General features: G+C 67.3%; 55 protein-coding genes and 1 pseudogene (2 of these 56 cut by a window edge). 40 read left to right on the forward strand and 16 right to left on the reverse strand.

The window, feature by feature from the left end; translation table 11 throughout:
• The 4 genes from ABQ039_RS00920 to ABQ039_RS00935 form a co-directional block, all read left to right on the forward strand.
• Window positions 1-243, forward strand: the final stretch of a protein-coding gene (locus tag ABQ039_RS00920) for a 1-acyl-sn-glycerol-3-phosphate acyltransferase (RefSeq protein WP_180969535.1). 657 nt of this gene lie to the left of the window's left edge; the window shows 243 of its 900 coding nt (coding positions 658-900); its start codon lies beyond the left edge, outside the window; its stop codon occupies window positions 241-243.
• 63 nt (window positions 244-306) lie between these two features.
• Window positions 307-1,293, forward strand: a complete 987-nt coding sequence (locus ABQ039_RS00925; protein ID WP_024939488.1) for a YheT family hydrolase — start codon at window positions 307-309, stop codon at window positions 1,291-1,293.
• 58 nt (window positions 1,294-1,351) lie between these two features.
• On the forward strand, window positions 1,352-3,424 hold the full coding sequence (locus ABQ039_RS00930; protein ID WP_167708191.1) for a tetratricopeptide repeat protein: 2,073 nt from the start codon (window positions 1,352-1,354) through the stop codon (window positions 3,422-3,424).
• A gap of 874 nt (window positions 3,425-4,298) precedes the next feature.
• Window positions 4,299-4,910 (forward strand): YbhB/YbcL family Raf kinase inhibitor-like protein, encoded by a 612-nt coding sequence (locus ABQ039_RS00935; protein WP_005912167.1) that lies wholly within the window; start codon window positions 4,299-4,301, stop codon window positions 4,908-4,910.
• A gap of 105 nt (window positions 4,911-5,015) precedes the next feature.
• Here the strand turns inward: ABQ039_RS00935 and ABQ039_RS00940 are convergent, their stop codons facing one another.
• Entirely contained in the window at window positions 5,016-5,828 is an 813-nt protein-coding gene (locus ABQ039_RS00940; protein ID WP_349778250.1) for an META domain-containing protein, read from the reverse strand.
• Window positions 5,829-5,964: 136 nt separating this feature from the next.
• Window positions 5,965-6,759: an undecaprenyl-diphosphate phosphatase gene (locus ABQ039_RS00945; RefSeq protein ID WP_047124532.1), complete on the reverse strand. Its 795-nt coding sequence runs from the start codon at window positions 6,757-6,759 to the stop codon at window positions 5,965-5,967.
• Window positions 6,760-6,980: 221 nt separating this feature from the next.
• Between ABQ039_RS00945 and glnA the strand changes: the two genes are divergently transcribed.
• The 7 genes from glnA to ABQ039_RS00980 all read left to right on the forward strand — a co-directional run bounded on the left by glnA (window position 6,981) and on the right by ABQ039_RS00980 (window position 14,913).
• Window positions 6,981-8,390: a type I glutamate--ammonia ligase gene (gene glnA / locus ABQ039_RS00950; RefSeq protein ID WP_349778249.1), complete on the forward strand. Its 1,410-nt coding sequence runs from the start codon at window positions 6,981-6,983 to the stop codon at window positions 8,388-8,390.
• A gap of 276 nt (window positions 8,391-8,666) precedes the next feature.
• Window positions 8,667-9,005: a P-II family nitrogen regulator gene (locus tag ABQ039_RS00955; protein WP_002808480.1), complete on the forward strand. Its 339-nt coding sequence runs from the start codon at window positions 8,667-8,669 to the stop codon at window positions 9,003-9,005.
• 22 nt (window positions 9,006-9,027) lie between these two features.
• On the forward strand, window positions 9,028-10,470 hold the full coding sequence (locus tag ABQ039_RS00960; RefSeq protein WP_349778248.1) for an ammonium transporter: 1,443 nt from the start codon (window positions 9,028-9,030) through the stop codon (window positions 10,468-10,470).
• 264 nt (window positions 10,471-10,734) lie between these two features.
• On the forward strand, window positions 10,735-11,790 hold the full coding sequence (locus ABQ039_RS00965; RefSeq protein ID WP_016903409.1) for a nitrogen regulation protein NR(II): 1,056 nt from the start codon (window positions 10,735-10,737) through the stop codon (window positions 11,788-11,790).
• Window positions 11,783-13,213 (forward strand): nitrogen regulation protein NR(I), encoded by a 1,431-nt coding sequence (gene ntrC, locus ABQ039_RS00970; protein WP_016903408.1) that lies wholly within the window; start codon window positions 11,783-11,785, stop codon window positions 13,211-13,213. Before ABQ039_RS00965 ends, ntrC begins: the two co-directional genes overlap by 8 nt.
• A 403-nt stretch (window positions 13,214-13,616) precedes the next feature.
• Window positions 13,617-14,216: a superoxide dismutase family protein gene (locus ABQ039_RS00975; protein WP_039516513.1), complete on the forward strand. Its 600-nt coding sequence runs from the start codon at window positions 13,617-13,619 to the stop codon at window positions 14,214-14,216.
• A gap of 49 nt (window positions 14,217-14,265) precedes the next feature.
• Window positions 14,266-14,913, forward strand: coding sequence for a superoxide dismutase family protein (locus tag ABQ039_RS00980; RefSeq protein ID WP_024940497.1), 648 nt, complete (start codon window positions 14,266-14,268; stop codon window positions 14,911-14,913).
• A gap of 251 nt (window positions 14,914-15,164) precedes the next feature.
• Here ABQ039_RS00980 and ABQ039_RS00985 read toward each other — a convergent pair whose 3' ends face one another.
• Window positions 15,165-15,602, reverse strand: a complete 438-nt coding sequence (locus ABQ039_RS00985) for a VOC family protein (protein ID WP_184609781.1) — start codon at window positions 15,600-15,602, stop codon at window positions 15,165-15,167.
• Window positions 15,599-16,483, reverse strand: coding sequence for a hypothetical protein (locus tag ABQ039_RS00990; protein ID WP_184609784.1), 885 nt, complete (start codon window positions 16,481-16,483; stop codon window positions 15,599-15,601). The genes ABQ039_RS00985 and ABQ039_RS00990 overlap by 4 nt, the downstream gene beginning before the upstream one ends.
• 88 nt (window positions 16,484-16,571) lie before the next feature.
• Here ABQ039_RS00990 and ABQ039_RS00995 point away from each other — a divergent pair, with 88 nt between their 5' ends.
• Together ABQ039_RS00995 and ABQ039_RS01000 are read left to right on the forward strand one after the other, a co-directional pair.
• A complete protein-coding gene (locus ABQ039_RS00995; RefSeq protein WP_184609786.1) occupies window positions 16,572-17,867 on the forward strand; it encodes an acetyl-CoA C-acetyltransferase in 1,296 nt (431 codons plus the stop codon).
• A 114-nt stretch (window positions 17,868-17,981) separates the two neighbouring features.
• Window positions 17,982-18,524, forward strand: coding sequence for a hypothetical protein (locus tag ABQ039_RS01000; protein ID WP_184609788.1), 543 nt, complete (start codon window positions 17,982-17,984; stop codon window positions 18,522-18,524).
• A 184-nt stretch (window positions 18,525-18,708) separates the two neighbouring features.
• Here the strand turns inward: ABQ039_RS01000 and ABQ039_RS01005 are convergent, their stop codons facing one another.
• The 3 genes from ABQ039_RS01005 to ABQ039_RS01015 all read right to left on the reverse strand — a co-directional run bounded on the left by ABQ039_RS01005 (window position 18,709) and on the right by ABQ039_RS01015 (window position 21,828).
• Window positions 18,709-19,974 carry a heme biosynthesis protein HemY gene (locus tag ABQ039_RS01005; protein ID WP_102250751.1) on the reverse strand — a complete coding sequence of 422 codons (1,266 nt, stop codon included), beginning with the start codon at window positions 19,972-19,974 and terminating at the stop codon, window positions 18,709-18,711.
• Window positions 19,971-20,948 (reverse strand): uroporphyrinogen-III C-methyltransferase, encoded by a 978-nt coding sequence (locus tag ABQ039_RS01010; protein WP_184609790.1) that lies wholly within the window; start codon window positions 20,946-20,948, stop codon window positions 19,971-19,973. The genes ABQ039_RS01005 and ABQ039_RS01010 overlap by 4 nt, the downstream gene beginning before the upstream one ends.
• 103 nt (window positions 20,949-21,051) lie before the next feature.
• Window positions 21,052-21,828, reverse strand: a complete 777-nt coding sequence (locus ABQ039_RS01015; RefSeq protein ID WP_221190852.1) for a uroporphyrinogen-III synthase — start codon at window positions 21,826-21,828, stop codon at window positions 21,052-21,054.
• A gap of 212 nt (window positions 21,829-22,040) precedes the next feature.
• On the opposite strand from ABQ039_RS01015, the gene ABQ039_RS01020 reads away from it, so the two are divergent.
• The 6 genes from ABQ039_RS01020 (at window position 22,041) to ABQ039_RS01045 (ending at window position 26,091) form a co-directional block, all read left to right on the forward strand.
• On the forward strand, window positions 22,041-22,850 hold the full coding sequence (locus tag ABQ039_RS01020; protein WP_184609792.1) for a glycosyltransferase family 25 protein: 810 nt from the start codon (window positions 22,041-22,043) through the stop codon (window positions 22,848-22,850).
• 138 nt (window positions 22,851-22,988) lie between these two features.
• Window positions 22,989-23,459, forward strand: a complete 471-nt coding sequence (locus ABQ039_RS01025; protein WP_024940488.1) for a YiiD C-terminal domain-containing protein — start codon at window positions 22,989-22,991, stop codon at window positions 23,457-23,459.
• Between the two features lie 28 nt (window positions 23,460-23,487).
• Window positions 23,488-23,910, forward strand: coding sequence for a hypothetical protein (locus tag ABQ039_RS01030; protein ID WP_024940487.1), 423 nt, complete (start codon window positions 23,488-23,490; stop codon window positions 23,908-23,910).
• A gap of 76 nt (window positions 23,911-23,986) precedes the next feature.
• The gene (locus ABQ039_RS01035) at window positions 23,987-24,424 is read left to right on the forward strand and encodes a rhodanese-like domain-containing protein (protein ID WP_016903395.1); all 438 of its coding nucleotides are present in this window, start codon (window positions 23,987-23,989) and stop codon (window positions 24,422-24,424) included.
• A 110-nt stretch (window positions 24,425-24,534) separates the two neighbouring features.
• Window positions 24,535-25,050: a protein-export chaperone SecB gene (gene secB, locus ABQ039_RS01040; protein ID WP_016903394.1), complete on the forward strand. Its 516-nt coding sequence runs from the start codon at window positions 24,535-24,537 to the stop codon at window positions 25,048-25,050.
• Between the two features lie 15 nt (window positions 25,051-25,065).
• On the forward strand, window positions 25,066-26,091 hold the full coding sequence (locus ABQ039_RS01045; protein ID WP_026064544.1) for an NAD(P)H-dependent glycerol-3-phosphate dehydrogenase: 1,026 nt from the start codon (window positions 25,066-25,068) through the stop codon (window positions 26,089-26,091).
• A 272-nt stretch (window positions 26,092-26,363) separates the two neighbouring features.
• Here the strand turns inward: ABQ039_RS01045 and ABQ039_RS01050 are convergent, their stop codons facing one another.
• Window positions 26,364-26,960 carry a diffusible signal factor-reguated Ax21 faimly virulence factor gene (locus tag ABQ039_RS01050; RefSeq protein WP_016904049.1) on the reverse strand — a complete coding sequence of 199 codons (597 nt, stop codon included), beginning with the start codon at window positions 26,958-26,960 and terminating at the stop codon, window positions 26,364-26,366.
• A 364-nt stretch (window positions 26,961-27,324) separates the two neighbouring features.
• Here ABQ039_RS01050 and poxB point away from each other — a divergent pair, with 364 nt between their 5' ends.
• From poxB to ABQ039_RS01065, 3 genes are read left to right on the forward strand one after another with little or no spacing between them, the layout of a single operon-like run.
• A complete protein-coding gene (gene poxB / locus ABQ039_RS01055; protein ID WP_184610426.1) occupies window positions 27,325-29,034 on the forward strand; it encodes a ubiquinone-dependent pyruvate dehydrogenase in 1,710 nt (569 codons plus the stop codon).
• A gap of 45 nt (window positions 29,035-29,079) precedes the next feature.
• Window positions 29,080-30,522 (forward strand): HAMP domain-containing sensor histidine kinase, encoded by a 1,443-nt coding sequence (locus ABQ039_RS01060; RefSeq protein WP_349778247.1) that lies wholly within the window; start codon window positions 29,080-29,082, stop codon window positions 30,520-30,522.
• A complete protein-coding gene (locus tag ABQ039_RS01065) occupies window positions 30,507-31,847 on the forward strand; it encodes a sigma-54 dependent transcriptional regulator (RefSeq protein WP_184609796.1) in 1,341 nt (446 codons plus the stop codon). The genes ABQ039_RS01060 and ABQ039_RS01065 overlap by 16 nt, the downstream gene beginning before the upstream one ends.
• Before the next feature lie 133 nt (window positions 31,848-31,980).
• On the opposite strand, the gene ABQ039_RS01070 is transcribed toward ABQ039_RS01065, so the two are convergent.
• A complete protein-coding gene (locus tag ABQ039_RS01070; protein ID WP_258081865.1) occupies window positions 31,981-32,115 on the reverse strand; it encodes a hypothetical protein in 135 nt (44 codons plus the stop codon).
• 167 nt (window positions 32,116-32,282) lie between these two features.
• On the opposite strand from ABQ039_RS01070, the gene ABQ039_RS01075 reads away from it, so the two are divergent.
• The 3 genes from ABQ039_RS01075 (at window position 32,283) to ABQ039_RS01085 (ending at window position 35,163) form a co-directional block, all read left to right on the forward strand.
• Window positions 32,283-33,080, forward strand: coding sequence for a hypothetical protein (locus ABQ039_RS01075; protein ID WP_102250744.1), 798 nt, complete (start codon window positions 32,283-32,285; stop codon window positions 33,078-33,080).
• 134 nt (window positions 33,081-33,214) lie between these two features.
• Window positions 33,215-33,835, forward strand: a complete 621-nt coding sequence (locus tag ABQ039_RS01080; RefSeq protein ID WP_016903989.1) for a hypothetical protein — start codon at window positions 33,215-33,217, stop codon at window positions 33,833-33,835.
• Window positions 33,836-33,939: 104 nt separating this feature from the next.
• Window positions 33,940-35,163, forward strand: coding sequence for an MFS transporter (locus ABQ039_RS01085; protein WP_349778246.1), 1,224 nt, complete (start codon window positions 33,940-33,942; stop codon window positions 35,161-35,163).
• A gap of 159 nt (window positions 35,164-35,322) precedes the next feature.
• On the opposite strand, the gene ABQ039_RS01090 is transcribed toward ABQ039_RS01085, so the two are convergent.
• The gene (locus tag ABQ039_RS01090; protein ID WP_039517704.1) at window positions 35,323-35,799 is read right to left on the reverse strand and encodes a tRNA (cytidine(34)-2'-O)-methyltransferase; all 477 of its coding nucleotides are present in this window, start codon (window positions 35,797-35,799) and stop codon (window positions 35,323-35,325) included.
• Between the two features lie 25 nt (window positions 35,800-35,824).
• On the reverse strand, window positions 35,825-36,286 hold the full coding sequence (locus ABQ039_RS01095) for a hypothetical protein (RefSeq protein ID WP_054592048.1): 462 nt from the start codon (window positions 36,284-36,286) through the stop codon (window positions 35,825-35,827).
• Between the two features lie 395 nt (window positions 36,287-36,681).
• On the opposite strand from ABQ039_RS01095, the gene ABQ039_RS01100 reads away from it, so the two are divergent.
• The 4 genes from ABQ039_RS01100 (at window position 36,682) to ABQ039_RS01115 (ending at window position 40,435) form a co-directional block, all read left to right on the forward strand.
• Window positions 36,682-37,002, forward strand: a complete 321-nt coding sequence (locus ABQ039_RS01100; RefSeq protein WP_016903993.1) for a DUF4156 domain-containing protein — start codon at window positions 36,682-36,684, stop codon at window positions 37,000-37,002.
• 101 nt (window positions 37,003-37,103) lie between these two features.
• Window positions 37,104-38,120, forward strand: a complete 1,017-nt coding sequence (locus ABQ039_RS01105; protein ID WP_016903994.1) for a 3-oxoacyl-ACP synthase III — start codon at window positions 37,104-37,106, stop codon at window positions 38,118-38,120.
• Window positions 38,121-38,235: 115 nt separating this feature from the next.
• The gene (locus ABQ039_RS01110) at window positions 38,236-39,405 is read left to right on the forward strand and encodes a Fic family protein (RefSeq protein WP_024939042.1); all 1,170 of its coding nucleotides are present in this window, start codon (window positions 38,236-38,238) and stop codon (window positions 39,403-39,405) included.
• Window positions 39,406-39,532: 127 nt separating this feature from the next.
• Entirely contained in the window at window positions 39,533-40,435 is a 903-nt protein-coding gene (locus ABQ039_RS01115; protein ID WP_024939041.1) for an alpha/beta fold hydrolase, read from the forward strand.
• A gap of 145 nt (window positions 40,436-40,580) precedes the next feature.
• On the opposite strand, the gene ABQ039_RS01120 is transcribed toward ABQ039_RS01115, so the two are convergent.
• Entirely contained in the window at window positions 40,581-40,964 is a 384-nt protein-coding gene (locus ABQ039_RS01120; RefSeq protein WP_024939040.1) for a YkgJ family cysteine cluster protein, read from the reverse strand.
• Between the two features lie 312 nt (window positions 40,965-41,276).
• Here ABQ039_RS01120 and oleC point away from each other — a divergent pair, with 312 nt between their 5' ends.
• From oleC to ABQ039_RS01135, 3 genes are all read left to right on the forward strand, one after another.
• Window positions 41,277-42,935 carry an olefin beta-lactone synthetase gene (gene oleC, locus ABQ039_RS01125; protein WP_184609800.1) on the forward strand — a complete coding sequence of 553 codons (1,659 nt, stop codon included), beginning with the start codon at window positions 41,277-41,279 and terminating at the stop codon, window positions 42,933-42,935.
• Window positions 42,936-43,025: 90 nt separating this feature from the next.
• Window positions 43,026-44,036, forward strand: a complete 1,011-nt coding sequence (gene oleD, locus ABQ039_RS01130; RefSeq protein ID WP_184609803.1) for a 2-alkyl-3-oxoalkanoate reductase — start codon at window positions 43,026-43,028, stop codon at window positions 44,034-44,036.
• Window positions 44,037-44,100: 64 nt separating this feature from the next.
• Window positions 44,101-44,259 (forward strand): DUF1328 domain-containing protein, encoded by a 159-nt coding sequence (locus ABQ039_RS01135; protein ID WP_003468167.1) that lies wholly within the window; start codon window positions 44,101-44,103, stop codon window positions 44,257-44,259.
• 133 nt (window positions 44,260-44,392) lie between these two features.
• Here the strand turns inward: ABQ039_RS01135 and ABQ039_RS01140 are convergent, their stop codons facing one another.
• The gene (locus ABQ039_RS01140) at window positions 44,393-44,875 is read right to left on the reverse strand and encodes a GNAT family N-acetyltransferase (protein ID WP_184609805.1); all 483 of its coding nucleotides are present in this window, start codon (window positions 44,873-44,875) and stop codon (window positions 44,393-44,395) included.
• Window positions 44,876-44,928: 53 nt separating this feature from the next.
• Window positions 44,929-45,234 (reverse strand): annotated as a pseudogene (locus ABQ039_RS01145) (D-alanine--D-alanine ligase A); the annotation flags it as partial.
• A gap of 193 nt (window positions 45,235-45,427) precedes the next feature.
• Here ABQ039_RS01145 and ABQ039_RS01150 point away from each other — a divergent pair.
• The 4 genes from ABQ039_RS01150 (at window position 45,428) to ABQ039_RS01165 (ending at window position 49,275) form a co-directional block, all read left to right on the forward strand.
• The gene (locus ABQ039_RS01150; protein WP_184609807.1) at window positions 45,428-46,072 is read left to right on the forward strand and encodes an SCP2 domain-containing protein; all 645 of its coding nucleotides are present in this window, start codon (window positions 45,428-45,430) and stop codon (window positions 46,070-46,072) included.
• Window positions 46,069-47,742 carry a ubiquinone biosynthesis regulatory protein kinase UbiB gene (gene ubiB, locus ABQ039_RS01155; RefSeq protein ID WP_184609809.1) on the forward strand — a complete coding sequence of 558 codons (1,674 nt, stop codon included), beginning with the start codon at window positions 46,069-46,071 and terminating at the stop codon, window positions 47,740-47,742. Before ABQ039_RS01150 ends, ubiB begins: the two co-directional genes overlap by 4 nt.
• A 98-nt stretch (window positions 47,743-47,840) precedes the next feature.
• Window positions 47,841-48,428: an O-methyltransferase gene (locus ABQ039_RS01160; protein ID WP_184609811.1), complete on the forward strand. Its 588-nt coding sequence runs from the start codon at window positions 47,841-47,843 to the stop codon at window positions 48,426-48,428.
• 76 nt (window positions 48,429-48,504) lie between these two features.
• The gene (locus tag ABQ039_RS01165) at window positions 48,505-49,275 is read left to right on the forward strand and encodes a pseudouridine synthase (protein ID WP_054592056.1); all 771 of its coding nucleotides are present in this window, start codon (window positions 48,505-48,507) and stop codon (window positions 49,273-49,275) included.
• Window positions 49,276-49,512: 237 nt separating this feature from the next.
• On the opposite strand, the gene ABQ039_RS01170 is transcribed toward ABQ039_RS01165, so the two are convergent.
• Window positions 49,513-50,058: a DUF2059 domain-containing protein gene (locus ABQ039_RS01170; RefSeq protein ID WP_047126714.1), complete on the reverse strand. Its 546-nt coding sequence runs from the start codon at window positions 50,056-50,058 to the stop codon at window positions 49,513-49,515.
• 93 nt (window positions 50,059-50,151) lie between these two features.
• Here ABQ039_RS01170 and arfB point away from each other — a divergent pair, with 93 nt between their 5' ends.
• The 4 genes from arfB to dcp all read left to right on the forward strand — a co-directional run bounded on the left by arfB (window position 50,152) and on the right by dcp (window position 54,608).
• Window positions 50,152-50,583, forward strand: coding sequence for an alternative ribosome rescue aminoacyl-tRNA hydrolase ArfB (gene arfB / locus ABQ039_RS01175; RefSeq protein ID WP_006449817.1), 432 nt, complete (start codon window positions 50,152-50,154; stop codon window positions 50,581-50,583).
• A 2-nt stretch (window positions 50,584-50,585) separates the two neighbouring features.
• Entirely contained in the window at window positions 50,586-51,215 is a 630-nt protein-coding gene (locus tag ABQ039_RS01180; RefSeq protein ID WP_024939028.1) for a lysophosphatidylcholine acyltransferase, read from the forward strand.
• Window positions 51,216-51,314: 99 nt separating this feature from the next.
• On the forward strand, window positions 51,315-52,331 hold the full coding sequence (locus ABQ039_RS01185; RefSeq protein WP_184609814.1) for an isoaspartyl peptidase/L-asparaginase family protein: 1,017 nt from the start codon (window positions 51,315-51,317) through the stop codon (window positions 52,329-52,331).
• A gap of 108 nt (window positions 52,332-52,439) precedes the next feature.
• Window positions 52,440-54,608 carry a peptidyl-dipeptidase Dcp gene (dcp, locus tag ABQ039_RS01190; protein ID WP_164738863.1) on the forward strand — a complete coding sequence of 723 codons (2,169 nt, stop codon included), beginning with the start codon at window positions 52,440-52,442 and terminating at the stop codon, window positions 54,606-54,608.
• 119 nt (window positions 54,609-54,727) lie between these two features.
• On the opposite strand, the gene ABQ039_RS01195 is transcribed toward dcp, so the two are convergent.
• On the reverse strand, window positions 54,728-55,353 hold the 3' portion of the coding sequence (locus tag ABQ039_RS01195; protein WP_184609816.1) for an MBL fold metallo-hydrolase. The gene runs 430 nt beyond the window's last position; the window shows 626 of its 1,056 coding nt (coding positions 431-1,056); its start codon lies off the right edge, out of view; it ends in the stop codon at window positions 54,728-54,730.

Raw genomic sequence — 55,353 nt, forward strand, 5'->3', positions numbered from 1 at the left:
GTCGAGGCCGGCGTGCCGGTGCAGCCGGTGGCACTGCGCTACGGCGAGCGCGGCAATGCGCAGGCAGTGGTGGCGTTCGGCGAGCGCGAGAGTTTCTTCGCCAATATCGTGCGTCTGCTCGGCGAGCCGTCGCGGCTGGCCGAGGTGCATTTTCTCGAGCCGATCCGCGCGCTGGATATCGAAGGCCGTCGCCGCCTGGCCGATACCTCGCGGCAACGCATCATTGCGGCAATGGAGTCCTGAGCCGACGATGCAAGCGCTCATCACTCCTGCGGCTGGCACCCCCTTGTCTGGCCCGATGAGCGCATGAACGCCTCCGACTATCTGCCGCCGCGCTGGCTGCGCAATCCGCATGTGCAATCGGTGCTGGGCAGCAGCGCCTTGCGCCGGCTCCGTAGCCGCCAGTTGCTGGCCGCCAGCGGCGCGGTCACCAGCGAACACATTCTCGACGGCGGCGACGGCGTGCGCCTGCAGGGCTGGATGAGCATCCCGCCCGGCGATGCCCCGGTGCGCGGCACGGTGCTGCTGCTGCACGGCTGGGAAGGCAGTGCCGAGTCCAATTACATGCGGCTGACCGCCGCGCGCCTGCTCGGCCTGGGCTATCAGGTGTTCCGGCTGAATTTCCGCGACCACGGCGGCACGCATCACCTCAATGTGGACCTGTTCCACTCCGATCGCATCGAGGAAGTGGTCAATGCGGCGGGCGATCTGTGGCGGCGGTTTCCCGCGCCGCAGTTGCTGGCGGCGGGCTATTCGCTGGGCGGCAATTTCGCGTTGCGGCTGGCGCTGCGGGCACCGGCGGCCGGGCTGCCGCTGGCGCGCGTGGCGGCGGTGTGCCCGTTGCTGGATCCGGCGGCGACCATGCTGCAGCTGGAGAAGGGCCCGCAGTTCTACGATTGGTATTTCCGCCGCAAGTGGCGCGAGTCGCTGCTGCGCAAGCGCAAGCTGTTCCCCGATCAGCACGGCTACGACGACGCCACGCTGGCGCTGGACATGCGCGGGCTGATGGCCTGGCTGGCCGAGCAGCACACCGGGCATGGCTCGCTGGAAGCGTATTTCGACAGTTATTCGATCGCCGGCGAGCGCCTGGCCGGCCTGCAGGTGCCGGTGGACATCCTGATGGCCGAAGACGACCCGGTCATTCCGTTCGAGGATTTCGCCGCCTGGCAGCTGCCGGCGCATGCGCAGCTGGAAATCGCGCGCTGGGGCGGCCACTGCGGCTTTCTGGAAAATGCCCGCGGCGATGGTTTCGCCGAACGCTGGGTGGCCGAGCGGCTGGCGGCGCAGGCGTAGGTCGGCGGCACCCCGCGCATCGTTACAATAGGCGTTTGTCCTGGACACGCCCTCCGCCATGCAAGACGCCATTCTTCAAGCCCTGCGCCGCAACGCGGCCGACGATGCGGTGGCGCTGGCCCGCGAGTGGGTCCTCAGCGCGCCCGAAAACGCCGCCACGCATCGCTGGCTGGGCCTGGCCCTGCAGCAGCAGGGTCAACCGGCGCTGGCGCTGGCCAGCATCGAAACCGCGCTGACGCTGACGCCGGAAGATGCCGATCTGCATCTGCTGCGCGCCGGCCTGCTGTTGGCGATGCGCGAGCTGTCGGCGGCGGACGACGCGTTGTCGCGCACCACCGCGCTCGACCCCAACCAGTTCAACGCCTACGTGATGCAGGCGCATCTGGCGGTGGCGCGCGGCGATCTGGACGAGGCGCAGCGGCTGAGCCGCACTGCCGCGCGTCTGGCGCCCGAGCACCCACAGTTGCTGGCCGTCGATGGCGTGGTGGAACTGCGCCGCGGCCAGGGCGAGCGCGCGCTGTCGCTGCTGACCCGCGCCGCCGAGCAACTGCCCGACGACCCGCGGGTGATGTTCGCGCTGGGCTTTGCGTATCTGCAGAAGGAGCATTTCGCGTTTGCCGAGCGCGCCTTCGAGCGCGTGGTCGAGCTCAATCCACCGGGTACGGCGCTGCGCGCCTTCATCGCTCAGCTGGCCCAGCGCCAGGGCCGCCTGGACGATGCGCTGGCCGCGATGCAGGGCGTGTTCGCCCAGCCCGGCGGCGATCTCCCGGCCATGCGCCGGCTCGCCGGCGAGATGGAATTGCAGGCCGGCCGCCCCGACCAGGCCGCCGCGCACCTGCGCCTGGCGCTGGCGCACTGGCCGGCCGACCGACGCACCTTGCATGCCTTGCTGACCGCCTGGGAGCGGCTGGGCGCGGTGGACGATGCGCGCGACACCCTGGACGCGGCGCTGGCCACCTCGGCCAATGCGCACGACCTGTGGCTGGCGCGGCTGGCGGTGGAGCCGGTCGGCGGGCCGCAGGCGCAGGCGGTGATCGAGCGCTGGCTGCTGGCCATGCCCGAGCATCTGCCGGCACTGGAAGCGCTGATGCGCGTGCACGACATGCAGGGCCATGCCGAACAGGCGGAGATGGTGGCGCGCCAGATCGTGGCGGTGGAGCCGGGCCGCCTCAGCGGCGAGCAACGCATCGTCGAGGCGCTGCTGGAGCGCGACCCGCCGGCGGCGATCGCCTGCGTGCAATCGCTGATCGACTCGCTGCCCGAGCCACAGCAGACCGTGCTGCGGCCGTGGCTGGGCAATGTGCAGGACCGCGCCGGCCAGCCCGAGGCGGCCGTGGCGACCTGGATGCAGTTCCAGCGCGAACAGGCCCAGCACCGCCTGCCGTTGCCGCCGCTGGCCGCCAAGCAGCCGATGCAATGGCCGGAGCTGGGGACCATTCCCGAGAGCGTGACGGCACGGCCGCTGTTCGTCTGGGGCACGCCCGGCTCGCATGTCGAACGCCTGGTCGCGGTGATGGGCGCGGCCACCCCGCTGGTGCGCGACGATCGTTATGGCAGCACGCCGCCGTCCGATGCGCTGCAGAGCTACCGCACTGTCGAGCAGCTGGCGTCCGGCGAGCTGGCGCCGATGGCGCTGGTGGAAGGCTGGAAGGCGCAGCTGCCGCGGCGCGGTATCGACGACGGCAACGTCATCGACTGGCTGCTGTGGTGGGACAACACCCTGCTGACCGCGCTGCGCCCGCACCTGCCCGAAGGCCGGCTGGCGATCGCGCTGCGCGACCCGCGCGACATGCTGCTGGACTGGCTGTCGGCCGGCGCGCCGGCACCGCTGGCCGTGCAATCGCCACAGCAGGCCGCCGACTGGCTGTTGACGGCGCTGGAACAGCTCGCCGTGCTGCACGAGCGCGATCTGTATCCGCACCGGATCATCCGCCTGGACGGCATCGAGAGCGACCCGCAAGGCATTTCCACCGCGCTGGAACAGGCGTTCGGCCTGCGCTTTCCGCTGGTCGAACCGCGCGGCCCGGCCCGCCTGGCCGCGGGTCGCTGGCGCAACTACCGCAATGTACTGGGCGCGCAATTCGATCTGCTCACGCTGATCGCGGTGCGCTTCGGTTACCCGCAGGACTGAGCACCGCTCAGCACGGCCGCGCTCACTGCCAGTTGTGCGCGGCCGGCGCCCGATGCGGCATGCCATCGGCGGCGCAGCTCGCACCACCCCGTAGGAGCGGACCCGGCCGCGACAAGGCGTTACCGATGACGCGGCCACCGACGATGCGTCGCCACCGAATGATGTGGCTTTACCGATAACGCCCCGTCGCGGCCAGGTCCGCTCCTACGAATCGGGGCAGATTGGCCGGCGAACGAATGTGGCGCTCTCTGCCCGGTGGGCGCAGCCGGCGCCCGGTGCGGCCTTCGGCGGCGCAGCCGCACCACCTCGTAGGAGCGGACCCGGCCGCGACGAGGCGTTACCGATGAACGCGGCCACCGACGATGCGTCGCCACCGAATGATGTGGCTTTACCGATAACGCCGCGTCGCGGCCAGGTCCGCTCCTACGAATCGGGGCAGGTTGGCCGGCGAACGAATGTGGCGCTCCCTGCCCGGTGGGCGCGGTCGGCGCCCGGGGCGGCCTTCGGCGGCGCAGCCCGCGCCACCCCGTAGGAGCGGCCCCGGCCGCGACGAAGCGTTACCGATGAACGCGGCCACCGACGATGCGTCGCCACCGAATAATGTGGCTTTACCGATAACGCCGCGTCGCGGCCGGGTCCGCTCCTACGCTCGGTGCGGATTGGCCGGCTGAATATGGCGCTCCCTGCTACGCGCACGCGGGCGCTGCAGTGTCCACGTTGCCGATGCATGATCACGCGGCCACGGCGTTCGCTGGCGGGGTGAACCGGCCGCGATAAACCCGGCCGGGCGCACCAGAGGGTTCCATGGCGATGGCTTCCTCTGCGGCGCGGACCCAGGCACCCTGGTCGGCCTCATTGCCTCGGAGACTCCTGCATGCGCCTGACCAGCAACAGCATCGAAAACGGCAAGCCCATCGCGGTGGAATTTGCCGCCGGAACGCCCGAAGGCTTTGCCCCCAACCGCAACCCGCATCTGGCCTGGAGCGAGGTGCCGCCCGGCACGCGCTCGTTCGCGCTGCTGTGCCTGGACCCGGATGTGCCGACCGTGCCGGAAACCGTGGGCCGCGACGATGTGCAGATTCCGGTCGATCAGCCACGCACCGATTTTGTGCATTGGGCCATGGCCGACATCCCCGCCGACGTGCATGAAATCGCCGCAGGCAGCTGCAGCGACGGTTTCGTGCCCAAGGGCAAGCAGCAGCCGGCCGGCCCGGCCGGTGCGCGCCAGGGCCTGAATTCGTATACCGAATGGTTTGCCGGCAATGCCGACATGGCCGGAAATTATCTGGGCTATGACGGCCCGTACCCGCCGTTCAACGACCTGCGGGTGCACCGCTATTTCTTTCGCGTGTTTGCGCTGGACGTGGCGCAGCTCAGCCTGCCCGAGACCTTCACCGCAGCCGATGTGCTGGCGGCGATCCAGGGCCACGTGCTGGCCGAGGCGGCGTTGCACGGCACCTACACGCTGAATCCGGCGCTGCGCTGACGGCAACGCACGGTCCTGCGCCACCGGTCAGGTCGGCGCAGGCCGGTTGCGGCCAATGGTGACCTGGTGCGGGCGGCGTCAATCGCACGATCGCCGCCACACCGGTCAACCGTTGGCTTCGATCATCTGCTCGAGCACGTACACCGGCGCGCCGTCCGTGCCTGCGGCGGCCGGGTAGCGGGTGACGCGCAGCAGGGTGCGGATGCCGGCCTCGTGCTCGAAGCCTTCGATCTTGCCCTCGAAGGCTTGCCAGGTCTGGGTGACAGGCTGCCCTGCCGCATCCTGCTCGCGCAGTTGCAGGCATTGGCGCGCTGGGTCGGACCCGCATGCCACGGTGTCGGCCGCCACTTCGATCAGCAGCGTCTGGCCGGGTCCACCGTAGCGGGTGTCGGCCGTGGCGACACCGCCGAACACCAGCCGGGTGCCGTCGCTGCGGGTCAGGGTCAGCTGCGGCGAGGTCTGCGCGGTGTTCAGCGCCACCGCAAAGCGGCCGGACAGCAACTCGCTGGCAGCGCGCTCCTGGGCCATCCGCCGCGGTTGCGCGCACAGGCGTTTGCTCGACACCACCCGGCCGATCTGCAAATGCGCCTGCGCCACGCTGTAATCGGCGCCCAATGCGTTGCAGGTCTGGCTGACCTGGATGCGGTGATCGCTGAAATCCAGCTGCAAGGATGGTGTGCCGGCGACGAACAGGCTGCGCAAGGCGGTGCCGTGCGCATCGCTGGCCTGCTGCAGCTGCCAGTGTTGCGCCCGCAACGCGGCCTGCAGTGGCGCGTAGTCGGCGGCGATCGAGCTGGTCGCCGCCGGCTCGGCGGCAGCGGCGTCGGCGCTGGATCCGGGCGCCTGCGGCGGCGCGCTCGACCCGCAGGCCGTCACGCCCGCTGCCAGCAGTGCAGGGGCAAACAACACGGCACGCATGCGGCGGCTCCCGGTGATCGATATGTCAGTGATACCGCCACCGCGCGGCCAGGGCAATGACGCAAGTCACTGCCCGGCCATGTGCCTCGCATGCCGCGCCGGCTCACCCGGCACGACACGCGACCGCGTGGCCGTCTCAGGCCAGCGCCGGCAGCCACAGCAGCAGGGCGGCGCCCAGCACGATGCGGTAGACCGCAAACACCGTGAAGCGGTGCTTCTTGATGTAGCCCAGCAACCACTTCACCACCACAAAGCCGGTGATGGTCGCCGCCACGAAGGCCACGGCCACATCGGCCCAGTTCTCGCTGCCGAAGCCGCCTTCCTTGTACATCTCCAGCAGGGCATACCCGCTGGCCGCGAACATGGTCGGGATGCCCACCATGAACACGAAATCTGCCGCCGCCGAGCGCTTGCTCAGACCCAGCAGCATGGCCAGGAAGATCGCCGAGGCCGAGCGCGAGGTGCCGGGGAACACGCCGGCGACGACCTGCGCCAGACCGACCGCGATGGCGACCTTCCAGGTCACCACGTCGCGCTCGGGCAGTTTGCCGGCGAAGTGCTCGGCCACCAGCATCCACAGCCCGCCGATCAGCAACGCCCAGGCTACCGGGTGCACGGTTTCCGGCAGCTGCCAGCCGGCCTTGCGCACGATCAGCCCGACCACCGCAGTGACCAGGAAGGCCACGCCGATCTTCAGCACGTAGTCGCGGTTGTCGCGCTGGCCCAGGCCGGTGGCCAGGGTCCACAGCTTCTGCCGCAGCGCCAGGCAGATCGCCAGGATCGCGCCGGCCTGGATGACGATGTTGAAGAAGTCAGAACGGCGTCCGAGCCATTGTTCGGCGATCAGCAGGTGGCCGGTGCTGGAGATCGGCAGGAATTCGGTGAGGCCTTCGAGAATGCCCAACAGCAGGGCGGAAATCAGATCGGACATCGGACTGAAGAGGGGATGGGGGAGGCGTCAGGATAGTGCATTGCGGCATGCACCATATCGGTGCAACATGCGATTGATTAGCACCTAAAAGGTGCTATGTAAGCGTGAGCGGCCTCAAGCGATGCAAGCAAAATCAAGGACTTGTGAAGATCCGGCGCTTGGCATGGTCCCTGCTGTAGTTCCGCTCACGAGCCACTTAACTCCTGCAGAGGTTTCTTCCGATGTCCGTGGAAAATGTTGAAAAGCTGATCAAGGACAGCAAGGTCGAGTTTGTCGACCTGCGCTTCGTCGATATGCGTGGTGTACAGCAGCACATCACCTTCCCGGCCAACATCATCGAGCCGGCGCTGTTCGAAGAAGGCAAGATGTTCGACGGCAGCTCGATCGCGGGTTGGAAGGGCATCAACGAGTCGGACATGGTCCTGCTCCCGGACGCCGGCACTGCGTATCTGGATCCGTTCTTCGCCGATCCGACCATCGTGCTGACCTGTGACATCCTCGATCCGGCCACCATGCAGAGCTATGAGCGCGACCCGCGCGGCATCGCCAAGCGTGCCGAGGCCTACCTGAAGTCCTCCGGCACCGCCGACCAGGCGTTCTTCGGCCCGGAGCCGGAATTCTTCATCTTCGATTCGGTGCGTTTTGCCAACGACATGGGCCACACCTTCTTCCAGGTCGGCTCGGAAGAGGCTGCCTGGAACACCGGCGCCAAGTACGACGGCGGCAACAGCGGCTACCGTCCGGGCGTGAAGGGTGGCTACTTCCCGGTCCCGCCGACCGACACGCTGCACGACCTGCGCGCGGAAATGATCAAGACGCTGGAACAGGTCGGCATCGAGACCGAGGTGCACCACCACGAAGTGGCCACCGCCGGCCAGTGCGAGATCGGCACCAAGTTCAGCTCGCTGGTGCAGAAGGCCGACGAACTGCTGACGATGAAGTACATCATCAAGAACGTTGCCTACCGCAACGGCAAGACCGCGACCTTCATGCCCAAGCCCATCGTGGGCGACAACGGCTCGGGCATGCACGTGCACCAGTCGCTGACCAAGGGCGGCGTCAACCTGTTCTCCGGCGACGGCTACGGCGGCCTGTCGCAGATGGCGCTGTGGTACATCGGCGGCATCTTCAAGCACGCACGTGCGATCAACGCCTTCTCCAACTCCGGCACCAACAGCTACAAGCGCCTGGTTCCGGGCTTCGAGGCGCCGGTGATGCTGGCCTATTCGGCCCGCAACCGCTCGGCCTCGTGCCGCATTCCGTGGGTCACCAACCCGAAGGCGCGCCGTATCGAAATGCGCTTCCCCGATCCGTTGCAGTCCGGCTACCTGACCTTCACCGCGCTGATGATGGCCGGCCTGGACGGCATCAAGAACCAGATCGACCCGGGCGCGCCGAGCGACAAGGACCTGTACGACCTGCCGCCGGAAGAAGAGAAGCTGATCCCGCAGGTCTGCTCCAGCCTGGATCAGGCGCTGGAAGCGCTGGACAAGGACCGCGAGTTCCTCAAGGCCGGCGGCGTGATGAGCGACGACTTCATCGACGGCTACATCGCGCTGAAGATGCAGGAAGTCACCAAGTTCCGTGCTGCGACCCACCCGTTGGAGTACCAGCTGTACTACGGCAACTGAGTTCCACCGCGGTGATGGCGGAGGCCCCCCCTCCCACCTCCGCCATCGCCGCACATGTTTGATCGCTCCACGGCATCGGCCGGGGAGCGAAGGGGTATTGAGAGAGCACACAGTTCGCGACGCGCGGGCCTGACCTCTCCCACGGGGCGGATGCATCTGCATCGGCCGAGGTCTGCGTAATCGCGAACGCGCGGATGCCGGGGTTGGCATCCAGGTGAATGACACCGCCGGGCGGCGCAATGCCGGCCGGTCTTTTCCACCATTCGGGGTATGCGCATGAAATTGATCACCGCCATCATCCGGCCGTTCAAGCTCGACGAGGTCCGCGAGGCCCTGTCCGCAGCAGGCGTGTCGGGCATCACCGTGACCGAGGTCAAGGGTTTCGGACGCCAGAAAGGCCACACCGAGCTGTACCGCGGCGCCGAGTACGTTGTCGATTTCCTGCCCAAGATCAAGATCGAGACGGTGGTGACCGACGACCGGCTGGACGCAGTGGTCGAGGCGATCCAGAACGCCGCCGGCACCGGCAAGATCGGCGACGGCAAGATCTTCGTGACCGCGATCGAGCAAGTCGTGCGCATCCGCACCGGCGAGATCGGCGCCGATGCGCTCTGAGTCCCCCACCCCCGGAGTTCTTATGAAGACAGCCCTTTTTCCCGGGTGGAAAGCCCGGTTCTACAGTGTCTGCATGCTGATGCTGTTCAGCGCGCTGGTGGTGGGCGGCATGGGCAGCGCGCACGCGCAGTCCACCCCGCAGGTCACCCCGCTGCCGACCGAACCGGTCACCACCGAACCGCTGCCGTCGGCGCAGCCGCCCGCCGCACCGGTGGCCGCCGCCGAAGCCGCGCCGGTGGTGGAGAAGGGCGATGTCGCCTGGATGCTGACCTCCACGCTGCTGGTGCTGCTGATGGTGGTGCCGGGCCTGGCGTTGTTCTACGGCGGCATGGTGCGCGCCAAGAACGTGCTGTCGGTGCTGATCCAGGTCGCGGTGGTGTTCTCGCTGCTGACCATCCTGTGGGTGGTGTACGGCTACAGCCTGGCGTTCTCCGGCGAAGGCCCGTGGATCGGCAATCTGGACAAGGCGCTGCTCAAGGGCGTGACCATCGAGACGCTGGCGGCCACCTTCACCAAGGGCGTGAGCCTGCCGGAATACGTGTTCGTGGCGTTCCAGGCGACCTTTGCCGGCATCACCGGCGCGCTGATCGTCGGCGCCTTTGCCGAACGCGCCAAGTTCGCCGCGGTGCTGCTGTTCTCGGTGATCTGGTTCACCTTCGGCTACCTGCCGCTGGCGCACATGGTCTGGGCCACCGGCGGGTACCTGTTCGGCCTGGGCGCGCTGGATTTTGCCGGCGGCACCGTGGTGCACATCAACGCCGGTATCGCCGGCCTGGTCGGCGCCTACTTCGTCGGCAAGCGGGCCGGCCTGGGCCGCGAGGCGATCAAGCCGCACAACGTGACCCTGACCTTCGTCGGTGCCTCGCTGCTGTGGGTGGGCTGGTTCGGCTTCAACGCCGGCTCCAACCTGGAAGCCAATGCCGGTGCGGCCCTGGCCTTCCTCAACACCTTGCTGGCCACCGCGGCCGCCATCCTGGGCTGGTCGCTGACCGAGAAGATCATCAAGGGCAAGTCGTCGGCGCTGGGCGTGGCTTCGGGCATGGTCGCCGGCCTGGTCGGCATCACCCCGGCCTGCGGCACCGTGGGTCCGTTCGGTGCGATCGTCATCGGCCTGGCCGCCGGCGTGCTGTGTGTGTGGGGCGTCACCGGCCTGAAGCGCCTGCTGGGCGCCGACGACAGCCTGGACGTGTTTGGCGTGCATGGACTGGGCGGCATCATCGGCGCCATCCTGACCGGCGTGTTCTCGGCGGCCTCGCTGGGCGGCCAGAAGGGCGGCGATTACGACATCGTGCATCAGGTCGGCATCCAGGCGCTGGGCGTGGGCATCACCCTGGTGTGGATCGGCGTGGTGTCGGTGGTGGGCTTCCTGGTTGCCAAGCTGGTGTTCGGCCTGCGCGTCACCGAAGAAGCCGAACGCGAGGGCCTGGATATCACCTCGCACGGCGAAGCGGCATACGAGTCCTGAGCATGCACACCCGCGGCCATGCTGCCGCGGGTGGCGCAACGACCCGGCCGGGACAGCCGTGCCGGGTCCGTTTTCCCCGCCGCCCCGCCGGGCGCGGATCAACTGCCGAGGTGCCTGCATGACCAGCCCCACGCCTGTGACTGTCGGCGCGGATGTCCGCTGGATCGGTGCGACCTGCTGCCGTCCGGCCCCGATGCCTTGCCTGCATGCTTCGTTCTGCGCGCCACATGCGCAGGCCGATCGTGCTTGCACTAAATTGGTGCAATGCTGATGTCGTCCATCCTCCCGTCGCTGGACAGCCTGGGCACACCGGTGGCCTGGGCCGACCGCGAGGGTCGCGTACTGGGCGTCAACCCGGCCTTCGCGCGCTGGCTCGGGGTCAGTGCGCGGCGTCTGGTCGATCAACCGCTGGCCGCGCTGGAAGTGCAGGGCGATGCGCTGGCCCGTTTCCTGCTCAACGACGAGCGCGACGTGCTGCGCCTGCATCGGCTGGCATTGGGCCTGCCCAATGACGCGCCGCGCTTTGCCGAAGGCTGGCTGTCGCGGCTGGACGACGGCGGCTGGCTGCTGGAAACCCATCCGGTCGACGAATTCCCCGCGCTGGATCCCACCCATGCGCTGCCCAATGCCTTGAGCGCCGCGCTCAAGGGCCTGGCGCACGAACTGCGCAATCCGTTGGCCGGGCTCAAGGGCGCGGCGCAGTTGCTGGCGCGGCGCTCGGCCGGGCGCGACGAGGACGAGCGCGAGCTGATCGAGTTGATCGGCACCGAGATCGAACGCCTCAATACCTTGCTCGAACGCCTGCTCTCGCCCACGCCGGCGCGCCCGCACGACCGCCTCAACATCCACGTCGTGCTCGAGCGTGTGCTGCGCCTGGCCGAGGCCGAGGGCGGCTGGTCGGTGCAGGTGCAGCGCGATTACGACCCCAGCATTCCCGACATCCTCGGCGATGGCGACCGCCTGACCCAGGCGGTGTGGAATCTGGTGCGCAATGCGTTCCAGGCCGGCGCCACGCGGGTGACCCTGCGCACCCGCGTCGAGCACGGCCAGCGCATCCGCGACCGCGTGCATGCGATGTCGCTGCGGCTGGAGATCATCGACGACGGCGGCGGCGTGCCGGAGGAACTGGCCGAGCACCTGTTCCTGCCGCTGGTCAGCGGCCGCGCCGAGGGCAGCGGCCTGGGCTTGGCGCTGGCCCAGCAGGTCTCGCGCGAACACCACGGCACGCTGACCTACCGCTCGCGGCCGGGACATACCGTTTTCACCCTGCTGTTGCCCGAGCTGGCCGGCGATCACGACAAGGAGCATCTGCATGGCTGAGGCCGCCGCCGCATCCCACCACATCTGGGTGGTCGACGACGACCGTTCGGTCCGCTTCGTGCTGTCCACCGCGTTGCGCGATGCCGGTTACGCCGTGGATGGCTTCGAGAGCGCCGCCGCCGCACTGCAGGCACTGGCCATGCGGCCCACCCCGGATCTGCTCTTCACCGACGTGCGCATGCCCGGCGAAGACGGCCTGAGCCTGCTCGACAAGCTCAAGTCCAGGCACCCGCAACTGCCGGTGATCGTGATGTCGGCCTACACCGACGTGGCCAGTACCGCCGGCGCCTTCCGCGGCGGCGCGCACGAGTTCCTGTCCAAGCCCTTCGATCTGGACGATGCGGTGGCCTTGGCCGCACGCGCGCTGCCGGATGCCGATGCCGGTGTCGAGGAGATCATCGGGACACCGTTGGCAGAAGGCTCGGCCTCGCTGATCGGCGACACCCCGGCGATGCAGGCGCTGTTCCGCGCGATCGGCCGGCTGGCGCAGGCACCGCTGTCGGTGCTGATCAACGGCGAGACAGGTACCGGCAAGGAACTGGTGGCGCGCGCGCTGCATAACGAATCGCCGCGCGCGCGCAAGCCTTTCGTCGCGCTCAACACCGCCGCCATTCCGGCGGAACTGCTGGAAAGCGAATTGTTCGGCCACGAAACCGGCGCCTTCACTGGCGCCACCAAACGCCATATCGGCCGCTTCGAACAGGCCGACGGCGGCACGCTGTTCCTGGACGAAATCGGCGACATGCCGCTGCCGCTGCAGACCCGCCTGCTGCGCGTGCTGGCCGAGAACGAATTCTTCCGCGTCGGCGGGCGCGAGTTGATCCGCGTCGATGTGCGCGTGATCGCCGCCACCCACCAGGACCTGGAGGCGCTGGTCGAACAAGGCCGCTTCCGCGCCGACCTGTTGCATCGCCTGGACGTGGTACGCCTGCAATTGCCGCCGCTGCGCGAGCGCCGCGGCGACATCGCGCAGCTGGCCGAGAATTTCCTGGCCATGGCCGGGCGCAAGCTCGACATGCTGCCCAAGCGGCTGTCCTCGGCCGCGCTGGAACAACTCCGCCAATACGATTGGCCCGGCAACGTGCGCGAGCTGGAAAACGTCTGCTGGCGCCTGGCGGCCCTGGCCACTGCCGACATCATCGACGTGGTGGACGTGGAATCGGCACTGGCGCGCGGCGGCCGCCGCCAGCGTGCCGGCCGCGGTGACGGGCAATGGGACGAGATGCTCTCCAGCTGGGCTGCGCAACGCCTGAGCGAAGGCGCCCAGGGCCTGCACGCCGAAGCCCGCGAACGCCTGGACAAGACCCTGCTCGAAGCCGCCCTGCAACTCACCCAGGGCCGCCGTGCCGAAGCCGCCGCCCGATTGGGTCTGGGCCGCAACACCGTCACCCGCAAACTCGGCCCGGGCCGCAAACGCCGCTGATCTGAATCTAAGCCCCTCTCCTATGGGAGAGGGGTTGGGGTGAGTGTCCCTGTGCCGATGGACGCGCTACTGCACGCGCATCTATTCCAACGATGCCTCGATCGAGCTGAGGCTGCCCGACACTACCCGCAGCAAGCGTTGATCAGTGACACGCCGCCGCATCCCTGTGCCATCGATACGCCACTGCGGCCTTTCATCTGCCGACGCCATCGTCCAAGCAGCTCACGACACTTGTACTCGGCGCCTCGCACACCATCCCAACAACCCGCATCCCATCGACCCGCACCTCCAACAGCCGACCATCCACACCAACCCCGTAAACTCCTGTGCTGCCAGCGGCGCATTTCATGACATGTGAACATGCGCCCGCATAGGTTTTCAGCCTGATCAGGAGAACAGCTCGATGCGTTACCGGTCGTCCACGATCGTTGCCCTCACCGCGCTGGCGCTTGCCGCCTGCAGCAGCACGCCACCGCCTCCGCCACCACCGCCCCCGGCGGCGCGGGTGGTGCCCGTGCGTCCGGTCCAGCAGGCCGAAGCGGCGCTGGCATCGGCATCGGGCAGCCTGGTCAGCGGTCGGGTGGTGCTGGTCCCTGCGCTGCAAGGCATCCGTATCACCGGCACGGTCGGTGGTCTGCGCCCGGGCGGCGTGGCCGGTTTCCATGTGCACGAACGCGGCGATTGCAGCGCCGCCGACGCCAGCAGTGCCGGTGCGCATTTCAATCCGACCGGTGCGGCGCACGGACGTGCCGGCAACACTCCCCACCACGCCGGCGACATGGACAATCTGCGTGCCGATGCCGAAGGTGTCGCACATCTGGACATGATCGTTGCCGGCATCACCCTGGGCGATGCCGCGCCCACCGACGTGGTCGGCAAGTCGCTGGTGGTGCATGCCGACGCCGACGACTATCGCAGCCAACCCAGCGGCAATGCCGGCGCACGTCTGGCTTGCGGCGTCATCCGCGTCACCCAGTGGCGCACACCCCCTTCGCAGCCCTGAGTCGGGGCACCCCTGGCTGCAGCTGCGGCCTTTCCACAGGAGTTTTCTCATGCGCATTCTTCCAACGACGTTGTTCCTGGCCACCGCGCTGGTGCTGACCGCGTGCAAGCGCGACGAACCCGCTCCGGCCGATCCTGCACCCGCACCGCAGGCCGGCGCAGCGGCCGAAGCGGCGCATGGCGGTGAGCACGCCGCGTCCATGGTCACCGAAGCGGCGGCCACCACCACCGCCACCGCCGAGCTCAAGCCGACCAAGGGCAGCGACGTCAAAGGCACGGTGAGCTTCAAGATCGTCGACGGCGCGCTGCGCGTCACCGGCCAGCTCAGTGGCCTCAAGCCCGACAGCGAACACGGCTTCCATATCCACGAAAAGGGCGATTGCAGCGCACCGGACGGCAGCAGCGCCGGCGGTCACTTCAACCCGGCGCAATCCGATCACGGCGCCGTCAGTGCAGACCCGCACCACGGCGGCGACATGCCCAACATCAAGGCCGATGCGCAGGGCAATGCCAGCATCGATGGCCCGGTGTCGAGCAACGTCAATCTGGGCAAGGCCGACCAGTTCGATATCGCCGGCCACGCGGTGATCGTGCATGCCGATGCAGACGACTACAAAACCCAGCCCACCGGCAACGCCGGCGGCCGTCTGGCCTGCGGCGTGATCACCACCGACAACGCCCCAGCTGCAGCCAAGTAAGCAGGACAGGCCAGCGGCCAGGTAAAACGCCGCGGTGATCGATCACCGCGGCGTTGTTGTTTCTGGGTTGTGGTGAGAGAGCGATCCGGTCATGCGTGGCGCGGGCGCGCAGCGCATCTGGCACGCCGCATGTCGCGTGCTGCATGCTCTTCTTTGTCGGTACACCTCGAACGGTCGATATACCTCACACCGGGCGCACCGCACAGGCGACCAACGTCGATCGCTTGCGCAAGACCCGCGTCATCAACGACTCAGTAATTTGGCCACAGCCCCGGCGTCGCCAGCTCCAGTAGATGCGCATCCGGATCGCGGAAGTAGAGGCTGTGCCCACCGCCCGGCCACTGCGTGCGGCCCTCGATGGGCACGTCGCAGGCCTGCAGGTGTGCCTCCCATCCAGCCAGCGCATCGGTGGCGATGGCAAATGCGAAATGCGCGCGCCCGCTGCCATCGTGCGGCGGAATCGTGCCGCCCGGCAGCGTGACCGTGGCGGCGGTGCTGCCCTGCAGGAACAGCAGCAACACCTGCCCGAGCGCGATTGCGTACGCGGCCATGCGCGTGTCGCGATACATGGCTGCCAGTCCCAGTACGCGGGCATAGAACGCGCAGGCGCGCTCCAGGTCTGCCACATACACGCCGGTTTCCAGTACGCCCTGCAACGCCGGCGCCACGGACGCCGGCGTCTGGCTCATGCGGCCAGTGCCTGGCGCGGATCCTGGCCCGGTTCCACGTGCACGTACAGTACCGGCAGCCCGTGCGCTTCCAGCACTGCGGCCATCTGCCGCTGGCGCGAGAGGAATTGTTCGTAGACGCCGCGCAGGCGTTCGCAATCCTCGCGGTCGTGCGCGTAGTAATCGCACCAGCCGGCCGGGTCGAACAGCGCGATGCGCACTTCGCCCTCGACATAGCGCAGCACCGGCTCGGGCGGCTGTTCCAGCCACTCTTCGCTGTGCGGTGCCAGCAGGGCGGCTTCGATCAGCGGCCACAACGGGGCCAGGCCCTGGTTGTCGTACTGCATCGAAATCATCGCGGCCAGATCGTTCGCGGTGAGATACCGCGCGTGTTCGATGCGTGCGCCGAAGCTTTCCTGCGCCAGCAGCGCGGTATCGGCCTGCGCCATGCCCTGGGCCAGCAGCACTTCTTCCATCGCATCGGCCACCGTCGCCACGATCTGCGGATCGCCGGAGAGCAGGAACGGCAGCACGCGCAGGCCGCCGCCGGTCAGCTGTGCGTCGGCCTGGAAGGGCAGGGGGATCTCGCCCTGCGCATCGGCGCCGAACGCCAGCACGCGCGGGCCCTGATCGCGCCCGGGCGCGCGCGCATGCAGCTCGTCCAGCCGGCGATGCAACGGCCAGCCCGGCCGCAGCACTTCGGCCGGGTCGAAGTGCGCCATTGCCACGCTGAGCTCGAGCTCGCGGACTTCGGGGATCCACTGCGCCAGGTCGCGCCCCATGCGTTCGGCCAGCATGCCAGCCTGCTCGGGCGCCAGGGCGCCGCGCTCGGGGGCGGTGCCGCCCGTCAATTCCAGCGCCATCACACCCATGGCGGTCACGCCGTGTTCGGTCTTGCTCATGATTCGCGGTTGGCCCATCACGGGGTCGAAGCTACACTGCGGCCATTATGCCTGCCGGCCCTGTGCAGGCCATGTCCCCGAGTCCTCCATGTCAGGTCAACCGATGCCCGCAGCCCGTCCCGTCGCCATTCTGGGCGGCGTCCGTATCCCGTTCTGTCGTCAGAACACCGCTTACGCGGACGTGGGCAACCTGGGCATGTCGGTGCGCACGCTGGGGGCGCTGGTCGAGCGCTTCGGGCTGCACGGGCAGCAACTGGGCGAAGTGGCGATGGGGGCGGTGATCAAGCACTCCTCGGACTGGAACCTGGCGCGCGAGGCGGCGCTGTCGTCCGGGTTGTCGCCGCTGACGCCGGGCATCACCCTGCAACGCGCCTGCGGCACCAGCCTGGATTCGGTGATCACCATCGCCAACAAGATCGCGCTGGGCCAGATCGATTCGGGCATCGGCGGCGGCTCGGACACCACCTCGGAAGTGCCGATCGTCTACGGCAAGAAGCTGCGCGCGCGGCTGATGGCCGCCAACCGCGCCAAGGCCACCGGCGACAAGCTCAAGGCGCTGCTGCGCGGCTTCAAGCTGAGCGAGCTCAAGCCCGAATTCCCCGGCGTGGCCGAGCCGCGCACCGGCAAGAGCATGGGCGACCACTGCGAGGACATGGCCAAGGAATGGAACATCTCGCGCGACTCGCAGGACGAATGGGCGGTGTCCTCGCACCACAAGCTGGCCGCTGCCTATGAGCGCGGCTTCTTCGACACGCTGATCGCGCCGTTCCGCGGCGTCTCGCGGGACAACATCCTGCGCGCCGACACCTCGCTGGAAAAGCTGGCCACGCTGCGTCCGGCCTTCGACAAGACCTCCGGCCGCGGCACGTTGACCGCGGCCAATTCCACCCCGCTCACCGATGGTGCGGCCGCGGTGCTGCTGTCCAGCGAAGCCTGGGCGCTGGCGCATGGCCACACCCCGATGGCCTATCTGCGCGATGCGCAGGTGGCGGCGGTGGATTTCGTGCATGGCGAGGGCCTGTTGATGGCGCCGACCATCGCGGTGCCGCAGATGCTGGCGCGCCAGGGCCTGACCCTGCAGGACTTCGACATCTACGAAATCCACGAGGCCTTCGCCGCGCAGGTGCTGTGCACGCTACGCGCCTGGGAAAGCGAGGATTACTGCCGCAATCGCCTGGGGCTGGAAGCGCCGCTGGGCCGTATCGAACCGGACAAGATCAACCCGCTGGGCTCGTCGCTGGCCACCGGCCACCCCTTCGCCGCCACCGGCGCACGCGTGGTGGCCACTGCCGCCAAGCAACTGGAAGAACGTGGCGGCGGCCGTGCATTGATTTCGATCTGCACCGCCGGCGGCATGGGCGTGGTGGCCATCGTCGAGCGCTGACGCTGCTGCGCAGCGTGGGATTGGGCATTCGGGATTGAGGATTCGCAAAGCAGCTGCGGACTCCTGATTTTACGAATCCCGAATCCCGAATCCCCAACCTGCAAGGACGCATGGATGTCGAACGTTGATTCACGCGAGCCCCCTACGCTTTATCTGCCTCCGACGCACGGCGCCGTGTGGCGCGAGGGCGATGTACTGGTGTGCACGCCTGGCGCCGATCTGCCGCCGCGTTGCGTCAAGTGCAATGCGGCCGCGGACATCTCGCCGCGCCGCTACATCTTCCATTGGCATCACCCGGCGATCTATCTGGCCCTATTGATGGGAGTGCTGCCGTATCTGATCCTGGCCATCGTGCTGCGCAAGCGCAGTGCGCACGTGCTGAGCCTGTGCGCGTGGCATGAGCGCCGCCGCGTGCGGTGTGTCGCCATCGCGATGGCGTCGATCCTGCCGTTGCTGGTGGGGGTGCTGTGGATCGGTGGTGCGACCGGCTGGCTGACCGGTGCCGGTGTGATGGCGGCGATGCTGTTGATCGGCAGGCGCGGTTCGCGCGTGTTGTCGGCGCAATCGGTCGATCACGAGCAGGCACGTTATTTCGGTGCCTGTGACGCGTTTTTGCGCGCATTGCCAGCGCCGCCCCGGGAATCGCGCGATTGGTGATCTGCGCCGCTATGTTTGCAGATAGCTTTGTAACGTCCATGCGTTGCCATCCCCGCGGGCGTGATGACGGGCCGGCAAACGTTGCCGGCAGCGCTTCTGCCCGGATCTAGAAAACCAAGAGCCCCGGACATGCCGGGGCTGCTGGTGAGTCCACGCATCGCCGCAACGGCGATCAGATCTTAGGTCAAAGCACGCGATCGTCCGGTGCGAGCGGATCGGCCGGCGGCGTGGCATACGCCGAGACGATCGGCCCGTGCAGCGATTGCTGCGGCAAGCCCTCGTGCACCGGCTCGCCGCGTGCGGCGCGCAGGGCGTTGGCGTAGCAATGCTGTGCAGACAGCAGATCCCCCGCGGCGGCAAAGCCGTGGCCGAGTTCTTCCCAGGCCTCGCTGCCCGCGCCATTGGCCACCGCGCGATGCAGGAACTCTTCGGCCTGCGACCACTGCTGCTGGTGACGGGCCAGGCGCGCCAGGGTCAGCAACAGGCCCGGGCTGTCCGGGTACTGGGCCAGCCAACGCTGCGCACTGGCGCGGCGCGAATCGTATTTTTCCAACGGCAGCACGCCGTACAGGCGCACCAGCGATTCGTCCCACTGCGTGTCCAGCGCCTGCTCCAGGCTGTGCACTGCCGCGTCGTCCCAATGCAGTGCCGCGGCGCGCTGTGCATAGGCGCCTACCACCGCAGGATAGGTACGCAGCGGTTTGGGCAGCGCTTCCCAGCGTTCGGCCAGGGCATTGGCATCGCCGGCCTGCAACAGCGTCTGCTCGGCCAGCGTCGCTTCCAGGGCGCTGTAGGCCTCCGGTGCCAGTACCGCCTGCTGACGCAATGCGCCCAGCTGGCCGTAAGCCTCGTCGGCGCGGCCGATCTGCGCCAGGGCGTGCGTGCGCAGCAGCAGGCCGCGCGCCGGCAGCGGCTGGGCGTTGGCATGATCGAGCGCATTGATCGCCTCGACCGGGCGTTGCCGCGCCAGATGCCGCTCGCCCTGCAGCAACGCATGCGCGGTGGGGTCGCGCTCTGCCAATTGCTGGGCCAGCGCGTTCGCCGCCACCTCATCGCCGCGTGCATCGGCGACCCGCACTGCGCTGGCCAGGGCGATGCCGCTGACCTCCGCATCCTCGCTGGCGTTGACCAACAGGCGCTCGGCACGCTGCCACTGGCCGTGATCGGCTGCGCGCAGGCCTTCGATCAGGCGGGCACGGCCCTTCCTGCGGCGGTACTTGCCCCAGACCCGGAACGGCAGGCTGACCAGCGTCCACACCAGCCACAGCACCAGCAGCGCGATGACCAGGATCAGCAGCGCCTGCGGCATGGCGGCGCGGTAGTCGTTGCCGCCGACGCTGACCACCACATTGCCCAGGTCGTAACTGGTCTGATGCGACAGCCATTGCGCACCGAGCACGCCCAGCGCCACGGCAACCAACAGGATCAAGACGGTACGCAACACTTTCATTGGGTGGATCTCCCTTCACGCATGGCCTGCAGTTGCAGCAGGGTGGTGCCCAGTTCCGGCAGGCGCGGACGCAGTGGCGCTTGTTGCAGCGTGCGCAGGCGGGTACGTGCCTGGCGACGTTGTGGCGAATCCGGCCACAGCCGGGTGGTCCAGGTGTCCACCCGGCGCAGCGATTGCGCAAAGCCGGCGGCATCGCCGCGCTCGGCCGCAGCGCGGGCCAAGCTGACCTCGATCTGCAAGGCGTCGCGCGCGGCGTGGCGATCGCCGCCGGTCAGCAGCGCATCGCCACGGCTGGGACGGATGTCCACCAGCGGTGTGAGTGCTTTCTGCCACCACGGCTGCGCTGCTTCGCTCTCTTGAGTGGTCTGTTCGGGCAGGCGCAGCAGGTCGCCGGCCAACTGGTCCAGGGTGTTGCCGGCCTGCGCCTGCGGACCGGCGCCCAGGCGATCCAGCGCGTCGCGTTCCTGTACCAGCGCCTGGCGGAGGTTGAGATAGCCGGGATCGTCGATGCCATTGAGTGCGGCATTGGCCAGTGCGTAGGCGCGGCGCGCACCGTCGGCGTCGCCGGCGATGCTCAGCCGCTGCTGGCCCAGCCGCAGCAGCAGTTCCACTTCATCCAGCCGCAGCGCCTGTGCACCGTGGCGGTTGGGATCGGCAAGCTTTTGCACGGTTTCTTCGAGCAAGGCGCTGCGTTGGCTCAGGCCGAGCATCTCGTCGCGCAGCACGCGGTTGGTGGCTGCCGCATCCGCCAGGCGTTCGTTGGCCAAGCGTTGGTCGCGGCGCAAGGTCTCCAGCATCTGCTGCGTGCCATCCCAGCGCTGCTGCTGCGCTTCGGCGGCCTGCAGTTGCGCACTTTGATAGCCCTGCCATGCGCGCCAACCGAAGAACAGCGCCACGCCCACGGCGGCCAGCGCGACGACGAGCAGCAGCCATGCCAAGGGAAAGCGTCGCGTGGAAGCGGGCATTTCGGTCATTCGTCCATCCTCGCGCGGTCACGACGGGTGCAGGTGCCGCAGTCATCTGCCACAGCATGGCGTGCAGCGGCAGACAGCCGCAAGCCGTGCTTGAGTTCGAAGTTCAGCAAGGTCGCGATGGTGTCACGATCGCGGCGGCGGCAGCGGCCAATTGCTCGGGCAAGGGACCTGCGGCGCGCAGCACCTGCTGGAAGCCGGCGGCGTGTGCGGCTTGCAGCATGCGCTCGCTGGAGGCCACCAGCGGGCGTTGCCGTAAGGCGTCGATCAGCGGTCCAGGCAGTTGCTGCAGCACCAGCGTCAGCGCTTCGGCGCTGCTCAGCGCCAGCACGCTAGCGGGCAGCGCGTCCGCCAGGGCACGCACTGCCGATGCGCGCAGGCGCAACGGCACGCGCTGATAGACATCGGCGCGCAGGATGCGGGCGCCCCGCTGCTCCAGCGACGGCGCCAGCATGCCGCGCCCGCCCGGGGCGGTGATCAGCCCAACGGCCTGCAGCGATTGCCGGAACAGCGGCAATGCGAGCAGGCCCTCGCTGTCCATGCGCGCCGGGCGTATCACCGTGTTGATGCCGCAGGACTGCAGCGCACGCGCGGTGCCGTCTCCCACGCTCACCCACTGCGCCTGCGCCGGCCGCTGCAGCGGCGCCAGGCGATGTGCCGCGTGCACTGCGGCCGGGCTGGTGAACACCGCGATCGGCGCGTGCAAGGCCTGCCGCAATGCAGCCCGTGCCTGCGGGGTGTCGTTGGTCTGCAGCCGCCATGGCGACAGCGCCAGCAGCCGTCCGCCGTGCCGCGCGGCGGCCCGCCGCAGCGGCGCGTGTTCACCGCTGGGCCGCAGCGAAATCAGGGTCCAGGCGTTGGCAGCTGGGGCGGGAGGTGTCATCCAGTGATTATGCGAGAGCCGTGCGTTATCGGGGGCGGGTGTCGCGCGCTGCGATAGCGCTGGCGGCGATTCGATCCTCGCGCGCTGTCTGGCCTTTGCGTGCCTGCTCGACGCGATGCCTGCGTTTCTGCGGCCAGAACCTCGTCTCCGGGTCTGTGCCGATGACCGCTACCGCCCACGATCCGCCACGACGATCGAGCTGGAGTGGCGCCGTGATCAAGTCCTACCTCATCAACATGCAGCGCAGCGGCGAGCGCCTGCAGGCGATGTCGACGCGGTTCCAGGCACTGGGCCTGCCGTTCGAGCGGATTCCCGCGGTCGATGGCGCCACCCTGACGCCTGCGCAGATTGCCGACTTCGCACGCGAGCGGCCGCTGGAAGGCTCCGGGGATGCCTTCAGCACCGGCCCGCGCAAGTGGACCGCCTCCAACATCGGGTGCTTCCTGAGCCATCAGGCCGCGTGGCGCGTCGCAGCCGACTCCGACGACGCCTACACCGCCATCTTCGAAGACGACATGCATCTGTCCGACGCGCTGCCGGCGCTGCTGCGCAGCAGCGAGTGGCTGCCGGGCGGCAACAGCATCGTGCGGCTGGAGCCGTCCTACAACCGCATCAAACTCGATGCCAAGGTCGCCGAGGTCGGGGGCCGGCAGCTGCGCCTGGTGCGTCCCTCGACCCACCAACACTGCTGGCCGGTCTGCGCCGGTGCGCTGATCCTCAGCCGCGATGCGGCGCGCCTGCTGCTCGCAGCCGACGCGCGCTGGCACACCATGGCTGACATTTTCCTGTTCGGCTGGAACGAATCGCCGGTCGCACAGCAACTGTCCACCTATCAGCTGGCGCCGGCGGCCTGCATCCAGGACAAGTTCTTCCACGCCGCTCCGGAGCAGATCGTGTTCACCAGCACCATCGATGCGCCGTTGACGCACGCGCAGAGGCAGCGCAGCGCGCATTGGAAGGCCAGGGCCACCGCGTTGCTGCGGGTGGCGCAGGGCTATCGCAAGGTCGTGTTCGCGCCCTGAGCCGGGCAAGACCCAGGCATGCGGCGACGCGATGCCGTACGCGTTCACCATGCGGTACCGCATGTCATTCCAGTGCACAAGACGCTCGCGGAACATTGCGGCATGATGCCGCCCTTCGCCGTCTTCCAGCCTTCGCCGATGACTCCTTCGTGCACGCTCGCATCCGCCCTGCAGTCGCTGCAGCAACAGTTCGTCGCCATGCCGCCGGTCCTGTCGATGGGCATTGCCGTCGACGGCTTGCATGACGGCGCGTTGCGCTTGCGTGCGCCGCTGCAGGCCAACGTCAACGACAAGGCCAACGCGTTCGGCGGCAGCCTGGCTTCGTTGATGACGCTGGCCAGCTGGGGCTGGCTGACGCTGCAACTGCAACTGGCCGGGCACAGCGCCGATGTCTACGTGGCCGACAGCCAACTGCGCTACGTCGCCCCGGTCTACGAGGACCTGGTGGCCAATGCCGAGCCGTCCGAACTCGGCAGCTGGGAGGCATTCCTGGCCACCTTTCGGCAGCGCGGCAAGGCGCGCATCGGCATGCGTGCGCAGATCGCGCTGGGGTCCGGTGCGGCGGCGGCCACCCTGAGCGGGCGCTTCGTGGCGTTTCCAAAACGGTAGGATGCGCGCTGGACTTGGGGGAATGCGCATGCGTGCAGTGATCGGGGCAATGTTGTTGCTCGGGCTGGCGATCGTCAGCGGGGGGGCGTCTGCCGGCAGCCGTGCCCAGGCACGCGCGCTGGAAACCACTCAGGCCGCCTATACCGCCGCGGTGCGCTGGAGCGATTTCGATGCCGCGCAGGGCTTTGTCGAGCCGAGCTACGCCCAGGCGCATCCGCTCAGCGATCTGGAACGCTCGCGCTACGAGCAGGTGCAGATCTCCGGCTATCGCGAGCTGCGGGTGGGCGAGGATGGCAACGGCGACCTGCGCCGCGAGGTCGAGTTGCGGGTGATCAATCGCAATACCCAGGCCGAGCGGCTGGTGCGCAGCATCGAGCTGTGGCGCTGGGACGCCGAGCGCAAACGCTGGTGGCTGGCCAGCGGCCTGCCCGATCTGTGGCAGGGCCAGTAGCCCGTGCCGCCGGTGCCTGGCCGTCGCACGCGCCAGCTGTGCGACAATTCCCGCCCGCTTGACTGACCCTGACCCCGTGAATTTCGAAGAGCTGCAGGCCTTTGTCGGCCGCAACCCCATGTTGTCACTGGCCCTGGTGGGCCTGACCATCGCCCTGATCGTCACCGAGGTTGCGCGCCTGTTCCGTGGGTATCGCGCACTCAAGCCGGCCGAGCTGACCCGTTTGATCAACAGCGAGAACGCGTTGGTGATCGACCTGTCGCCGACCGCCGATTTCGAAAAAGGCCACATCGCCGGCAGCCGCAACGTGGCGCTGGCCAAGTTCGACCCGGCCGGCAAGCTGCTCGCCAACGCCAAGTCCTCGCCCGTGGTGGTGGTGTGCCGCAACGGCAATGCCTCCGCAGGCGCGGCCAAGACGCTGAAGAAAGCCGGTTTCGAGCAGGTTTACTGGCTCGATGGCGGCGTGGCCGCCTGGCAGATGGCCGAACTGCCGCTGGTCAAGGGCCGCGCCTGACCGCACCTTGTGAGGCGCCGGGCAAGTCCCCATTGCTGGCGTGAGAGACTCGCACTTTCACGTCTGCATCATTCAACGCTGCATCCACCGAACCGTTTCTGGAGTTAGGAATGTCCGACGAAATCATCAACGGCGCGGTTGCGCCGGCCGACGCCGCTGCTGGCCCCGCTTTCACCATCGAGAAGATTTACGTCAAGGACGTTTCCTTCGAATCGCCGAACGCGCCGTCCGTCTTCAATGACGCCAACCAGCCCGAGCTGCAGCTGAACCTCAACCAGAAGGTGCAGCGCCTCAACGACAACGCCTTCGAAGTGGTGCTGGCCGTGACCCTGACCTGCACCGCCGGTGGCAAGACCGCCTACGTGGCCGAAGTGCAGCAGGCCGGCGTGTTCGGCCTGGTCGGCCTGGAGCCGCAGGCGATCGACGTGCTGCTCGGCACCCAGTGCCCGAACATCCTGTTCCCGTATGTGCGTACCCTGGTCAGCGACCTGATCCAGGCCGGCGGCTTCCCGCCGTTCTACCTGCAGCCGATCAACTTCGAAGCGCTGTATGCAGAGACCCTGCGCCAGCGTTCGCAGGGCGAAGGCACCTCGCTGGCCGATTCCGAGCCGGCTGGCAACGCCTAAGCCTTGCGTGCGCCGATGAGCGATTCGACGCAGAAGATCGCCGTTCTCGGCGCCGGCTCCTGGGGCACGGCCCTGGCCGCGCTGCTCGCCAGGCACGGTCACCCGACCGTGCTCTGGGGACGCGATGCGGCGATGGTGGATACCATCGACCGCACCCACGAAAACGCACGTTATCTGCCGGGGATTGCACTGCCCGAGAGCCTGCGCGCGACCACCGACCTGCAACTGGCCATTGCCGATGCCGGCTGGATCCTGGTCGTGGTGCCCTCGCATGCATTCACCGAGACGATCCGGTTGATCGCCCCGTTGCGTCCGGCCGGTGCCGGCGTTGCGTGGGCGACCAAGGGCTTCGAGCCCGGTTCCGGGCGGTTCCTGCATGAAGTGGCGCGCGACATCCTCGGTCCCGGCGTTCCGCTGGCCGTGGTAACCGGGCCATCCTTCGCCAAGGAAGTCACGCTCGGCCTGCCGACCGCCATCACCGTGCACGGCGACGATGCGGCGTTTGCGCAGGTCGTGGCCGATGCCATGCATGGCCCCACCTTCCGCGCCTATACGGGCGATGACATGGTGGGCGCCGAGCTCGGTGGTGCGATGAAGAACGTGCTGGCGGTGGCCACCGGCGTGGCCGATGGCATGCAGCTGGGTCTCAACGCCCGTGCCGGCCTGATCACACGCGGCTTGAACGAGATGCTGCGCCTGGCGGCGGCGATCGGTGCACGGCCGGAGACATTGATGGGCCTGGCGGGTCTGGGCGATCTGGTGCTCACCTGCACCGGTGACCTGTCGCGCAACCGACGGCTGGGGTTGGCCCTGGGACGCGGACAGAGCCTGAACGATGCGATCCGCGAGATCGGCCAGGTGGTTGAATCGGTGCAGACCGCCGACGAAGTCATGCGTCAGGCCGAGCATCACGGCATCGAGCTGCCGATCTCCAACGCCGTGCGTGCGGTATTGCATGGCGAGATCACCCCGGAAGCAGGCCTGAAGGAATTGCTGGCACGCGAGCGCAAGCCCGAGTACCCGCAGACCTTGTTCACCTGATCGCGGCATCGCGCGTTGACGCGCTGCGCAGAAACAACAAAAAGCCCGGCATTGCCGGGCTTTTTGTTGGTGTCGATCGCAAAGGCTGGCGGCAAGCTGTAGCCGCTTGAGCGCGCGGGATCGTGCTTCTACAGCAGCCGCATCGCGCACATGCCGCTATAGCGCGATGTGCGCATCGTCAGCCGATCGCCCAAAAGAAAGAAGCCCGGTCGGGGGACCGGGCTTCCAATGCAACGCGGGAGAGAGAGTCGCGTTGCAGTCAAACGTGCGGCTTACCAGCTGAAGCGCGGGCCGACCGACCATTCCTTGTTGCCGTCGCCATCCATACGGATGTCGCCGTTGATGCCCCAGTTCTGGTTCAACTTGACCTGGGCGCCGAGGCGGCCGTAGAAGTTGTCGCCGATGTCGATGCCGCGCTTCTTGGAGAAATCTTCGTAGCCAGCCAGGGCGTAGACTTCGAAGTGCTCGCCGAAGGCGTTACGCAGGCCGGCTTCAACGCTGTAACCGTCGAAGCTGATGTTCGGGGTGTCCAGGTCCAGCTTGCGGTAGGCAACGCGAGCAACGAAGTCGGTGCTGGTGGCGATTTCCTGGTTGTAACCCACGCCGACGCCCCACTGCTGGAAGTCGGAGTTGGAGCTTTCGAACACGTTGTCGTTGTCGTCAGCGTTCTGCTTGCTGTAATCGCCGAACACGTGGAAGTTCGGAGCGACGGCGTAGGACGCCTTCACGCCCCAACCATCAGCGTCGCGGCCTTCGGTCGGGGTGCGCACGTAGTCACCTTCGACGAAGTTGTAGGAGAGGTTTTCAGCAGCGGAGGCCGCAAACGGCAGGGCTGCGAGAAGGCCGAGGGCCAGCAGGGAATTCTTCATGATCGATACCTGTACTTATGGTTTGGGCCGGCGCTGAGGCGGATGCCGTTCGCTGCCGAGATGTAAATTCTCCGTTATTCGATGGAACGCGACATGAATTTTGGACTGACTGGTCCATGAATCATCGCGCCCAGTTCAGCTCCGCTTCCTTGTCATCAAATTGCAATGCGCGTAGCGCACGCGCAAAGCGTGATGCATTGGCGGTTACATCGCGTCGATGTGATGCGCATGTATAGAAGCGGCTGTTTTTCAGTGATTTTTACTGCGTTTGCAGCGTGCAAGCACATTGCGCTGACATTGTGACTGGGAGCATGCAAGGCTTGTCGAACAAGCGTGGAGCTGCATCGTGGCGAAGAAAAAGACGTTGGCGCGGTTTCTGGCCGAGACGCTGCAGAGCGCGGGGGTGGAGCGGATCTGGGGGTTGACCGGCGACAGCCTCAACGGCCTGACCGATGCCTTGCGCGAGATGCAGACGATCGAATGGATGCACGTGCGCCACGAAGAGGTGGCCGCGTTCGCTGCCGGCGCCGAAGCGGCGGTGACCGGCAAGCTGGCGGTGTGTGCGGGTAGCTGCGGGCCGGGCAACCTGCATCTGATCAACGGGCTGTTCGATTGTCATCGCAGCCGCCAGCCGGTGCTGGCGATCGCCGCGCATATTCCCTCGTCCGAGATCGGGCTGAACTATTTTCAGGAGACGCATCCGCAGGAACTGTTCCGCGAGTGCAGTCACTTTGTGGAGTTGGTGACCAATCCGGCGCAGCTGCCGGAAGTGCTGCACCGCGCGATGCGTGCGGCCATCCTGCAGCAAGGCGTGGCGGTGGTGGTGATCCCCGGCGATATCGCACTGCTGGAAGTGGACAAGCACATTCCCACGGCGTGGCCGCAACTGCGCCAACCGCGCGTGCTGCCGGCTCCCGAAGATGTGCAGCAACTGGCCGCGCTGCTGCAGCACAGCGAAGCGATCACGCTGTTGTGCGGCAGCGGCTGCGCGGGCGCACACGATGCGGTGGTGGCATTGGCCGACACCCTGGGCGCGCCGATTGTGCATGCCTTGCGCGGCAAGGAACACGTGGAGTGGGAGAACCCGTTCGATGTCGGCATGACCGGCCTGATCGGCTTCAGCTCCGGCTACCACGCGATGCTCAACTGCGACACCTTGATCATGCTGGGTACGGATTTTCCGTATCGGCAGTTCTACCCGAAGGACGCGACCATCGTGCAGGTGGACCGCGACCCGAGCGCGCTGGGGCGGCGTACGCCGTTGCAGCTGGGCATCGCAGCGGATGTGGGCGAAACCATCGCCGCCTTGCTGCCGCAGCTGCAGCGACGCGAGAAACGCGACTTCCTGGACAAGGCGCTGGCGCAATATCGCAAGGCGCGCGAGGGACTGGACGATCTGGCGGTGCCGGCCGATCCAGGCGAGCCGCTGCATCCGCAATTCGTGGCGCGCATGATCAGCCAGATCGCCGACCAGGATGCGGTATTCACCTGCGATGTCGGCACGCCAACGGTGTGGGCCGCGCGCTATCTGCGCATGAACGGACAACGCCGCTTGCTCGGTTCATTCAATCACGGTTCGATGGCCAATGCGATGCCGCAGGCGCTGGGTGCGCAGTCGGCGTATCCGGGCCGTCAGGTGATTGCGCTGTCGGGTGATGGTGGTTTTGCGATGCTGATGGGCGATTTCATCTCGCTGGCGCAGCTGCGTCTGCCGGTGAAGATCGTGGTGTTCAACAACTCTTCGCTGGGATTCGTGGCGATGGAGATGAAAGCCGCCGGCTATCTGGACACCGGCACCGAGCTGCGCAATCCGGACTTCGCAGCGATGAGCAATGCGATGGGCATCCTGGGCATCCGGGTCGATGAGTCCGCGCAACTGGAGCGGGCGTTGCGGCAGGCCTTCGCGCATTCCGGTCCGGCGCTGGTGGATGTGCGCATCGCCACGCAGGAACTGGCGGTGCCGCCGGCAATCAAGCTGGAACAGGCCAAGGGCATGGGCCTGTATCTGCTCAAGGCAGTGATGAGCGGGCGAGGCGATGAGGTGATCGATCTGGTCAAGACCAACATGCGCTGACACAGTTACCGCGTTCTGAACTGCACGTCTTTACCGGACCCTCGCATGCCTCGTTCGTTGTTGCGCCAGTTGCTGCTGATCTGGGTGGTGATCCTGGCTGCCTGCGTGGGCGTGGCCACGATGCTGTATGGCCTGTACCGACAGACCGAAGGGGTGCGACTGGACGATGCGCGCCAGCAATTGACCGCGCAATGCGCACGCATCGTGCAGCGCTACGCCGGCGCAAGCGAGGCGGCGCGTAGTGGCGACAACGGCGCCGGGCTGGCCGCGGTAGTGGTGCAACTGGTGCTGGCCGATGCGCCCGGTGTGGAGGGCGGGGTGTGGAATCTCGACAAGGGATTCGTTGCCTACGCCTATCCCACCTACGACGGCAGCGATCACAAGACCGATATTCCTGCCGCCGAGTGGACCACGATCGTCAGTACCGCACGGCAGAGTGCGATGGGCAACAAGGCCGTGGATTTTCGTCGCGACGGCAGCCGCGAAGTGGTGTTGATCAGTGCCTGCCCGCTGGCCGCGGGCACCGCTGCATGGACCATGTCGCGGGTGCCGGCGAGCACTTCCGATGCCTGGCGGCCACTGGCGATCGGCATGCTGTTGATCTTCGCCATGGTGGCGGTATCGGCGATTGCCCTGGGCGTGGTGGTACGGCGCTGGAGTCAGCGCCTTCAGCGCATCCAGCAGGCGCTGGCCGCCGATACCGAACTTCCGCAAATTCCGGTCACCGGCGCACCCGAGCTGGACCGGCTGGGCGCTGCGGTCAGCGATTACGCACAGCGCAATGCGCAGGCCTTGGCGCAGACGCGGCGGCTGGCCGACGAGCTGGCACGGCACGAGCGGCTGGCCGCACTCGGGCGCCTGACCGCCACGGTGGCGCATGAGATTCGCAACCCCATCGCCACGATGCGCCTGGCCGTGGAGAACGAAATCGCCACGCGCCAGGGCACGCCGGACGATGCCGCGCACGGTGAGCTGATGCTGGGGCAGATCCGTCGCCTGGATGGGGTGGTCGAAAGTCTGCTCGGCATGGTGCAGCCGATCCGGCTGCAGCTGGAGACGGTGGTGGTGCAGGACTGGCTGGCGAGCTTGCTCGATCCTGCCGTGCTGCCGCCGGGCGCGCCGGCGCCACAGCTGCGCGTCCCGGACGTGCCGCTGCAGTGGATGCTCGATCCGCAGCAGCTCGGCCGTGCCGTACACAATCTGCTGCGCAACGCGCTCCAGCACGCCGATGCAGGCAGCGCGGTGACACTGGAGGCCAGCGCCAGCGATGGGTTGCTGCAGCTACGGGTGAGCAATCCTGGCGCGGCCATCGCCGATGCCATCGCTTCGCAATTGTTCGAGCCGTTCGTCAGCGGTCGCGCCGACGGCAATGGCCTGGGGCTTGCGCTGGTGCGCGAGATCGCCCGTGCACATGGCGGGCAGGTGCGTTATGCACACGCCGACGGTATGACCCATTTCATTCTGGAGCTGCCATGGCGCGCATCCTGATCATCGACGACGATGCGGCGTTTCTGGCCACCTTGCAGGCAACGCTGCGCTCGCTCGGCCATACGGTGATCGCGGTCGACAACGGCGCCGATGGTTTGCTGCGCCTGAACGAGGGCGGCATCGAGCTGGCGTTCGTGGACTTCCGCATGCCCGGCATGGACGGAATCCAGGTGCTGCGTGCGCGTGCGGACGATCCCCGCGCGCGCCAGGTGCCGCTGGTGATGCTCACCGCGTACGCCTCCAGCGGCAACACCATCGAAGCGATGACACTGGGTGCGTTCGATCACCTGGTCAAGCCGGTGGGGCGTGCGGATATCGTCGAGGTGGTGGAGCGTGCATTGGCAAGTCGCGCCGATGCCGACGCCGATGCCGCAGCGAGCGGACTACCCGACGACGACGACGGCCTGGTCGGCCACAGTCCGGCGATGCGTACCGTGCATAAACGCATCGGGCTGGCGGCAGCTTCCGATCTGCCGGTGTTGATCACCGGCGAAACCGGTACCGGCAAGGAGCTGGTCGCGCGCGCCCTGCATCGCGCCAGCGCACGCGCAGATGCGGCGTTCGTGGCAGTCAATTGTGCGGCGATCCCGTTGGAGTTGATGGAAAGCGAATTGTTCGGCCATCGCAAGGGCGCCTTTTCCGGGGCGACCAGCGACCGCATCGGCCTGATTCGCGAAGCCGATGGCGGCACGTTGTTCCTGGACGAGATCGGCGACATGCCGCTGCCGATGCAGGCCAAGTTGTTGCGCTTCCTGCAGGAAGGCGAAGTGACGCCGCTGGGCGGGCGCGGCGCGCAGAAGGTGGATGTGCGCGTGCTGGCGGCCACGCATCGCGATCTGGCGGCGTGGGTGGCGGCAGGACAGTTCCGCAGCGATCTGCGCTATCGCCTCAATGTGGTGCCGATCGAACTGCCGCCGCTGCGCGAACGCGGGCAGGACATCGTGCTGCTTGCGCAGTATTTCCTGCGCAGCGGCGAAGGCGCGGCGCGTGCGTTGTCGGCGGACGCGCAAGCGCGGCTGCTGGCCTACCCGTGGCCCGGTAACGTGCGCGAGCTGCGTAACGTCATGCAACGCAGCCAGCTGCTGGTGCGCGGCCACGGCATCGTTGCCGCGGATCTGGACGACGCGCTCGAGTACGATGCCGAGCAGCACACGACGACAGCGCCACCGGAAGGCACCTTGCCCGAGGCGGTGGCGCGGCTGGAAAGGCAGATGATCCAGGACGCCTTGGCGCACAGTGGCGGCAACCGCGCCGAAGCCGCGCGCCGGCTCGGCATTCATCGCCAGCTGCTGTACCGCAAGCTCGATGAGTACGGCCTGCAGTAAGCGCAGCGATCACCGGACGCGATGGTTGCAGGCTGCCGCCTCGGTCACGACGCAATACGCGCACAGCAGCACGTGCACCTGTTGTCATGCGCACCTGTTGGTTGCATGTCGCCGCTGCCACTCGCAGCATTGGCTACGGCCTTGCACCAGCAAACGGTGCAGCCGGAAAGCGCAGCACCACGCGTTCGAAATCCAGCCCGGACATCGGCACGCGCACCCCGCCGACGAGCGTGCCCGGCACATTCTTGTCTTGCAGGGTCGGACGCACAACCGAGCTGCAAAGTGTCTGCAAAGCGGACAGTGGTGGATGAAACGCAGACGACTGTCCGCGCGCGTGCAGACACAAAACCCTTGTAAAACAACGGACTCGCCGTTGGCACGATTGCTGCTTTATCTCCAGGGCGAGCGGCGCTCCTGCCGCGTTGGAGACATCGCATGATTCGTCAGACCGCACTTGCTTTCGCACTGGCCTGCAGCGTGGCAACCGCTGCCGCGCAGGCTCCCACACCGCCGGCAGCACCGCTGGCGCCGCGTGCGCCGGTCGGCACGCCACCGCCGGCCCCGCCGGTGCCGCCCGCACCGCCCGCGCCGTTGGCCGCCACCCCGGTGCGCATCACCGGCACGGTCGAGCGCTTCATGCTCAATCCCAATGGCGAGGTCGACGGCCTGTGGTTGCGCGATGGCACCCAGGTGGCGTTTGCACCGCATCTGTCCGCACAGTTGCAGGCTGCGGTGCGCCGTGGCGATACGGTGAGCGTGCAAGGCTATCGCCTGGGCAGCCTGCCGGTGCTGCGCGCCAGCAGCATCCGCTCCAATCGTGGTGGGCGCGAAGTGGTCGACCAGCCGCCAGCGGGCGCCATGCCGCCGGCACCGCCAGCACCTGCCGCGTTGACGCCGTTGCAGGCGGAAGGACGCATCGAGCGCTTGGTCTACGGCCCGGGTGGCGAGACCAATGGCGCGTTGCTGAGCGACGGCACGCTGGTGCGGATGCCGCCGCATCTGGCGCTGCAGTTCGGTGATCTGCTGCGGGCCGGCGCGCCATTGAGCGTGAGCGGCTTCGGGGTTGCCACCGCCAACGGGCGCGCCATCGAAGCCACCCAACTGGGCCGCGATCGCGCCTCGCAGCGTGCGTTGTTCAGCCCGCCGCGCCCCGACGGCCCGGTGCCGCCCGCACCACCGGCCCCGCCTGTCCCGCCGGCCGCACCGCCAGCGCCGGCTCCGGCGCCGCGTTGATCCAGGGCGCCGCCGCCCACGCGGCGGCGATTACCCGTCGCGTTCCCCTCTACGCGCCTGTTCACCACGCCGCATGCGTGGCGACGGGCGCGGCTTGCCGGCATCGGCCGGTTCTCACTTCTCTGGAGTTTTTCATGCATTGGGTCGACCCTGATTTCCTTCCCGAAACCCGCGGCACGCTGGCGCGCTTTCTGCTCAATCCCAAGGCCGATATCGACGGCCTGCTGCTGACCGACGGCACCGAGGTGCACACGCCGCCGCACCTGTCCGCCGCCTTGCTCAAGGCACTCAAGCCCGGCAGCACCTTGAGCGTGCGTGGCCTCAAGCCGCGCGATGTGGACATGCTGGTGGCCCTGGCGATCGATCCGGAAGGCGGCAAGCGCATCGTCGATGAGGGCCCGCACGGGCCGCATGCCAAGCCCAAGCCCAAACCGCCTGCCGGCAAGCCGCCCAAGCCGCAGCTCACCCAGCACAGCGGCACCATCGCGCGCCTGCTGCACGGCCCGCACGGGCAGGTGCATGGCGTGTTGCTGGACGACGAGGTCACGGTGCGGTTCCCACCGCATGCCGGAGCGGACTTCGCCAAGCAGCTGGTGGTCGGCAAGACGCTGGTGGCCGAAGGCGATACCAGGACGACCCCGCACGGGGTGCTGGTCCACGCGCATGCCTTGGGCGCCAAGGCCGCGTCGCTGAAGCAGATCGAGCATCCGCATGGTCCGGGTGCGCATAAGCCGAAGCCGAAGCCGAAGCACTAGCAGCCTGCAATGCGACTGCCGTGCTGGCGCCGTGCGACCGCAATTGGGTCGCACATGCCGCCCAGCATGCGCAGTCGCCTTTCATCGTTTCGTGGAGAGCGCCGATGCGCATGAGCACACCGCGTCCCCGTGGCAGCCGCGCACTGGAGGCGCTGCATTTCAGCGTGGCCGATGTGCAGGACGGGCTGGGGCCATTTCTCAGCGTGTTCCTGCAATCCAGGGGCTGGTCGGTGGCGGCGATCGGCACGGTGATGAGCGTCGGCGGCATCGCCGGCATGCTCGCCACCACCCCGGCCGGTGCACTGGTCGATAGCACCCCGCGCAAGCGCGCCGTGGTGGTGGTGGGCTGCCTGGCGATCCTGCTGGCCACGGCGCTGATCTGGCTGCATCCGACTTCCTCCGGTGTGGTCACCGCGCAGATCGTCTCGGCGTTGGCGGCAGCCGGCATCGGCCCGGCACTCACCGGCATCACCTTGGGGCTGGTGCACGCGCGCGGCTTCGATCATCAACTGGCGCGCAATCAGGTCGCCAACCACGCCGGCAACATGCTGGCCGCGGTGCTGGCCGGCTGGCTGGGCTGGCGCTACGGGTTTGCGGCGGTGTTCGTGCTCACCGCCGCGTTCGGTGTGCTGGCGATCGCGGCGGTGCTGCTGATTCCGTCTGCGGCCATCGACCATCGCGCAGCGCGCGGCCTGGGCCACGCCGACGGCGCGGACACCCTCAGCGGCTGGCGGGTGTTGTTGACCTGCCGGCCACTGGCCTTGCTGGCCATCACCCTGGGGCTGTTCCACCTGGGCAATGCGGCGATGCTGCCGCTCTACGGCATGGCCATCGTGGCCGCGCATGCGGGCGATGCGAGTGCGCTGACGGCGACCACCATCGTGGTCGCGCAGGCCACGATGGTGGTGGTGGCGTTGCTGGCGATGCGCTGGATCCGCGTGCACGGGCACTGGTGGGTGCTGCTGGTGGCCTTCATTGCCTTGCCGCTGCGTGCATTGGTGGCAGCGTCGCTGATCCATGGCTGGGGCGTGTTTCCGGTGCAGATCCTCGACGGACTCGGCGCCGGCCTGCAGGCCGTGGTGGTGCCGGCACTGGTGGCGCGATTGCTGCAGGGCACCGGGCGCGTCAATGTCGGCCAGGGCGCGGTGATGACGGTGCAAGGTGTGGGCGCGGCGCTGAGCCCGGCCTTGGGCGGCTGGCTGGCGCACGCCTTCGGCTATCGCATCGCGTTTCTGGCGCTGGGCGCCATCGCCTTGCTGGCGGTGGCGCTCTGGGCAGGCTGCCGCGGCATGCTGCAGGCAGCGACCGATGCCCAGGCGATGCAATGAGGTCATCGCAGCGGCGCGGAGCAGCACGCAAACGGCAACGCCCGCGACTGGCATACGCGCGGAGCACGCGTTGAGTGACAGACCGGTACGGGAACCATGCTGCGCGCCGGGATCGGGGCGGACGGTGCCGCAGTCAGCCAACCGTCTGCATCGCCACGGTTATCGGCCGCCGCTGAAGTCCCACTGACGCCAGGCTTCGAACACCATCACCGCAACAGTGTTGGACAGATTGAGGCTGCGGTTGTCCGGGCGCATCGGCAGGCGCAGCCGGTGCTGTGGCGGGATCGACTCCAGCACGTCGGCGGGCAAGCCGCGTGTCTCCGGGCCAAACAGGAAGGCATCGCCATCGGCAAATTGCGGTGTGTCGTAACGCACGGTGCTGCGCGTACTCAGTGCAAACACGCGCTTGGGCGCGATCGCGGCCAGGGCGGTGGGCAGGTCGGCATGCACCTGCAGGCTTGCGTATTCGTGATAGTCCAGGCCGGCGCGTTTGAGCTGCTTGTCGCTGAGGTCGAAGCCGAGCGGCTCGATCAGGTGCAGGCGCGCGCCGGTGTTGGCGCACAGGCGAATCACATTGCCCGTATTGGGCGGAATTTCCGGCTGAAACAGGATGACATCGAGGACGGGGGCTGACATGCGCGCAGTGTAGCTGCGCGCGTGCTCAAAGGCTGATGGCGGCGTTGACCAGCGCTTCCAGTTCGACCGGCGACGGCTGCAGCTGCGGCACCGGCAGGTTGACGATGACCTGGCCCATCAGCGCGCCGATGGCGGCAGCAGCCTGGCCGGAGGTGCTCTGCGCGCTGGCAGCGGCGTTGCGGGTCACCAGGTCGGCGCGCTGGTCGGCGGACGGACGCACCTGCACCGCAGCGAGGGTGAGGATGCGCGGGCCGGCCTGCTCGGCGGCGAGGGCGGCCAGCTGCTCGGCCGACGGACGCACCTGCACGGCGGCCAGGGTAGGGATGTCGCTGTTGCGCTCCAGCGCCTGCTGGGCGATCTGGTCGGCAGACGGGCGGACCTGCACGGTGTCCAGCGTGGTCAGGCTGGCGGCCTGGGCGAAACCGGCCAGGGCGGTACCGGCAAACAGGGCGGCGGAGAGGGCGATGCGCAGGGTCTGGGTCTTCATGGCGAGGTCTCTTGGTGTGGGTGATCAGTGGTGTGGTAGTAAGGTAGTACACCGTTTCGGTAAGTGCAATAACTTTCGCGACGCAGTTTTATTTATTCAGCTGGCAGTCATTTTCATTGATCGAGGTCGCTGCCCGCTGCTTGCCCATGCCATGCAGCAAACCGCGTGCCAGTTGCAGTGGATTGTTTTTAAAGGGATTTGTGCGCCGTAGCGGTGTCCGCGTCCGGACACCCGGACGCGGTTGCGGGCGCCGGACACCGGCCGAAGCGAGAGAACACGACGATCTGCTTGGTGTTCAGCGCGCTGAATGCGTGGCATGCGGCCGCGCAGCGCACGCCGATCGCCGCCCGGCAACTGCGGCACAATCCGGCTTCGTCCTCAGGTGTCTAAGACTTATGCGCGTGCTGATGCTGTCTGTTCTGGTTGCCACCACTGCCACGGCCTGCACCTGGGTGCCGATCGAGCAAAGCGGCAAAGGCGTGCAGGTGCTGCCCGCAGGCCCTGTGCCAGCTGGCTGTCAGCAGCAGGGCGAGGTGGTGGTGTCGGTCAAGAGCAAGGTCGGCTTTTACAACCGCAACCCATTGCGGGTGCAGGAAGAACTGGAAACGCTGGCACGCAACGAGGCGCCGGGCGCCAATGCCAATACGGTCCAGGCGCAGGGTCAGCCGGCCGATGGCAGCCAGCGCTTCAACGCCTTCCGCTGCCCGCCGCGCTGAACCGTTGGGCTGGGGCGCGGCCGCTGCAATTGTAAAGATGCGGTAAAACCAGCCAGCGGCTAGACTAGCGCCCCCTCGCCTGACGCCATGGCGCTACTTCGATGCTCTTCCAGAATGTCTCCATCGCGGGACTGGCGCATATTGATGCGCCGCACACGCTGACTTCCAAGGAAATCAACGAGCGCCTGCAACCGACCTACGACCGCCTCGGGATCAGAACCGACGTGTTGGGCGACGTTGCCGGCATCCATGCACGGCGCTTGTGGGACCAGGATGTCCAGGCCTCGGACGCCGCCACCCAGGCTGCGCGCAAGGCACTGCTCGACGCCGGCATCGGCATCGAGAAGATCGGCCTGCTGGTCAACACCTCGGTGAGCCGCGACTACCTGGAGCCGTCCACCGCCTCCATCGTGTCCGGCAACCTCGGGGTCGGCGACCATTGCGTCACCTTTGACGTCGCCAACGCCTGCCTTGCCTTCATCAACGGCATGGACATCGCCGCCCGCATGCTTGAGCGCGGCGAGATCGACTATGCGCTGGTCGTCGATGGCGAAACCGCCAACCTGGTGTACGAAAAGACCCTCGAGCGCATGACCTCGCCCGACGTCACCGAAGAAGAGTTCCGCAATGAACTCGCCGCGCTGACCCTGGGCTGCGGTGCCGCAGCGATGGTGATGGCGCGCACCGAGCTGGTGCCCGACGCCCCGCGTTACAAGGGTGGCGTGACCCGCTCGGCCACCGAGTGGAACAAGCTGTGCCGCGGCAACCTGGACCGCATGGTCACCGACACCCGCCTGCTGCTGATCGAAGGCATCAAGCTGGCGCAGAAGACCTTCCTGGCCGCCAAGCAGGCGATGGGCTGGGCAGTGGACGAGCTGGACCAGTTCGTCATCCACCAGGTCAGCCGCCCGCATACCGCCTCGTTCGTGAAGTCGTTCGGCATCGACCCGGCCAAGGTCATGACGATTTTCGGCGAACACGGCAACATCGGCCCGGCTTCAGTCCCGATCGTGCTGAGCAAGCTCAAGGAGCTCGGCCGCTTGAAGAAGGGCGACCGCATCGCGTTGATGGGGATTGGTTCTGGCCTGAACTGCTCGATGGCGGAAGTGGTCTGGTAATGCGCGTGATAGTGCCCGGCCGATGCTTTTGCACGCCGGGCAATATCGCTGCTTAAGTAAAAAAGTGGTATCTAAGTTTCCTTGCAGGAACAGTTGCGGTCTGTAAGGAAAGACGATGGCTCAGCGCATCACTGGACACTATGTTGCTGGCGCTCTCGCAGGGAGCCGTTACCAGGCGTTCGTCCCTGATCCGTTGCCGCCAGTGCCGGCACTGGATTTCGCACAGGCCGAACTGGTGGCGCGCAAAGAGCGCGCCGACCAGGCATTGGGGCGACTGGACGGCATCACGCTGATGCTGCCGGACCCGGAGCTGTTTCTCTATCAGTACATCCGCAAGGAAGCCTTGCTGTCGTCCCAGATCGAAGGAACCCAGTCATCGCTCTCGGACCTGTTGCTGTTCGAGATGGATGCGGCACCGGGCGTGCCTGTCGACGATGTCGAAGAAGTGTCCAACTATGTCGCGGCCCTCAACCATGGTTTGCGGCGCCTGCGCGAGGACGATTTCCCGCTGTCGCTGCGTTTGATCCGCGAGATGCATGCGCTATTGCTGCAGGGCGGGCGTGGAGCCGGCAAGCAGCCAGGTGAATTCCGCCGGAGTCAGGTGTGGGTAGGCGGGGCCTCGCCTGCACTTGCGCACTTTGTTCCGCCACCGCCAGATGCATTGCCCGACGCGCTGTCGGCACTCGAACAGTTTCTGCATGCGCCGCAGGGGCAGATGCCGCCGTTGGTGAAGGCGGCGCTTGCCCACGTGCAGTTCGAAACCATCCATCCCTTCAGCGATGGCAATGGGCGCCTGGGACGGCTGTTGATTACCTTGATCCTGTGCAGCGAAGGCGTGCTGCGGGAGCCCAGCCTGTATCTGAGCCTGTATTTCAAGCGCCGTCGTGCCGATTACTACGATCGCCTCAATGCGGTGCGACTCAACGGTGACTGGGAAGGATGGCTGGGTTTCTTTCTGGATGGTGTGGCAGAGACCGCGCAACAAGCCGTCGACACCGCGCAGCGCCTGCTGGCACTGTTGGCACGTGATCGGGCCCGCATTGCGGCTTTGGGCCAGCGAGCAGGTAACGTCGGCCTGGTGTTTGAGCAGTTCGCGCGGCGCGTGGTGTTGGCAGTGCCGCAGGTGGCGCCCGCCCTGTCGTTGAGTGCGCCCACCATCCGTGCTGCGGTACGCACCCTGCAGGAGCTGGAAATCGTCAACGAACTCACCGGCCAGCAGCGGCATCGTATTTTTGCCTATCACGCCTATCTCGACATCCTCAGCGAAGGGGCGCAGCCGCTGTGAGCGATGCGTTTGCGCACGGCGGTTGCCGACGATGCAGAGACATCCAGCGTATTTTCGATACTGTCGTGGCGATGTAGCTGGCGACTTGCCACGCACCCAGCCCAAGCTTCAGCAAATAGAGAGATCCATGAACTACCCCGGCTATCCCTTCACTCCCCAGCGCCTTGAGGTGCGTCCCGGCATTGCGATGTCGTATCTGGACGAAGGTCCGCGCGATGGCGAGGTGGTCGTGATGCTGCACGGCAATCCGTCGTGGAGCTATCTGTGGCGGCACCTGGTCAGTGGCCTGTCGGATCGTTACCGCTGCATCGTGCCGGACCATATCGGCATGGGGCTGTCCGACAAGCCGGACGATGCGCCCGACGCGCAGCCGCGTTACGACTACACGCTGCAGTCGCGCGTGGATGATCTGGACACGTTGTTGCGGCATCTGGGCATCACCGGACCGGTCACGCTGGCGGTGCACGACTGGGGCGGCATGATCGGGTTCGGCTGGGCGTTGTCGCATCATGCGCAGGTCAAGCGGCTGGTGATCACCAACACCGCCGCATTCCCGTTGCCGCCGGAAAAACCGATGCCGTGGCAGATCGCAATGGGTCGGCATTGGGGACCGGGCGAGTGGTTCATCCGCACGTTCAATGCGTTTTCCTCCGGCGCATCCTGGTTCGGGGTGTCGCGGCGGATGCCGGCGGAGGTGCGTCGCGCCTATGTGGCGCCCTACAACAACTGGCGCAATCGCATCTCCACTATTCGCTTCATGCAGGATATTCCGCTGTCGCCCGCCGACCAGGCCTGGTCACTGCTGGAGCGCTCGGCGCAGGCATTGCCGTCGTTCGCCGATCGCCCGGCGTTCATCGCCTGGGGCCTGCGCGATATCTGCTTCGACAAGCATTTCCTGGCCGGCTTCCGCAAGGCACTACCGAATGCCGAGGTCACCGCGTTCGACGATGCCAATCACTACGTGCTGGAAGACAAGCATGAAGTGCTGGTGCCGGCAATTCGTACATTTCTGGAGCGCCACCCGCTGTAAGCGCTGCTGGCATGGCCACGCAGGCGCTCGCTCGATGAGTGCCTGCGGCATGCAGAACGCGGATGCACTAGTTGATGGGGCAGGCCATGCCGTCGGTCTGTTGGCCGTTGCGTGTGGATGCCGCGCTCATTCGCAGCGATGGCCGTTACAACGGTGGCAGCGGATTGCGTTGCGCCTCGTCCACGCCCAGCCAGTCGGCCTCGGTCAGTGCGTGCAGGCCGTGGGCCAGCCGGGATTTGTCGCACTGCGCGCTGCGCTGGCCGAATTCCAGCGAGGCCGGCACGGCAGCACAGGAGGAGGGCCGACGATCATGGATGCTGCAACGGCTGTAGCGGCCGATGTCCGCGTCCAGTGCGATGCAGCGCGGCTGCGATTGCGAGGTGCCGCGCATGACGCGTTCGTGGGTGCGCAGCGCATCGGTCAGCTCGATCGGCACCCTGCCACCCAATGCGGGATCGGCTTCGCTCCAGTGGAAACTGACGCGGAAATAGGCGCAGCAAGCGCCGCAGGTAAGGCAGGGATGTGCCATGGAATGCCGGGCCTTGCGCGGCGAAACAACGTGGTGAGCGCGGCATTCTGACCGAACCACGCTGCGATACAAGTGGCGCGGCCGTGCGCCGGTTAGCGGTTCATCTGCATCGCTCGACGCAGCGCGTGTGTGCAAGGCGCTGCGCCTTGCGCGGGCAGGCACCTCGCGCGCGAGCACTGCGCGGTGTTGTTATGGCCCGACGACGCGCAATCGCCGCGTCAGCCATCGCTGCGTTAGGAGCACGCACCAGCGCAGCTGACCTGAGCGCAGTCAAGCGGCCGGCACCGTCGGCGCATGGGTGATAATGCGGCAATGACTACGACGACTCTCTGCAATATCGCCGCCACCCTGCCGGAGCTCGCGCGCGAGCGCCCCGCGCAGATCGCCATCCGTTGCCCGGGCCGCCGCGCCGCCAACGGGTTTGCCGCCTACGATGTGACCTTGAGCTATGCCGAGCTGGACGCGCGCAGCGATGCGATCGCTGCCGGCCTGGCCCTGCACGGCATCGGACGCGGCGCGCGCGCGGTGGTGATGGTGCGCCCGTCGCCGGAATTCTTCCTGCTGATGTTTGCCTTGTTCAAGGCCGGTGCGGTACCGGTGCTGGTGGATCCGGGCATCGACAAGCGTGCGCTCAAGCAATGCCTGGACGAAGCGCAGCCGCAGGCGTTCATCGGCATTCCGCTTGCGCAGCTGGCGCGTCGTCTGCTGCGGTGGGCGCGCTCTGCAAAGCAGATCGTCAGCGTCGGTGGCCGTTACGGCTGGGGCGGGGTGACACTGGCGCGCGTGGAGCGCGATGGCGCCGGCGCCGGCAGTCAGCTGGCCAACACCGGGCCGGACGATGTGGCCGCCATCCTGTTCACCAGCGGCTCGACCGGCGTGCCCAAGGGCGTGGTGTACCGCCACCGGCATTTCGTCGGCCAGATCGAATTGCTGCGCAATGCCTTCGGCATGCAGCCCGGTGGCGTGGATCTGCCGACGTTCCCGCCGTTTGCCCTGTTCGATCCGGCACTGGGGCTGACCTCGGTGATTCCGGACATGGATCCGACCCGCCCGGCCACTGCCGATCCGCGCAAGCTGCACGATGCGATCGACCGCTTCGGGGTCACGCAGTTGTTCGGCTCGCCGGCATTGATGCGCGTATTGGCCGACTACGGCCAGCCCTTGCCAAACGTGCGCTTGGCCACCTCGGCCGGTGCGCCGGTGCCGCCGGACGTGGTGGCCAAGATCCGCGCGCTGTTGCCGGAAGATGCGCAATTCTGGACGCCGTATGGCGCCACCGAATGCCTGCCGGTGGCAGCGATTGAAGGGCGTACGCTGGACGCCACCCGCGCGGCCACCGAGGCCGGTGCCGGCACCTGCGTCGGTCAGGTCGTCGCGCCGAACGAGGTGCGCATCATCGCCATCGACGATGCGGCCATTCCCGAGTGGAGCGGCGCGCGCGTGCTGGCGGTGGGCGAGGTGGGCGAAATCACCGTCGCCGGCCCCACCACCACCGACACCTACTTCAACCGCGACGCGGCCACGCGGATCGCCAAGATCCGCGAGCGCAATGCGGACGGCAGCGAACGCATCGTGCATCGCATGGGCGATGTGGGCTACTTCGATGCCGAAGGACGCTTGTGGTTCTGCGGGCGCAAGACCCACCGCGTGGAAACTGCCAACGGCCCGCTCTACACCGAGCAGGTGGAGCCGGTCTTCAACGTGCATCCGCAAGTGCGGCGCACCGCCTTGGTCGGTGTCGGCGCACCCGGACAGCAGCAGCCGGTGCTGTGCGTGGAATTGCAGCCTGGCGTGCCGGCATCGGCATTTGCACAAGTGGAAACCGCATTGCGCGCGCTGGGCGCTGCGCACCCGCACACGGCTGGAGTCACGCGTTTCCTGCGCCATTCCGGATTTCCGGTGGACATTCGCCACAACGCCAAGATCGGCCGCGAAACGCTGGCGATCTGGGCGGCGCAGCAGCGTGGTTGACCTGTGGATGCGTATCGCGCACGCAGCTGGCCGCATCGCCAATTCCGGCCGCGCCCGTTATCGTGTGCGTCCTTGCGATGGAGGTGATGCGTGCGCATCCTGGTAACCGGTGGTGGTGGCTTTCTTGGCCAGGCGTTGTGCCGCGGCTTGATCGCGCGTGGGCATGAGGTGGTGAGTTTCCAGCGCGGCGATTACCCGGTGCTGCAGAGTTTGGGCGTGGGCCAGATCCGTGGCGACCTGGCCGATCCGCAGGCGGTGCGGCATGCCTTCACCGGCATCGATGCGGTCTTCCACAATGCCGCCAAGGCCGGTGCGTGGGGCAGCTACGACAGCTATCACCAGGCCAATGTGGTGGGCACGCAGAACGTGCTCGACGCGTGTCGGGCCAATGGTGTGCCGCGCCTGATCTATACCTCCACGCCCAGCGTGACCCATCGCGCCACCAATCCGGTGGAAGGCCTGGGTGCCGACGAAGTGCCCTATGGCGAAGATCTGCGCGCGGCGTACGCGGCGACCAAGGCGATCGCCGAGCGCGCGGTGCTGGCGGCCAACGATGCGCAACTGGCGACGGTGGCCTTGCGTCCGCGCCTGATCTGGGGCCCGGGCGACAATCATCTGTTGCCGCGCCTGGCCGCGCGTGCGCGCGCCGGCCGCTTGCGCATGGTCGGCGATGGCAGCAACCTGGTGGACAGCACCTACATCGACAACGCCGCGCAGGCGCATTTCGATGCGTTCGCACATCTGGCTGCAGGTGCTGCGTGTGCGGGCAAGGCGTACTTCATCTCCAACGGCGAGCCCTTGCCGATGCGCGAGTTGCTCAATCGCCTGCTGGCCGCGGTGGATGCTCCCGCGGTGACGCGTTCGTTGTCGTTCAAGACCGCGTACAGAATCGGTGCAATCTGCGAGACCATGTGGCCACTGTTGCGTCTGCCTGGCGAAGTGCCGTTGACGCGTTTTCTGGTGGAACAGCTGTGCACGCCGCACTGGTACAGCATGGAGCCGGCACGTCGCGACTTTGGCTATGTGCCGCAGGTCAGCATCGAAGAGGGGCTGCAGCGGCTGCGATCCTCATCTTCCAACGACATCGCCATCACTCGATAAAGACCGCCGCATCTTCAGGATACGTCTGCGCCGATTCGGCACGACAACTTCTGGAATCCTTGCCATGCTGCATTACGCCATCATCTTCTTCGTCATCGCCATCATTGCCGCCGTGCTGGGCTTCAGCGGTATCGCCGGTGCGGCGACCAACATCGCCTGGATCCTGTTCGTGGTGTTCCTGATCCTGGCTGTGATCTCGATGTTCCGTCGCGGCAAGGTATAACGCCTAGCTGCGATACGTCACGGCAGCGGCGCTGCCGGTCGACGCTCGCATGGCCCGCTTCCGCAAGGAGGCGGGCCATGTGCGTTGTGGACGCTCCATCGTTGAATCGCTTCTGTTTCAAAGCAGTTTTTCTTCAAAGCAGTTTTTCGAGATATTGCACGTGCTTGCCGTTGCCCAGCAGCGCGTCACCGACCGGCTGGAAACCCAGCTGCAGATGCAGCGCCAGCGATGCCGGATTGGGTGGGAGCAGGTTGACCTCGCAGACCAGGCGCGGTTGCCCCGCTGCACGCGCGGCATGGATGAGCTCGTCATACAGCTGCCTGGCAAGCCCGCGCCGCTGCGCATGCGCGGCGATCACGATGCGGTCGATGTAGACAAAGCGCGCGAAGCGCTGCGCCATCCATGCAAAGTTCGGATTGGCGTAGGCCGCGCCTTGATCCAGCGCGATCAGCAGGCCATCCGCCGGCGCGACGAGGCGTGCGTGCCACGCCAGTTGCAGCAATGCAGCCAGCCCGTCGGCATCCAGCAACGACAGCTCGGTGGCATGCGCATTGTTGAGCGCAAGCAATGCGCTGTGGTCGTGCGGTTGCACCGCACGTATACGGGCCTGGCTCATGCGCCTGGCTCGGCCGCGCTGCGCACTGTTCGATCGACGACGTGCCGTTGCGACACCACATCGATCTGCGCCAGCGCCTGTTCCGGCTGGGTCGGGCGCAGCTGCTGTTGCTGCGCGCCCGGCAGCAGGGCCACGCCGCGACCGCTGCGATGCAGGGCGATGCGGGCCGGGTCGTCGGCATTGAGCAGGAAGCTGTCGGGGTCGTTGACGTGCCACTGGCTCTGCTTGTCGATGCCGATCAGCACCGGCTCGAAGCGCTGCGGATCCAGCGCATCGAGAATGTTGCGCGCCGATTGCAGCGAGACCTCGTGTTCGGCCGATTTGCCGCCGAAGATGAGACCGACCCGGATCTTGCGCATTGCCTGCTCCTGCCACCTGCGTGATGAGGTCGCCAGCATGCCCGCGGCAGGCGCGCCGAAGGAAGTCCTGCATGATCGACGCACGCGGCCTGGCCGCAAGGCGCCCCGCCATGATCGCCACCCCGGCCTCCGGCTTGCACGTGCCACACCACCGTCAAGCAGTGGCGACATGCGGGGACGGTAGAATGCGCCCATGCCCGGATCCCTGTTCAACTCACTCAAGCCGCTCGCCGGCCAGGCCCTGCAAGCCGCGCTCAATCGCGCGCTGGCACTGGACCCCGATACCCGTGATGCCCTGCTGCCACTGGAAGGCCAACGCATTGCACTGACCCTGGAGGCGCCTGCGCTGGCCCTGCAGGTCCGCGTGCACGAGCGCTGCTTGCTGGTCGGGCCGGTGGACCAGGCGCAGGAGCCGGACCTGGCCGTGCGCAGCAGCCTGGCCGGCTTGCTCGGCCAGCTGCCGTTCCTGGCCAACGCGCGCCGCAGCGGCGCACCGGCCGGGCGGCTCAAGGTCTCCGGCGATGCCGAGCTGGCGCGCCAGCTGCAGCAACTGGCCGGCCGCTTCGATCCGGATTGGCAGCTGCCGTTCGTGGCGGTGTTCGGCGAGATCCTCGGCGTGCAGATCGCCAATGCGGTGCGTGCAGCGCTGCAGCAGGCGCGCCGCAGCGCGGTGGATCTGGCGCATAGCGCGGCCGAATTCGTGACCGAGGAATCGCGCGACGTGGTGCCGCGTGCCGAACTGGACGCCTTTCACGACGATGTCGACGAACTGCGCGACGACGTCGAACGGCTGGCCGCACGCGTGGCGCGCCTGCGCGCGGCCGGAGGTGCGGCATGAAGGCGCTGCTGCGGGCCAGCCGCATCGGCCGGGTGATCCTGCGCTATCGCCTGGACGACCTGCTGCAGGACACGCCGGCCGAGCGCTGGCTGCGCCTGGCCAAGCCGTTCGTGCCGCGCGCCAGTGCCGAAATCGCCGCGCAATCGCGCGGTGCGCGGCTGCGGCTGGCGTTGCAGGAACTGGGGCCGATCTTCGTCAAGTTCGGGCAGATCCTGTCGACCCGGCGCGACCTGATTCCGGCCGACGTGGCCGATGAACTGACCCTGCTGCAGGACCGCGTCAAGCCCTTCGACGGCGAAGCGGCGCGGCTGATCGTCGAGCGCGCGCTGGGCCTGCCGGTGAGCGTGGCGTTTGCCGCGTTCGACACCGTGCCGCTGGCCTCGGCTTCGATCGCGCAGGTGCACGCGGCCACCTTGCCGCCGGATGCCAACGGCGTGCGCCGCGAGGTGGTGGTCAAGGTGCTGCGCCCGGATATCGAGCGCCAGATCGATGCCGATATCGCGTTGCTGCAGTCGCTGGCCACGCTGGTCGAACGCACCCACCCGCGCGCTGACAAGATCCGGCCGCGCGAAGTGGTGGCCGAGATCGAAGGCACCCTGTCGGCCGAACTCGACCTGCAGCGCGAAGGCGCCAACGCCAGCGTGCTGCGCCGGTTCTGGGAAGGCTCGGACGATCTATACGTGCCTGAGGTGATCTGGTCGCACACCGCCGAGCGTGCACTCACGCTGGAGCGTGTGTACGGCATTCCGTCCGACGACATCGCCAAGCTCGATGCGGCCGGTATCGACCGCAAGGCGCTGGCGGCCAAGGGCGTGCGGGTGTTCTACACGCAGGTGTTCCGCGACAACTTCTTCCACGCCGATGCGCACGCCGGCAACATCTGGGTCGACAGCGACCCGGAGCGCCGGCTCAATCCGCGTTTTATCGCGCTGGATTTCGGCATCATGGGCCAGCTCTCGCAGGAAGATCAGTACTACCTGGCGGAGAACTTCATGGCGATCTTCCACAAGGATTACCGCCGCATGGCCGAGCTGCACGTGGAGGCGGGCTGGATGCCCGACAACGTGCGCATCGACGAACTGGAAGCGGCCGCGCGCTCGGTGTGCGAGCCGTACTTCACCCGCCCGTTGTCGGAGATTTCGCTGGCCGAAGTGCTGATCAAGCTGTTCCGCGTCGCGCAGCGCTACGAACTGACGCTGCAGCCACAGCTGATCCTGTTGCAGAAGACCTTGCTCAACATCGAAGGCGTCGGCCGCCAGCTCGACCCCAGGCTGGATATCTGGGCAGTGGCGCGGCCTGTGCTCGAACGCATCCTGCGCGAGCGTTACAGCCCGCGCCGCGTGCTCGGCGAGTTGCGCAAGCGCCTGCCGGAAATCATGACCCATGCGCCGGACATGCCGCGCCTGGTGCACAGCTGGTTGAAGCAGCAGGTGGAAGGCCGCCACCAGCTCGACATCCGCTCGGCCGAGCTGCGCGCGCTGGACCTGAGCCTGCGCAAGCTGCAGACGCGCGTGGTTACTGCCATCACCGGCAGCGGTCTGCTGGTGGTGGCTGCCGTGCTGTATGGCCTGCACCCGAATGGCTGGTACCTGGGCACGGTGCCGGTGTGGAGCTGGGTCAGCGGCGGCGCCGGCTTGGTGGCCCTGCTGGTCGCCTGGCTGCGGCGCTGAAGCACTAAGACACTGCGACAGGCGGCCTGCCGCATCCGGCTGGGTAGCGGCTGCGCCTGCAGCGGCACGATGACGAAGCCGTCCCCGGCGAGGTAGTGATGATCGATCTGCACGCATTGAAGGACGAACTGGCACGGTTCGGTAGCGACAACGATGCGCACCAGCCGGAGCGTGGCCGGCGCATGCTCAACATCACGCCCGACACCGGGCAATTGCTGGCCGTGCTGGTACGCGCCACCGCTGCGCTGCGCGTGCTGGAAATCGGCACCTCCAACGGTTATTCGACGCTGTGGCTGGCCGAAGCGGCCGCCGCAATCGGTGGGCACGTCACCACGGTGGAGCTTGCGGCCGACAAGGTGGCCCTGGCGCAGGCCACGCTTGCACGCAGCGGCCTGGCCGCGTCGGTGGAGGTGGTGCACGGCGACGGCGGCACGTGGCTGACCCAGGCGGCCAGCGCCAGCATCGATCTGGTCTTCCTGGATTCGGCGCGCGGCGAGTACGTGCGCTGGTGGCCAGCACTGCGCCGCGTGCTGCGCGGCGGTGGCCTGCTGGTGGTCGACAATGCGCTGTCGCATGCCGACGAACTGGCGCCGTTCACCGCGCTGCTGGCTGACGATCCGGCAGTCACCTGCAGCGTGGTGCCGGTGGGCAAGGGCGAATTGCTGGCGGTGTGCGGCGCGGCCTGAGCGTGCGCCGCCGAGCTGCCACGCCCTCAGGCCTCGATGCGCGTGGTCGGCATGCGCCGTAGGGCGCGGCGACGCAGTGGCATGCGGTGTCGACGATGCGGATAATCCGCCGGTGAGCACATCCCCCAAGCACTTGCAGATTCTCTTCCAGGACGAGCTCCTGGCCGTCGTCGACAAACCCGCCGGGCTGATGGTCCACGACAGCAAGCTGGCGCGCGGGGAGGACGACTTCCTGGCCGACCGCCTGCGCGAACAGCTGGGCCGGCCGATCTTTCTGGTGCACCGGCTCGACCGCGCGACCAGCGGCTGCCTGCTGCTGGCGTTCGACCGCGAGGCCGCCAGCGCGCTGGGCAAAGCCTTGATGGCCGGCGAGTTGGAGAAGGACTATCTGACCGTGTGCCGCGGCTGGCCGGCCGAGGAGCGCTTCATCGTCGACCACGATCTGGACGGCGGCCCCGGCAAGCCGGTCAAGAAGCCGGCGGTGACGCACTTCCAGCGCCTGGCCACCGGCGAGCTAGAGATCCCGTCCACCGGTTTTGCCACCTCGCGCTATGCGCTGCTGCGCTGCCAGCCGCAGACCGGGCGGTTCCGGCAGATCCGCCGGCACATGAAACACCTGTCGCACCACATGATCGGCGACACCAGCCACGGCGATGGCCGGCACAACCGCAGCTTCCGCATGCTCGGCATCCACCGCATGCTGCTGCACGCCGAGCGGCTGGGGTTTCCGCATCCGGCCGACGGGCGGCGCATCAGCGTCACCGCGCCGCTGGATGTGGAATTTTCCAAGGCCTGCGCATTGCTCGGGTGGGAGATGGCCGCGCTGGGAGCGGTGCAGACGGCTTGATGCGGTGCGCGCGGCTAACGGTCAACACGCCCACACGATCTGCTGGAAATCCACACAACCGTACCCTCACCCCATCCCCTCTCCCGCAGGAGAGGGGCCAAGCGCCTCCTCACCGAGTGGGACAAGCGGGTTGGCGCAATCGTCGTCAGCGCCACCACCGCCACCGTCGCAAGCAGCAACCGCCACAGCAGGCACGCTGTTCCGATTCCCCAATCCCGATTCCCCCATCCCCGCCCTTCAGGGCTTCTGCGGTGCCGCCGCCGGCGTATTGACGATCTTCTCCAGGTCCTTCTGCAGGTCGGCAAACAGCGGCAGCATCTTCTGCTGGATCGCGCCCATCAGGTTCTGGGTCAGTGCCGGGGTCTTGTCCAGCAGGCTCTGGCCGGCCGAGCTCTCGTAGAACTCGGCCATGGCCAGCACGTCCTCGCGCGAGAACGAGCGTTTGTAGATGTCCACATACATTGGCCGCAGCTCCGACCACGACAACGCCTTGCGCACGGTCTGGCGGGTGCGCTCCTGGATGCGCTGCAGCTGGGCCTGCTGGTCGGCGTCGAGCTGGCGCTGGGCGGTGAGCTGGGCGAACTGTTGCTGCTGCATCGCTTCGATCTGCGGCAGCATCGTGTCCAGCATGGTCTGCGCGCGCGAGGCGGCCAGCAGGCGGTTGATGTCGGCATCGCTGGGTGCCTGCGCAAACGCGGCGGGCGTGGCCAGTGCCAGCGCGGCCAGCACGATCAGGCGGCGCGCCAAGGCGCGGGCGGCGGCAACGGAACGGGGCGGTGTCATCGGAGCATCCTGCACAGTCGGGGAACCGGCCGCAGCATACGGGAAGCCGGCGTTCGCGCGCGCGTCCATGCCGGTGCCGATACAATCGGCCCGATGGCCAGCGACCCGATCCAGATCACCCCCAGCCTGACGATCCCGCCCAGCGAGATCGTCGAGCGCTTCGTGCGCGCCAGCGGCGCGGGCGGGCAGAACGTCAACAAGGTCTCCACCGCGGTGGAACTGCGTTTCGACGTGGCCGGGTCGCCGTCGCTGCCCGAACCCCTGCGCGCGCGGCTGCTGTCGCGGCGCGACCGGCGCATGACCGCCGATGGCGTGCTGGTGATCGACGCGCAGCGCTTCCGCACCCAGGACCGCAACCGCGAGGATGCGCGCGAGCGGCTGGTCGAGATCATCAGTGCCTGCCTGTCGGTGCCCAAGCGCCGGGTCGCCACCAAACCGAGTCATGGTGCCAAGCTGCGGCGGCTGGATGCCAAGCGTGAGCGCAGCCATATCAAGCGTGGACGCTCTGCGTCCCACTGGGAGTAAGCGTGAGTCACACCGACCCGTCGTTGCCACCGGTAACACAGGCCAACATCCTGCTGCAGCCCTCTCCACCCAGAATGCCACGCGCCCATGGCCGCTTCGGCCGCTGGCTGGGGCGCACCGCACTGCGTCTGACCGGCTGGCGCCTGCTCGGGCGGCTGCCCGACGAACCCAAGCTGGTGATGATCGTCGCCCCGCATTCGTCCAACTGGGACGGCTTCCTGGGCTTTGCGGCCAAGTTCGCGCTGGGCTTCGACGTGCGCGTGCTGGGCAAGGCGCAGCTGTTCTGGTGGCCGCTGGGTCCGCTGCTGCGCAAGCTCGGCGCCATCCCGCTGGACCGCAGCTCGCCGCAGGGCACCATCGGCCAGGCGGTGCGGCTGATCCGCAATTCCGAACAGATGTGGTACGTGATCACCCCCGAGGGCACCCGCAAGCGGGTGGAGCACTGGAAGGCCGGCTTCTGGAAGATTGCCTCCGATTCCAAGGTGCCGATCCTGCCGGTGTATTTCGACTACCCCAGCAAGACCGTGGGCATCGGCGAGCCGTTCTGGACCGGCACCGACATGGCCGCCGATATCGCCGCAATCCGCACCTGGTACCGGCCGTGGCGCGGCAAGCATCGCGATACGCTGTGAGAATGCGGCCGCGCGCTTGAAAGGTTTTTGTCGCTGCCGGTCGCCTGCATTCATGACCGCCGCCGCCGGGCACCCCGCTGCCTCCAACGAGGAAACACCATGATGGGCTTGTCCGCACGCGCACTGTGTTTGTCGCTCTCGCTCCTGCTTGCTGCCGGCCCCGTGCTGGCGGCCACGCCGATGCTGGTGATCCACGGCGGCGCCGGGGTGGAGAAATCCAGCCTTTCCAGCGAGGAACAGGCGCAGGCGCGCGAGGCGATGCAACGCGCGCTGCGTGCCGGGCACGCGGTGCTGCAAGGTGGCGGCAGTGCGGTGGATGCGGTGGCGGCCACCATCTCCGTGCTGGAGGATGCGCCGCAGTTCAACGCCGGGCGCGGTGCGGTGTTCACCCATGACGGCAAGAACGAACTGGATGCCGCGATCATGGACGGCGCCACCGGCAAGGCCGGCGCGATTGCCGGCGTGCACACGGTCAGGAACCCGATCCAGCTGGCGCGCAGCGTCATGGACCATTCCAAGCACGTGATGCTGGTCAGTGACGGCGCCGAACAATTCGCGCGCGAGCAGGGCGTCACGTTGGTCGACCCCGGTTATTTCCGCACTGACAAGCGCTGGCAGCAACTGCAGAAAGCGCGCAAGGCCGAAGCCGGCGACCGTCAGGCGCAGGCCGAACTGGACCTGGAAACCGCCAAGCATTTCGGCACGGTGGGCGCGCTGGCGCTGGATCGCGCGGGACACCTGGCCGCCGGCACCTCCACCGGTGGCATGACCAACAAGCGCTATGGCCGCGTCGGCGATGCGCCGATCATCGGCGCCGGCACCTACGCCAACAGCCAGTGCGCGGTGTCCGGTACCGGCTGGGGCGAGTTCTACATCCGTGCGGTGGCCGCCTACGACATCTGCGCACGCATGAAATACGCCGGGCAGTCGTTGCAACAGGCCGCCGACACGGTAATCGACCAGGAGATTCCCAAGGCCGGCGGCGACGGCGGTGCCATCGCGCTGGATGCGCAGGGCAACGCCGCATTCCCGTTCAATACCGAAGGCATGTACCGCGGCTGGATCGGCGCCGACGGCAGCCCGCACGTGGCGATCTTCAAGGACGAGACGCTGTAGCGCGCGCATCCCCAATCGCACCCATCTTCCCAATCCAACGGCACATGCCGACGCTGCGCAAACCCGCTAGCGTGACCGGCTGCGCTACCCACTCAGGAATCACACGCCATGTCGCGTACCGTCGTTCTGGCCGCTGCCATCACCCTGGCACTGGCTGCTTGTTCTGGAAAAGATTCGTCCGGTAAGGAGTCCACCACCGTGCCCGAAAAGACCGCCACCACCCCGGCCGCGGATGCTGCGCCGAACCCGCTGCTGACCGCCAGCACGCTGCCGTTCCAGGCGCCGCCGTTCGACAAGATCAAGGACGCCGATTACCTGCCGGCCTTCGAAGAAGGCATGCGCCTGCACCTGGCCGACATCCGCAAGATCGCCGACAACCCCGAGCCGCCCAGCTTCGACAACACCATCGAGGCGATGGAGCGAAGCGGCGAAACGCTCACGCGCGTGTCGCGCATCTTCTTCGGGTTGGTGCAGGCCGATACCAGCGATGCACGCCAGAAGATCCAGGAAGAGATCGCGCCCAAGCTGGCTGCGCATCAGGACGAGATCAATCTCGACCCGAAGCTGTTCGCACGCGTCAAGACGATCTATGACCAACGCGACACGCTGAACCTGGAGCCGGAGCAGAAGCGTCTGGTCGAGCGCGACTACGAAGAGCTGGTGCGTGCCGGTGCGCAGCTGTCGGAGGCCGACAAGGCCAGCCTGCGCAAGCTCAATATCGAAGAAACCACGCTCTCCACCCAGTTCCATACCCGTCTGGTGGCCGCCTCGGCCGCCGGTGCGGTGGTGGTGGACGACAAGGCCAGGCTCGACGGCCTGAGCGAGGGCGACATCGCCGCCGCCGCCGATGCGGCCAAGGCGCGCAAGCTCGACGGCAAGTATCTGCTGACCCTGCAGAACACCACCCAGCAGCCGGTGCTGGCCTCGCTGAAGGACCGCCAGCTGCGCGCCGACGTGCTCAAGGCCTCGGAAACGCGCGCGGAAAAGGGCGATGCCAACGACACCCGCCAGACCATCCAGCGCCTGGCGCAGCTGCGCGCACAGAAGGCCAAGCTGCTCGGCTTCGACAATTACGCCGCCTACAGCCTGGGCGACCAGATGGCCAAGAGCCCGGACGCCGCACTCAAGCTGCTGACCGACACCGTGCCGGCCGCCACCGCCAAGGCGCGCCGCGAAGTGGCCGAGATGCAGAAGGTGATCGACGCGCAGAAGGGAGACTTCAAACTCGCCGCCTCCGATTGGGACTTCTACGCCGAGCAGGTGCGCAAGGCCAAGTACGACCTGGACGAAGCGCAGATCAAGCCGTATTTCGAGCTGGACAACGTGCTGCAGAACGGCGTCTTCTACGCGGCCACGCAGTTGTACGGCATCACCTTCAAGCAGCGCACCGACATCCCGACCTATCACGCGGACATGAAGGTGTATGAAGTGTTCGACGCGGACGGCACCTCGATGGCGCTGTTCTACACCGACTACTTCAAGCGCGACAGCAAGTCCGGCGGCGCCTGGATGGACGTGTTCGTCGAGCAGGATGGTCTCACCGGTGCCAAGCCGGTGGTCTACAACGTCTGCAACTTCACCAAGCCGGCCGCCGGCCAGCCGGCGCTGCTGAGCTTCGACGACGTCACCACGCTGTTCCATGAGTTCGGCCACGCGCTGCACGGCATGTTCTCCAAGGTGAAGTACCCCTCGATCGCCGGCACCAGCACCTCGCGCGACTTCGTCGAGTTCCCCTCGCAGTTCAACGAGCACTGGGCGTCCGATCCCAAGGTCTTCGCCAACTACGCCAAGCACTACCAGACCGGCGCGGCGATGCCGGCCGAGCTGGTGGAGAAGATCAAGAAGGCCAAGACCTTCAACAGCGGCTACGCCACCACCGAGTACCTATCGGCCGCGTTGCTCGATCTGGCCTGGCACACCCAGCCGGCCGATGCGCCGCTGCAGGACGTGAGCAAGTTCGAAGCCGACGCCCTGAAGCGCTTCAAGGTGGATCTGGCCGAAGTGCCGCCGCGTTATCGCAGCAGCTATTTCGACCACATCTGGGGCGGCGGTTATTCGGCCGGGTACTACGCGTATTTCTGGTCGGAAGTACTCGACGACGACGCGTTCGAGTGGTTCAAGGAAAACGGCGGCCTGACCCGCAAGAATGGCGACACCTTCCGCGCCAAGATCCTTTCGCGCGGCAATACCGTCGATCTGGCCACGTTGTATCGCGATTTCCGCGGCAAGGATCCCAGCGTCAAGGCGCTGCTGGAAAATCGCGGTCTGACGGAGTGAGCGACTGGATGACGCGCCTGCGTCGTTGGCGCATGCGTGTGCAGTAGCTGCAATAGCAATCGAAACGGGATGGCCACGCGCCATCCCGTTTTTGTTTGTGGATGCGTGCACCGCACTGGCTAGCGCGGCGCCACCAGGCCATCCGATGCCTGAGTCGCAGCATCCTGTCGCCACCAGCGCAGGCGATTGCCGGGCGCGTTCAGATCCACCCGCTCGCCCATGCGCGGCGTCGCCAGCGCAACGCCGGCGCTGTCGGCCAGGGCCACGATCCGGTCCAGCGGTTCCTGCCACGCGTGCATGGCCAGGTCGAAGGTGCCGTTGTGGATCGGCAGCAGGGTCTGCCCGCCGACGTCCAGGTAGGCCTGCAGGCTCTGCTCCGGCTGCATGTGCACATGCGGCCACTGCTGGTCGTAGGCGCCGTTTTCGATCAGCGCCACGTCGAACGGACCGAGCTGTTGGCCGATGGTCTTGAAGTGCGGGCCATAGCCGCCGTCGCCGCTGAAGAACACGCGCAGCTCGCGTTCCTGGATCGCCCAGGAGCACCACAGCGAACGACCACTATCGAACAGCCCGCGCCCGGAAAAATGCTGCGACGGGGTGGCGGTGAGTTGCAGGCCATCGATGTTGATCGTGTCCCACCAGTCCAGCTGGCGCACCTTGGCCGGGTCCACGCCCCAGCGCACCAGCAGATCGCCCACGCCCAGGGGCGCGACGAACACGCCGACGCGGTCGGCCAGGGCACGGA

Origin of the sequence: Xanthomonas sp. WHRI 6108 (assembly GCF_040202385.2) — a bacterium.
Lineage (GTDB): Bacteria > Pseudomonadota > Gammaproteobacteria > Xanthomonadales > Xanthomonadaceae > Xanthomonas > Xanthomonas arboricola.

Coding starts and splice junctions, on each gene's coding strand:
- ABQ039_RS00925 (WP_024939488.1), top strand. CDS start 307: ATGAACGCCTCCGACTATCTGCCGCCGCGCTGGCTGCGCAATCCGCAT.
- ABQ039_RS00930 (WP_167708191.1), top strand. CDS start 1,352: ATGCAAGACGCCATTCTTCAAGCCCTGCGCCGCAACGCGGCCGACGAT.
- ABQ039_RS00935 (WP_005912167.1), top strand. CDS start 4,299: ATGCGCCTGACCAGCAACAGCATCGAAAACGGCAAGCCCATCGCGGTG.
- ABQ039_RS00940 (WP_349778250.1), bottom strand. CDS start 5,828: ATGCGTGCCGTGTTGTTTGCCCCTGCACTGCTGGCAGCGGGCGTGACG.
- ABQ039_RS00945 (WP_047124532.1), bottom strand. CDS start 6,759: ATGTCCGATCTGATTTCCGCCCTGCTGTTGGGCATTCTCGAAGGCCTC.
- glnA (WP_349778249.1), top strand. CDS start 6,981: ATGTCCGTGGAAAATGTTGAAAAGCTGATCAAGGACAGCAAGGTCGAG.
- ABQ039_RS00955 (WP_002808480.1), top strand. CDS start 8,667: ATGAAATTGATCACCGCCATCATCCGGCCGTTCAAGCTCGACGAGGTC.
- ABQ039_RS00960 (WP_349778248.1), top strand. CDS start 9,028: ATGAAGACAGCCCTTTTTCCCGGGTGGAAAGCCCGGTTCTACAGTGTC.
- ABQ039_RS00965 (WP_016903409.1), top strand. CDS start 10,735: ATGCTGATGTCGTCCATCCTCCCGTCGCTGGACAGCCTGGGCACACCG.
- ntrC (WP_016903408.1), top strand. CDS start 11,783: ATGGCTGAGGCCGCCGCCGCATCCCACCACATCTGGGTGGTCGACGAC.
- ABQ039_RS00975 (WP_039516513.1), top strand. CDS start 13,617: ATGCGTTACCGGTCGTCCACGATCGTTGCCCTCACCGCGCTGGCGCTT.
- ABQ039_RS00980 (WP_024940497.1), top strand. CDS start 14,266: ATGCGCATTCTTCCAACGACGTTGTTCCTGGCCACCGCGCTGGTGCTG.
- ABQ039_RS00985 (WP_184609781.1), bottom strand. CDS start 15,602: ATGAGCCAGACGCCGGCGTCCGTGGCGCCGGCGTTGCAGGGCGTACTG.
- ABQ039_RS00990 (WP_184609784.1), bottom strand. CDS start 16,483: ATGAGCAAGACCGAACACGGCGTGACCGCCATGGGTGTGATGGCGCTG.
- ABQ039_RS00995 (WP_184609786.1), top strand. CDS start 16,572: ATGTCAGGTCAACCGATGCCCGCAGCCCGTCCCGTCGCCATTCTGGGC.
- ABQ039_RS01000 (WP_184609788.1), top strand. CDS start 17,982: ATGTCGAACGTTGATTCACGCGAGCCCCCTACGCTTTATCTGCCTCCG.
- ABQ039_RS01005 (WP_102250751.1), bottom strand. CDS start 19,974: ATGAAAGTGTTGCGTACCGTCTTGATCCTGTTGGTTGCCGTGGCGCTG.
- ABQ039_RS01010 (WP_184609790.1), bottom strand. CDS start 20,948: ATGACCGAAATGCCCGCTTCCACGCGACGCTTTCCCTTGGCATGGCTG.
- ABQ039_RS01015 (WP_221190852.1), bottom strand. CDS start 21,828: ATGACACCTCCCGCCCCAGCTGCCAACGCCTGGACCCTGATTTCGCTG.
- ABQ039_RS01025 (WP_024940488.1), top strand. CDS start 22,989: ATGACTCCTTCGTGCACGCTCGCATCCGCCCTGCAGTCGCTGCAGCAA.
- ABQ039_RS01030 (WP_024940487.1), top strand. CDS start 23,488: ATGCGTGCAGTGATCGGGGCAATGTTGTTGCTCGGGCTGGCGATCGTC.
- secB (WP_016903394.1), top strand. CDS start 24,535: ATGTCCGACGAAATCATCAACGGCGCGGTTGCGCCGGCCGACGCCGCT.
- ABQ039_RS01045 (WP_026064544.1), top strand. CDS start 25,066: ATGAGCGATTCGACGCAGAAGATCGCCGTTCTCGGCGCCGGCTCCTGG.
- ABQ039_RS01050 (WP_016904049.1), bottom strand. CDS start 26,960: ATGAAGAATTCCCTGCTGGCCCTCGGCCTTCTCGCAGCCCTGCCGTTT.
- ABQ039_RS01060 (WP_349778247.1), top strand. CDS start 29,080: ATGCCTCGTTCGTTGTTGCGCCAGTTGCTGCTGATCTGGGTGGTGATC.
- ABQ039_RS01065 (WP_184609796.1), top strand. CDS start 30,507: ATGGCGCGCATCCTGATCATCGACGACGATGCGGCGTTTCTGGCCACC.
- ABQ039_RS01075 (WP_102250744.1), top strand. CDS start 32,283: ATGATTCGTCAGACCGCACTTGCTTTCGCACTGGCCTGCAGCGTGGCA.
- ABQ039_RS01080 (WP_016903989.1), top strand. CDS start 33,215: ATGCATTGGGTCGACCCTGATTTCCTTCCCGAAACCCGCGGCACGCTG.
- ABQ039_RS01085 (WP_349778246.1), top strand. CDS start 33,940: ATGCGCATGAGCACACCGCGTCCCCGTGGCAGCCGCGCACTGGAGGCG.
- ABQ039_RS01090 (WP_039517704.1), bottom strand. CDS start 35,799: ATGTCAGCCCCCGTCCTCGATGTCATCCTGTTTCAGCCGGAAATTCCG.
- ABQ039_RS01095 (WP_054592048.1), bottom strand. CDS start 36,286: ATGAAGACCCAGACCCTGCGCATCGCCCTCTCCGCCGCCCTGTTTGCC.
- ABQ039_RS01100 (WP_016903993.1), top strand. CDS start 36,682: ATGCGCGTGCTGATGCTGTCTGTTCTGGTTGCCACCACTGCCACGGCC.
- ABQ039_RS01105 (WP_016903994.1), top strand. CDS start 37,104: ATGCTCTTCCAGAATGTCTCCATCGCGGGACTGGCGCATATTGATGCG.
- ABQ039_RS01110 (WP_024939042.1), top strand. CDS start 38,236: ATGGCTCAGCGCATCACTGGACACTATGTTGCTGGCGCTCTCGCAGGG.
- ABQ039_RS01115 (WP_024939041.1), top strand. CDS start 39,533: ATGAACTACCCCGGCTATCCCTTCACTCCCCAGCGCCTTGAGGTGCGT.
- ABQ039_RS01120 (WP_024939040.1), bottom strand. CDS start 40,964: ATGGCACATCCCTGCCTTACCTGCGGCGCTTGCTGCGCCTATTTCCGC.
- oleC (WP_184609800.1), top strand. CDS start 41,277: ATGACTACGACGACTCTCTGCAATATCGCCGCCACCCTGCCGGAGCTC.
- ABQ039_RS01135 (WP_003468167.1), top strand. CDS start 44,101: ATGCTGCATTACGCCATCATCTTCTTCGTCATCGCCATCATTGCCGCC.
- ABQ039_RS01140 (WP_184609805.1), bottom strand. CDS start 44,875: ATGAGCCAGGCCCGTATACGTGCGGTGCAACCGCACGACCACAGCGCA.
- ABQ039_RS01150 (WP_184609807.1), top strand. CDS start 45,428: ATGCCCGGATCCCTGTTCAACTCACTCAAGCCGCTCGCCGGCCAGGCC.
- ubiB (WP_184609809.1), top strand. CDS start 46,069: ATGAAGGCGCTGCTGCGGGCCAGCCGCATCGGCCGGGTGATCCTGCGC.
- ABQ039_RS01160 (WP_184609811.1), top strand. CDS start 47,841: ATGATCGATCTGCACGCATTGAAGGACGAACTGGCACGGTTCGGTAGC.
- ABQ039_RS01170 (WP_047126714.1), bottom strand. CDS start 50,058: ATGACACCGCCCCGTTCCGTTGCCGCCGCCCGCGCCTTGGCGCGCCGC.
- arfB (WP_006449817.1), top strand. CDS start 50,152: ATGGCCAGCGACCCGATCCAGATCACCCCCAGCCTGACGATCCCGCCC.
- ABQ039_RS01185 (WP_184609814.1), top strand. CDS start 51,315: ATGATGGGCTTGTCCGCACGCGCACTGTGTTTGTCGCTCTCGCTCCTG.
- dcp (WP_164738863.1), top strand. CDS start 52,440: ATGTCGCGTACCGTCGTTCTGGCCGCTGCCATCACCCTGGCACTGGCT.